This window comes from Streptomyces sp. NBC_01264 (assembly GCF_026340675.1).
Classification (GTDB): Bacteria; Actinomycetota; Actinomycetes; order Streptomycetales; family Streptomycetaceae; genus Streptomyces.
Genome location: NZ_JAPEOX010000003.1, coordinates 115,022 through 172,692 on the forward strand (window position 1 = coordinate 115,022; position 57,671 = coordinate 172,692).

General features: G+C 74.0%; 32 protein-coding genes and 1 pseudogene (2 of these 33 running past the window's edge). 9 read left to right on the forward strand and 24 right to left on the reverse strand.

The genetic code is table 11. From position 1 onward, the window contains the following. The 6 genes from OG435_RS44380 to OG435_RS44405 all read right to left on the reverse strand — a co-directional run. Positions 1-56, reverse strand: the 5' portion of a protein-coding gene (locus OG435_RS44380) for an MFS transporter (protein WP_266886770.1). It extends 1,282 nt beyond the left edge of the window; 56 of the gene's 1,338 nt are visible here — the first part of the coding sequence; the start codon lies at positions 54-56; the stop codon falls past the left edge of the window. Next, positions 53-1,195 (reverse strand): hypothetical protein, encoded by a 1,143-nt coding sequence (locus OG435_RS44385; RefSeq protein WP_266886772.1) that lies wholly within the window; start codon positions 1,193-1,195, stop codon positions 53-55. Before OG435_RS44385 ends, OG435_RS44380 begins: the two co-directional genes overlap by 4 nt. Before the next feature lie 76 nt (positions 1,196-1,271). Then, positions 1,272-1,550 carry a hypothetical protein gene (locus OG435_RS44390; protein WP_266886774.1) on the reverse strand — a complete coding sequence of 93 codons (279 nt, stop codon included), beginning with the start codon at positions 1,548-1,550 and terminating at the stop codon, positions 1,272-1,274. 11 nt (positions 1,551-1,561) lie between these two features. Beyond that, the gene (locus OG435_RS44395) at positions 1,562-2,791 is read right to left on the reverse strand and encodes a hypothetical protein (protein WP_266886777.1); all 1,230 of its coding nucleotides are present in this window, start codon (positions 2,789-2,791) and stop codon (positions 1,562-1,564) included. Between the two features lie 110 nt (positions 2,792-2,901). After that, positions 2,902-3,189: a hypothetical protein gene (locus tag OG435_RS44400; protein WP_266886779.1), complete on the reverse strand. Its 288-nt coding sequence runs from the start codon at positions 3,187-3,189 to the stop codon at positions 2,902-2,904. Positions 3,190-3,246: 57 nt separating this feature from the next. Continuing rightward, entirely contained in the window at positions 3,247-3,414 is a 168-nt protein-coding gene (locus tag OG435_RS44405) for a hypothetical protein (RefSeq protein WP_266886781.1), read from the reverse strand. 330 nt (positions 3,415-3,744) lie between these two features. On the opposite strand from OG435_RS44405, the gene OG435_RS44410 reads away from it, so the two are divergent. The 4 genes from OG435_RS44410 (at position 3,745) to OG435_RS44425 (ending at position 7,470) form a co-directional block, all read left to right on the forward strand. After that, on the forward strand, positions 3,745-4,644 hold the full coding sequence (locus OG435_RS44410) for a helix-turn-helix transcriptional regulator (RefSeq protein ID WP_266886783.1): 900 nt from the start codon (positions 3,745-3,747) through the stop codon (positions 4,642-4,644). A gap of 347 nt (positions 4,645-4,991) precedes the next feature. Continuing rightward, positions 4,992-5,153, forward strand: coding sequence for a hypothetical protein (locus OG435_RS44415; RefSeq protein ID WP_266886785.1), 162 nt, complete (start codon positions 4,992-4,994; stop codon positions 5,151-5,153). After that, the gene (locus OG435_RS44420; protein ID WP_266886787.1) at positions 5,154-7,127 is read left to right on the forward strand and encodes an FtsX-like permease family protein; all 1,974 of its coding nucleotides are present in this window, start codon (positions 5,154-5,156) and stop codon (positions 7,125-7,127) included. Then, positions 7,030-7,470 (forward strand): chorismate mutase, encoded by a 441-nt coding sequence (locus tag OG435_RS44425; protein ID WP_266887149.1) that lies wholly within the window; start codon positions 7,030-7,032, stop codon positions 7,468-7,470. Before OG435_RS44420 ends, OG435_RS44425 begins: the two co-directional genes overlap by 98 nt. A gap of 101 nt (positions 7,471-7,571) precedes the next feature. Here OG435_RS44425 and OG435_RS44430 read toward each other — a convergent pair whose 3' ends face one another. Beyond that, positions 7,572-8,783, reverse strand: coding sequence for an NAD(P)/FAD-dependent oxidoreductase (locus OG435_RS44430; protein WP_266886789.1), 1,212 nt, complete (start codon positions 8,781-8,783; stop codon positions 7,572-7,574). Between the two features lie 384 nt (positions 8,784-9,167). Between OG435_RS44430 and OG435_RS44435 the strand changes: the two genes are divergently transcribed. The 3 genes from OG435_RS44435 to OG435_RS44445 are packed head-to-tail and all read left to right on the forward strand — an operon-like array spanning position 9,168 to position 13,571. Next, positions 9,168-10,898 carry an AfsR/SARP family transcriptional regulator gene (locus tag OG435_RS44435; RefSeq protein ID WP_266886791.1) on the forward strand — a complete coding sequence of 577 codons (1,731 nt, stop codon included), beginning with the start codon at positions 9,168-9,170 and terminating at the stop codon, positions 10,896-10,898. A 37-nt stretch (positions 10,899-10,935) separates the two neighbouring features. Beyond that, a complete protein-coding gene (locus OG435_RS44440) occupies positions 10,936-11,673 on the forward strand; it encodes an ABC transporter ATP-binding protein (RefSeq protein WP_266886793.1) in 738 nt (245 codons plus the stop codon). After that, positions 11,667-13,571, forward strand: coding sequence for an ABC transporter permease (locus OG435_RS44445; protein WP_266886795.1), 1,905 nt, complete (start codon positions 11,667-11,669; stop codon positions 13,569-13,571). The genes OG435_RS44440 and OG435_RS44445 overlap by 7 nt, the downstream gene beginning before the upstream one ends. Positions 13,572-13,714: 143 nt before the next feature. On the opposite strand, the pseudogene OG435_RS44450 reads toward OG435_RS44445, so the two are convergent. The 16 genes and pseudogenes from OG435_RS44450 to OG435_RS44525 form a co-directional block, all read right to left on the reverse strand. Beyond that, positions 13,715-14,641, reverse strand: a pseudogene (locus OG435_RS44450) (hydroxyacid dehydrogenase); the annotation flags it as partial. A gap of 32 nt (positions 14,642-14,673) precedes the next feature. Beyond that, entirely contained in the window at positions 14,674-15,078 is a 405-nt protein-coding gene (locus tag OG435_RS44455) for a hypothetical protein (protein WP_266886797.1), read from the reverse strand. Beyond that, entirely contained in the window at positions 15,078-21,059 is a 5,982-nt protein-coding gene (locus tag OG435_RS44460) for a non-ribosomal peptide synthetase (protein ID WP_266886799.1), read from the reverse strand. Before OG435_RS44460 ends, OG435_RS44455 begins: the two co-directional genes overlap by 1 nt. Next, positions 21,052-21,831 (reverse strand): thioesterase II family protein, encoded by a 780-nt coding sequence (locus tag OG435_RS44465; RefSeq protein ID WP_266886801.1) that lies wholly within the window; start codon positions 21,829-21,831, stop codon positions 21,052-21,054. Before OG435_RS44465 ends, OG435_RS44460 begins: the two co-directional genes overlap by 8 nt. A gap of 4 nt (positions 21,832-21,835) precedes the next feature. After that, positions 21,836-22,816: a TauD/TfdA family dioxygenase gene (locus tag OG435_RS44470; protein ID WP_266886803.1), complete on the reverse strand. Its 981-nt coding sequence runs from the start codon at positions 22,814-22,816 to the stop codon at positions 21,836-21,838. Then, a complete protein-coding gene (locus OG435_RS44475; RefSeq protein WP_266886805.1) occupies positions 22,813-24,270 on the reverse strand; it encodes an MFS transporter in 1,458 nt (485 codons plus the stop codon). The genes OG435_RS44470 and OG435_RS44475 overlap by 4 nt, the downstream gene beginning before the upstream one ends. Beyond that, positions 24,267-25,232: an ornithine carbamoyltransferase gene (locus OG435_RS44480; RefSeq protein ID WP_266886807.1), complete on the reverse strand. Its 966-nt coding sequence runs from the start codon at positions 25,230-25,232 to the stop codon at positions 24,267-24,269. The genes OG435_RS44475 and OG435_RS44480 overlap by 4 nt, the downstream gene beginning before the upstream one ends. Positions 25,233-25,265: 33 nt before the next feature. Next, entirely contained in the window at positions 25,266-42,353 is a 17,088-nt protein-coding gene (locus OG435_RS44485) for a non-ribosomal peptide synthetase (RefSeq protein WP_266886809.1), read from the reverse strand. Further along, a complete protein-coding gene (locus OG435_RS44490; protein ID WP_266886811.1) occupies positions 42,350-47,326 on the reverse strand; it encodes a non-ribosomal peptide synthetase in 4,977 nt (1,658 codons plus the stop codon). Before OG435_RS44490 ends, OG435_RS44485 begins: the two co-directional genes overlap by 4 nt. 190 nt (positions 47,327-47,516) lie before the next feature. Further along, the gene (locus tag OG435_RS44495; protein WP_266886813.1) at positions 47,517-47,735 is read right to left on the reverse strand and encodes an MbtH family protein; all 219 of its coding nucleotides are present in this window, start codon (positions 47,733-47,735) and stop codon (positions 47,517-47,519) included. A gap of 32 nt (positions 47,736-47,767) precedes the next feature. Then, entirely contained in the window at positions 47,768-48,778 is a 1,011-nt protein-coding gene (gene sbnA / locus OG435_RS44500; protein ID WP_266886815.1) for a 2,3-diaminopropionate biosynthesis protein SbnA, read from the reverse strand. After that, positions 48,775-49,779 carry a 2,3-diaminopropionate biosynthesis protein SbnB gene (sbnB, locus tag OG435_RS44505; RefSeq protein ID WP_266886817.1) on the reverse strand — a complete coding sequence of 335 codons (1,005 nt, stop codon included), beginning with the start codon at positions 49,777-49,779 and terminating at the stop codon, positions 48,775-48,777. Before sbnB ends, sbnA begins: the two co-directional genes overlap by 4 nt. Further along, positions 49,773-50,648, reverse strand: a complete 876-nt coding sequence (locus tag OG435_RS44510; RefSeq protein WP_266886820.1) for a pyridoxal-phosphate dependent enzyme — start codon at positions 50,646-50,648, stop codon at positions 49,773-49,775. The genes sbnB and OG435_RS44510 overlap by 7 nt, the downstream gene beginning before the upstream one ends. 60 nt (positions 50,649-50,708) lie before the next feature. Then, positions 50,709-51,512 carry a 4'-phosphopantetheinyl transferase family protein gene (locus OG435_RS44515; RefSeq protein WP_266886822.1) on the reverse strand — a complete coding sequence of 268 codons (804 nt, stop codon included), beginning with the start codon at positions 51,510-51,512 and terminating at the stop codon, positions 50,709-50,711. Beyond that, a complete protein-coding gene (locus OG435_RS44520) occupies positions 51,512-52,465 on the reverse strand; it encodes a TauD/TfdA family dioxygenase (protein WP_266886824.1) in 954 nt (317 codons plus the stop codon). The genes OG435_RS44515 and OG435_RS44520 overlap by 1 nt, the downstream gene beginning before the upstream one ends. A gap of 123 nt (positions 52,466-52,588) precedes the next feature. Then, on the reverse strand, positions 52,589-53,065 hold the full coding sequence (locus tag OG435_RS44525) for a phospholipase (RefSeq protein ID WP_266886826.1): 477 nt from the start codon (positions 53,063-53,065) through the stop codon (positions 52,589-52,591). A gap of 259 nt (positions 53,066-53,324) precedes the next feature. On the opposite strand from OG435_RS44525, the gene OG435_RS44530 reads away from it, so the two are divergent. Next, positions 53,325-56,318, forward strand: coding sequence for an AfsR/SARP family transcriptional regulator (locus tag OG435_RS44530; protein WP_266886829.1), 2,994 nt, complete (start codon positions 53,325-53,327; stop codon positions 56,316-56,318). Positions 56,319-56,340: 22 nt separating this feature from the next. Here OG435_RS44530 and OG435_RS44535 read toward each other — a convergent pair whose 3' ends face one another. Beyond that, the gene (locus OG435_RS44535) at positions 56,341-56,565 is read right to left on the reverse strand and encodes a hypothetical protein (RefSeq protein ID WP_266886832.1); all 225 of its coding nucleotides are present in this window, start codon (positions 56,563-56,565) and stop codon (positions 56,341-56,343) included. A 491-nt stretch (positions 56,566-57,056) separates the two neighbouring features. On the opposite strand from OG435_RS44535, the gene OG435_RS44540 reads away from it, so the two are divergent. Continuing rightward, on the forward strand, positions 57,057-57,671 hold the 5' end (the start) of the coding sequence (locus OG435_RS44540) for a tryptophan halogenase family protein (RefSeq protein ID WP_266886834.1). It continues 1,002 nt past the right edge of the window; only the first 615 of its 1,617 coding nucleotides appear in the window; it begins with the start codon at positions 57,057-57,059; its stop codon lies off the right edge, out of view.

The window sequence follows — 57,671 nt, forward strand, 5'->3', positions numbered from 1 at the left end:
GCCGCGGCGGGCAGGGCGACGGATGCGGTCGGCCGCCTCTCCTTGGTCGTGGTCACTGGTAGGCCAGCTCTCGGACGACGCTGTCGGCGAGCGGGGCGCCGGGTGCTTCGAAGGTCGGGAGCGATCCGGTGTCGGGCACCGGTACGAAGAGCCGCGGCATGCGCGCCGTCGCGTCGTGGACCTCGTACTCGACCCGGTAGTGCAGCGTTCCGCTGCCGCGGGCCCGCATGAGGACTCCCGGCTCGATGGTGAGCACCACCCGCGGGTCACGCGGGAAGGGAAGCACCTGCGTGGCCCCGAAGGTCGGGGAGTCGGCGCGGCGGTCGACGAGTTGCAGTTCCATCTCGGGATTGTCGTACAGGAGGGGCGACAGGATGAGGGTGAGATTGGGGTGCGCGCTGAAGTGCGCGGGCCACGACCCGGGAAGGTCGAGCACCATGGTGTCCGCCAGGCCGTTGTCGACGTTGGAGCCGATTCCGTAGGAGTCGTCACGGATCGACTGGTAGGAGCCGACCTTGGCGGTGACCGTCGCGAGCTGTGACGGGGGCAGATCGGGCTGCCGGCCGCCGAGGTCGCGGTCGATGAAGTAGCGGTGCACCTCACCGCCGATCTCCGCGGCGGCGACGACACCCTGCTCCGTCGCCCCGCCGCGCCAGCTGCGCGAGACGGCCTTGGAGATCAGGAACTGGGCCGGTGCGGGCAGTTCGGTGGTGTTCGCGACGACCTCGGGGCGGGAGGCGTTCATCGCCCCGACGGGGTACGTGGCGTTGTCGTCGAAGGGGCTCCACGGCGTCGAGGGATCCCGGGGCGCGTGCAGGGAGTAGTCGTTGCGGGTGGTCACGCTGCCGAGGCCTTCGAACCAGTGGGCGTAGCCGGGGGGAATGCCCAGGACGCACGATCCGTCCGCCGGCACCTCGACCTCCAGCTTGCGGTCGAACTCCGGCGAATCCACTCGGCAGTCGTACATGTGCACGGTGACGGATCCGGTGTCCGACGGGCCGTAGAAGCTGAGCCGGTCGTACTGCCCGCGGTGGACGGCGTACTCCTGGTACGCGAAGTGCGGGCTGTGGACCATGTAGTGATGGGGCCGGTCGTTGCGGGCGGACCTGATGCGCCGCGCTCCCGGGAGGCCTGAGCCGGTCCCCATGATGCGGGTCTTGGTCATGATCAGGTGGGGTTTGGGGAGGGCGGACATGCCTGGCCTTTCTTCCTGGGCGCCTGGGGGCGGGTGCACCGCTCGGGTGCACCCGCCCCTCAACCGTGCGACGTGATCAGAGGGTGGTGACGATGACGCCTTCGGGCAGCGCGGCCTTGAACTCCTCGACGTCGCCGAAGGAGCGGGAGGTGATCTCCTCCTCCGTGTCGGCGTCGATCATCGCCATGGCGATCTTGCCGAGGATGCTGCGGAAGTACTCCGGGGTCTCGAAGTAGGGCGCCAGGGCGGAGCTCAGGCTCTCCAGGGCGGCGCGGGCGGCGGGGTCGGTGACGTCACCGGCCATGGCGGCGAGCTCGTTCTTCCAGGCGGCGGTCTCGGTGATGGTGATGGACATGATGTTTCCCTTCAGTGGGTGAGAGAGATGGCCTTGGCTTCCATGCGCGCCAGCGCGTGGAGAGCCGGGCCGGGCAGGTAGCGGTCGGCTTCCTGCTCGGGCCTGCTGGGGCCGGCCTGCGAGGGCTCGGCAGTGGTGACGTCGCGGCCGAGGGGGTGTGCGAGATCCCACGGACTGAGGTCCAGGAGCTCCATCTCGGACCGGAGCCAGATGCGGCCACTGCCGGTCAGCCGGTACCAGGTACCAGGGGGGACGCGGACGCCGATGGTGGGGTCGCCCAGGCGGATCACGGAGTGCTCCCCGTCTTCGGTGACCACCTCGATGCCCGCGTCCGTGCTGCCCGCCAGCCAGGTGATCCTGCGGCGGGAGTATTCGTGCCGGGTGAACCGGCCGTCCTGGCCGTCGAGCCGCACTTCGAGGACGTCGGAGGTGCAGCTGTCGGTCGAGGGCACGACGGTGAAGGACTCGGGCCCGGTCAGGACGAAGTTGTTGCGGACGATGAAGGCGTGATCGTTGGATTCGGCCTCGGCGGCCCGCCAGGCGGGCCGGATCGTCGCGTAGGTGGTCCGGCCGCCGATGGAGACCCGGAAGCGGGAGGCGTAGGCGCCGCGGACCTGGGAGTTGGTCGCCTGCGACATCCGGGACACCAGCAGGTGGGCGGAGACCGGGAGCTCGTGGCGGTTGGTGCGCACCACGGGCGCGGTCGGGGCGGTGCGCAGGAAGGACACGAGGTCGTTGTCCGGTTCCCAGTCGGGGTTCCGGTCGGCGTACCAGACCGGTTCGTCGCGGGTGACGACACCGCCGAGACCGTCCAGGGTGTGCGCGACTCCCTTGGGGATGATCAGGACCCGGTAGGGCGACACGGCCATGTGGATGGTGATCTCGTCCCCGAGCCGCGGCGAGTCCTCGCGGCAGTCGATCAGGTGCACGGTGATGCGCTGGCCCTCGCCGAAGAAGGTCAGGCGGTCGTCCTGGCCGACGTGGATGCCGTAGGTCGAGTAGGCGAAGTCCTTCTCGTGGGTGACGTAGTCGGTGATGCCCGGTCCGTTGGTGATGCGGGTGACGCGCACTACGCCGTGGGTGCCGTCGCCCTGTTCGCTCACGTTGGTCGTCTCCAGCCGGGCTCCCGGGAGGGAGAAGTCCATGGCGGTGACGTCGTCCGGTACGTGGTAGGTCCCGGTGTGGGACCGGGCGGTGGTGCGGTCGAGTGCCGCGGGCCCTGCGTCAGCGGTTTTGAGCATCGTGAATTCCTCTCTGGTGCCTTTCGCGGCGGTGGCCGGCGCGCGGGGGCCGTGGTGCGGGCCTTGGTGTGGGCGCGGTGCGCGGGCACGGCGCGGGAGTGCGCCGGGCTCTACCGGGGGAGGTGGCGTTCGCCGTTGCCGTAGTCCGGCATGCGCCAGGCCGCGAGCTGCGGTGTGTGGTGAAGGGCGCGTCTGCAGGCGGCGTGAGCCAGGAGCAGGGCCTCGGCCTCACAGCCGGCGAGGACGAAGAAGACCAGGTCGATCCCGTCCGGTCCGGTGCCCGCCCACAGGTGCTCGATCCGGTCCGTGGGGGCGAAGTGGACCGCGAGCAGGTCCCTGAGGCCGTCCGCCGGCGCGGAGGTGGCCTGGCCGGGGCCGGCCAGCCGCATCGTGATCATGTACATCGGAGTGGTCGGTGGCGGCTCGGCCGCGGCCGGCTTGGCTCGTGGTTCGTCTCAGAGCTGCCGGAGTGCGGCACCGGACTGCGGGGTGCCCCAGCCGAATCCGTCACCGGCCACGACACGCTGGGCCTGCGAGGCGCTGTGGGCAGCGGCGACGCCGGGGATTGCGACGCCGGCGATCAGAGCAGCGGACGCGAGCAGCAGTGCGACGATCCGGGACATGACAGACTCCACCCTTCGACATGCGGCTTATCGGTTCTGGTTCTTCGCCTTCACCCTGGTTTGTGGGGTGTTGCGTTCGATGGGTAAAGCCTGTCCGACCGCGGCGGTGGTGTCACTAGCCGAAGGCAGGCCCCAAGGTGCCTGGCACCTTGGAGCCAGCTCGTCGACGAACCAGGTTGTCTCCATCGACACTTGTTCCACCCCGGACCATCCGGGAGGCTTCACTCAGATGGTCCGGACCTTGGAGGGGAAGCATTGCTTCAGCTGCTCGGCCTGACAGCCCATGCGGAAACCGTGTACCGGACGATGCTTCAGCACCCCGATCACGGCGTGACCGCCTTGTCCCAGGACACCGGCCTCGCCGAGGCCGAGATACGGGGCGCCTTCGACGAACTGGCCGCCCTGGCACTGCTCAAGCCGTCGGACGAGTGCGGAGGAAAGCTCCGGCCGGTGAGCCCCGAGGTGGGCCTGGCCACGCTCCTGGCTTCCGCGGAGGCCGATGTCGCCGCACGGCAGGCACGGGTGGAGACCATCCGCGCGGAGATCGCGGCCATCGCCGCCGAGCACCACAGCACCCAGCTGTTCGACAGCGCCACCAGACTCCAGGGGCTGGACGCGGTACGGGCCCGGCTGGAGGAGCTGCAGCGCACCACGGAGTTCGAGTGCCTCTCGCTCAACCCGGGAGGCGCGCACCGGCCCGACGCCCGCAGCGCCGCCACCCCGCTCAACGAGCAGGCGCTCGACCGCGGCGTCACCATACGGGCCGTCTGCCGGGAGAGCTTCCGCAACGATCCCGACACCCTCGCCTACGCACACTGGCTCACCGAGCACGGGAGCCAGATGCGCACGCTGCCCACCGTGCCCATCCAGATGATCATCATCGACCGGCGCACCGCGCTCCTCCCCCTGGACCCGGCCGACCCCCGCGCGGGCGCCCTGGAGGTTCAGAGCCCGGGCATCATCTCGGCCCTGTGCGCACTGTTCGAACAGTGCTGGTCCGCGGGAACCGTCTTCGGCGAGCAGCCCGAGACCGACAGGAACGGCTGCACTCCGATCGAGCGCACCCTCCTGGCCATGGTCGCTTCCGGAGACACCGACGAGTCCGCGGCGCGCAAGCTCGGCGTCTCCCTGCGCACGGTCCGGCGCATGATGTCCAACCTCATGGAGCGACTGGAAGCCGCCAGCAGGTTCCAGGCCGGGGTGAACGCCACCAGGCGAGGGTGGCTGTAACGCCGGCGGGACGGGGTGCGGGCGGCGGGTGTGCGTGAGGGGGCGGCGGCGAATGCCAGGCCTGCGGCCAGTACGGGCGCGGCCAGAAGGTGCATGCGGGACATCGGGATTCCCCCCCAGAATCAACGTGGTTGCAGTTTCAACACGAGGGTGAACCCGCCCCACCATCACCACCCGTAACAGCCCGTCACCGACTGCGATCTCTACCGTACTTCTTGCCGGGCCCTTCATTTTCTCCATACCGGCGCCCGTCCGGCGATGGAGGACGGGCATAGGCGCGGGAGCGACGATGTCGCCCCGAGACCCTGCCCGCCCACCCACCCGCCCGTCGTGAGGAGCGCCGCCCTATGGACAGCCGAGGCATCCGAAAGGTCGTCGACGTCCCCGCGCTGGAGGCACCGGGCGACGAGCCGGCGTCCGGCGCGGCCGGGTTGGGGCCCCTGCCGCCGTTCCAGCCGCAATTCCAGCGGTTCTTCCTCGCTCTTCTCGGCATCGACGAGGACGAGTAGATGCGCGGCAAGGGGCCGACGACGGGGATCTCCCTGCTGCTGCCCGTCGCCGTGGCGACCCTGCGCAAGCGGTGGCTCGGCTTCGCGGGCTCCTTCGTCGCCCTCGCCCTGGGCGTCGCCCTGATCTCGGCCACGGGGCTGCTGGTCAGCACCTCCGCGGGGTTTGGGAACGACGACCCGTCGGCGCCGTCCCTGAGGAAGCTGCTCATCTTCATGGCGGGCATGTCCGGCTTCGTCTCGGTGTTCGTCGTCGCCTCGACGTTCGCCTTCGCGGTCGCCGGGCGGCGCCGCGAGACGGCGTTGCTGCGGGCGGTCGGGGCGACCCCCCGTCAGGTCAGGCTGCTCGTCCTGGGCGAGGCGGTCGTCGTCTCGCTGGCGGCCTCGCTCTGCGGGGCGCTGCTGGGCCTGGCCGTGGCGCCGCTGTTCGCCCGCTGGCTGGTCTCGCGCGGCGCGGCCCCCGAGGGCTTCACCGTGGAATTCAGCGCCGGGCCGCCGCTGATCGCGGCGGCGATCGAGGTCGGGGTGGCCGTGGCCGGCGCCTACGCGGCGGCCCGCCGCTCCGGCCGGGTGCGGCCCGTCGAGGCGCTCGGCGACGCGGCCGTCGACGGCCGGGTGATGACGCCCGGCCGCTGGCTGTGGGCGGTCGGCCACCTCGCCCTGCTCGCGGCCGTGCTGGCCCTGTTCACCACGATGCCGCCCGGGATGAGCCGGGACCCGCAGCTGCGCGACCCGCAGAACATGCCGGTCTGGTCGCTCCTGATCGGCATCATGGCGATCATGGCGGTGGCGTCGTTCGCCCCGCTCCTGGTCCCTCCACTGGTACGGCTGTTCACCCTGCCGGTGCCGCTGGCGTCCGGTGCCGTGGGTCTGCTGGCCCGGCAGAACGCGCTGGCCTCGGTCCGCCGTACGGTCTCCACCGCCACCCCGATCTTCCTGGTGGTCGGCCTGACCGGGACCGTGGTCGGCTCCACCCTGGCCTTCGGGGACGCCCGGACGATCCAGGCGCGCGAGGCGCTCGCCGCGCAGTACGTCGTCGAACCCGACGGCGGCGCGGCCCTGGCCCCGGGCACCGTGGAGGAACTGCGCCGGCTGGACGGCGTACGCACCACCACGGTCCGTACCACCTGGCTCACCGGCCTCGACGGCGACACCGCGGGCACCGTCGCGGCGACCGCCGTCGACGGGGACGCCGCCACGACCTGGCCGCTCCCCACCGGGTCCGGCTCGCTGGAGCGGCTCCGAGGCTCCTCGGTCGCCGTCTCCGGCACGCTGGCCGCGGCCAACGGCTGGCAGGTCGGGGACACCCTCACCGGCTCGCTGGACGACGGCGCCCCCGTCACCCTGACCGTGGTCGCCCTGGTCGAGACGCCCCTCAGCCTCGCCGAAGTGCTCCTGCCGTACTCCGTCGTGGCCGGGCACCTGGAGGGCGACCCGCAGCCCACCGCCGCCTTCCTCTCCACCTCCCCGGGGGCTCCGGCGCCGGTGCTCGCCGCGGCCTCCCGCGCGAAGGTCACGGCGGACGCCGCGTGGGGCGGGAAGGACGACCCCCGGTCCCGGTCCGACCGGATCGCGATGATCGCCCTCCTGGGCCCGGCACTGCTCTACGCCCTGATCGCGATCGTCAACACGATGGTGATGTCGACCGGCGACCGGCTGCGGGACTTCTCCACGCTCCGCCTCACCGGCGCCGACAGCCGACAGGTGCTCTCCGTGGTCGGGGTCGAGGCGGCCCTGACCGCGGCGACCGCCACGGTGCTCGCGCTGCTGGTCACCACCGGGACCCAGGCCGCCACCCTGATGCTGATCGGGCAGCGGATCCTGGTGTCCGGCCCGTCCCTCCCCCTGAGCCTGCCGTGGCCGGCGATCGGCGCGGCGGCTGCCGCGGGACTCGGCCTCGCACTCGTCTCCAGCCTGCTGCCCGCGCGGCTCGCGCTGCGCGCACGGGCACCGGGCCTGGCGTCCGTACGTCAATGAGCCCTCCCTCTCCACCACTTCGAAGGAGCACGACATGACCGCGCAGACCGTGTCCGCCGCGCCGACCGACACAAGCGAGGCCGCCATCGCGGGGCTGAGGGACTCCATCGACCTCGTCGACAGGGAGATCCTGGAGCTGCTCGAGGACCGGCGCCGGCTCTCCGAGGAGGTCCAGCGCGTCCGGATGGCCTCGGGAGGGCGGCGCACCGAGCTGGGGCGCGAGAACGTGATCATCAGGCGTTACGCCGACCGCCTCGGACGGCCGGGCGGAGCGATGGCCCTGGCCCTGCTGGAGTTCTGCCGGGGATCGACGGGCGTGCTCGGCGGCGGCGCACCGCGCTGACCGGCCCCTGACCGCCCGCCTGCCCCACGCCCCCGTGGGCAGGCGGGCCCGCCTCTTTTGGGCGACCTAGGGGGTGTCCTGCCGATCAGGCCGGACACCCCCTAGGCGACCCGGTCGGCGGGGGCCGGGGCCTGGTGCCGTCCGGCCTCCAGCTGGCGCAGGCGCGCCGCGCCTCCCGACTTCTGGTGCAGGCCGTACGAACCGGGCTTGGCCGCCTCATCGGCCAGGTGCTTGGGAATGACCTTGCAGACGAGTTCCTTGAGCTTCGCGCCCGGACGGCCGCCGATGGTGAACCACACCGCGACGTCCGCCCGGTCGGCGAACTGGAAGATGCCGGCGGTGCGGCCCAGGCTGATGCACTGGGCGGCGAACGGCCGGTTGAGGGTCGCCGGCGCCTCGTCCGCGATCCGGCTCAGGACCGTGTCGGCGGCGCGTGCGCCCAGCGGCATCGCGGCCTGGCAGCTCATCCGCAGCGGCAGGCCCGACGGGGCCGCCGAGTCGCCGGCCGCGACGATGCGTACGTCGTCCACGCTGGTCAGCGTCTCGTCCGTGAGGAGGCGGCCCAGCGGGTCCGTGGTCAGGCCGCTGCGCACCGCCAGGTCCGGCACCGCGAAGCCGGCGGTCCAGATCGTCACCGCGGCGGGCAGCTCCCGTCCGTCCGCGAGGCGCACGGCGTCGCGGGTCACCGCCGTCACCTTGCTGCCGGGGCCGTCGACGATGCTCACCCCGAGGCGGGCCAGCCGTGCGGCGACCGAGCGGCGGCCCCGGGCGTGCAGGTACGGGCCGAGGACCCCACCGCAGACCAGGGTCACGGTGCGGCCCTGCTCGGCCAGTTCGGCGGCCGTCTCGATGCCCGTCGGTCCCGCCCCGACCACCGTCACCACGGCGGTCTGCGGGGCCGCTTCCAGGGCCGGGCGCAGCCGCTGCGCGTCCTCCAGCGTCGCGATCGGGTACGCGAACTCGGCCGCTCCCGGCACGCCCGGGTCGGCGCTGCCGCTGCCCACCGCGTAGACCAGGTAGTCGTAGGCGAGCCGGGCGCCCGAGGTCAGCGCCAGGCCGCGGTCGTCGGCGTCGATCCGCTCCACCGTGTCGACGACCAGGGCGACCCCTTCGGCCAGGACGTCCCGGTAGGCGATGACCGAGGCGTCCGACCCGCCCACCAACTGGTGCAGCCGGACCCGGTGGACGAAGTCCGCGCGCGGATTGACCAGGGTCACCGTCACGTCGTCGCGCCGCGTCAGACGGTTCGCGGCCATGACGCCCGCGTATCCGCCGCCGATGACGACCACTTCGGTGTTCGCGTTCCGGTTCATCTCGTGTCTCCATCGCTCGCTTCGGGCGTTCTGGGCACAAGACACCGGCGCCCCGGCCCGTGTGACAGGTCCGCGGGTGTGACCCGCGCCACAGTGCGCATCCGGGGTGCGGAGGCGGCCCCGGCCGTACGGCCGGTCCTGCGGAGTTCCCCGGGCGGATCGGGGCGGCGCGGTGGAGGATCTACGGGGGCGGGGGCGGGGCGGGGGCGGCCGGGAGCGGCCCGGGGACTTTGGCGAAATCGAATCGAAAGCGGGGGGACAGAAGCGGTGGGCAGAGTGGGGGCACACCACACGACTGCCAGCGGGGGAACCATGGAATTCTGCTTGCTCGGCCCCGTTGAAGCCAGACGCGACGGCCGGCCCGTGGGCCTCTCGGGGGCCAAAATGCGTACGTTGCTGGCGGCGCTGCTGCTCGCCCGGGGCCGGGTGGTGCCCGACTCCCGGCTGAGCTGGCTGTTGTGGGGCATGTGCCCGCCCGTGACGATGAGCGCGCAGATCTACACGTACGTCTCACGGCTGCGCAAGCTCCTGGAGCCCGAGGTCACGATCGTCCGGCGGGCCCCCGGGTACGCCATCGAGGCCGAGGGCAGCCACATCGACATCGTCGACTTCGAGCGGCTGGAGCGCCTGGGGCGCACGGCGCTCCAGCAGGGCAGGTACGACGAGGCGGGGACGCTGCTGGGCCAGGCGCTGGACCTGTGGCACGGACCCGCGCTGGGGCACACCACGGAGTTCCTCGTCGAGAACGACGGACCCCAGTGGGAGGAGGGCCGGGCGGCGGCCCTGGAGAACCGGATGGAAGCCGACCTCGCCCTCGGACGGCACCAGCAGGTCACGGCCGAACTCACGCGGTTGGTCGGCGAGTTCCCGCTGCGCGAGCGGATGCGTGCGCAGCTGATGACCGCCCTGTACCGGTCCGGACGCCAGGCGGACGCGCTGCGCTCCTTCCACGAGGGTCGCGGCACGCTCGCCGAGGAGCTCGGGGTGGAGCCCGGCGCCGAACTCACCGACGCCTACCAGGCGGTGCTGGACGGTTCGCTGGCCGTCGCGCCCGTTCCCCCCGGCGCCGGGGTGCTCGCCTTCGCCTCGCGTCCCGCGCCCGCGATGCTGCCCGCGGAGCCGGGCCCCTTCGTCGGCCGCGAGCGGGAGCTCGCCGCGGTCCGGCGCCTGCTGGCGCCCACCGGACGGCCCCGCCGGGGGCTGATCACCGGGATGGCCGGGGTCGGCAAGACGGCGCTGGCGCTGCGCGCCGCGCACGGCTGCGCGGAGGACTTCCCCGACGGACAGCTGTACGCGGACCTCGCGGACACGCAGGACGGTTCCAAGGACACCCGGGCCGTCCTGGCGCAGATGCTGCGCGCCCTGGGGCACGAGGCGGCGGGCGCCGCCCGTCACGACCTCGACGAACTGGTGCGCCTGTACCGGGCCCGCACCGACGGGCTGCGGCTGCTCGTCGTACTGGACAACGTGACGGACGGCGGCCAGCTCTCCGCCCTGCTGCCCGCGGGGACGGCGGCGGCGGCGCTGGTGACCGGCCACCCCCACCTGGCTCTGGCGACCGGTCCGCACACCGTCGTCCTCGAGCCGATGGGCGAGGACGACAGCCTCGCCGTGCTCGCGGCGGCGGCCGGCACGGAACGCGTGGCGGCCGACCTGCCCGCCGCCCGGCGGATCGTGGAGCACTGCGACGGACTGCCGCTGGCCCTGCGGATCGCCGGAGCCCGGCTGGCCTCGCGGCCCCGCTGGTCGGTGGGGCTGCTGGCCGGACGGCTGGAGGACCCCGGCAACCGGCTGCGCGAACTGCGCTTCGGCGACCTGGACATGGGCCGCTCGCTGCGGCGGTGGGCCCGCCGGACCTCGGTACCCCTGGACATGCTGCGCCGCCTGGCGCCGCTGGGCGAGAGGTCGTTCACGGTGTCGGCCGCCACCATGCTGCTCGGCCTTTCCCACGCCACCGCCGAGGACCTGCTGGAACAGCTGGCGGACGCCTCCCTGATCGAACCGGCCGACCCCGTCGGTGGCGTGCTCCAGTACCGCTTTCACCGGCTCGTACTGCTCTACGCCCGGTCCCTGCCCGTACGGATGGCCGATGCCGCGCTCCCTGCGGCGAGCTGATCCGTATCCCCTCACCATCCACGAGAGACAGAGGAATATGAGCAACGACGCAGTCGTGCTGACGTCGGTGACCAAGACCTACGGCGGCGGCGACCACAAGGTCACGGCGCTGGGCGGGGTCTCCCTGACCCTGCCCGCCGGTTCGTTCACCGCGATCATGGGCCCTTCCGGATCGGGGAAGTCGACGCTCCTGCAATGCGCGGCGGGGCTCGACCGTCCCGACTCGGGGTCCGTCGTGGTGGGCGGCGCGGAGCTGACCGGGCTGTCGGAGAGGGCGCTGACCCTGCTCCGGCGCGAGCGGATCGGTTTCGTCTTCCAGCAGTTCAACCTCATGCCGATGCTGACGGCGGAGCAGAACGTGGTGCTGCCGCTGCGGCTGGCCGGCCGCAAGCCGGGGAAGGAGGCGGTGCGCGAGGCGCTGGGCCGGGTGGGTCTCGCCGACCGTGCCGGCCACCGGCCGTCGGAGATGTCCGGCGGCCAGCAGCAGCGGGTGGCCCTCGCCCGCGCGCTGATCACCCGGCCGGACGTGCTGTTCGGCGACGAGCCGACGGGCGCCCTGGACTCCACGACGGGCCGTGAGGTGCTGCAGCTGCTGCGCTCGCTGGTGGACCAGGGCGGCCAGACGGTCGTGATGGTGACGCACGACCCGGTGGCCGCCTCCTACGCGGACCGGGTGGTCTTCCTCGCGGACGGGCAGCTCAGCGGGGAACTGCTGCGGCCGACCGCCCACGAGGTGGCCGACCGGATGACCAGGCTGGAGGAGGTTCCGTGCTGAGCGTGGTGCTGGCCACGGTCCGTGCCCGCTGGACGCACTTCGCCGGCGTCTTCCTCGCGGTCGCGCTGGGTGTGGGCCTGACGGCGTCGATGGGGCTCGCCCTCGCGGCGACCCTGGACGCGCCGCAGGAGCTGAAGGACCGTGACGCGGACGCGGTGTTCACCGTCAACGCGATGCTGGGCACCGCGGCGGCGGTGACCACCTTCACCTCGGTGTTCGTGGTGGCGTCGGCGTTCGCCTTCGCGGTGGCGCAGCGGCAGCGCGAGTTCGGTCTGCTGCGCTCGGCCGGCGCCACGGGGCGCCAGCTGCGGGTCGCGGTGGTCGCCGAGGCCGCGCTGGTGGCCGTGCCGGCCGCCGGGCTGGGCTGCCTGATCGGCAGTGCCGGCGGGCCGGCGCTGGTCGAGTGGATGGCCCGGGAGGGGCTCGCGCCGGACTGGCTGACCGTCCAGGCGCGGGTCTGGCCGTACGCGGTGGCCTTCGGTACCGGTCTGGTGGTCGCGCTGACCGGAGCCTTCGTCGCGTCCGGCCGGGCCGCGAAGACCAGTGCGGTCGAGGTGCTGCGGGAGGCGGCGGTCGACAAGCGGGTGATGACCGTGGGGCGCTGGCTGTTCGGCGGTCTGCTGCTCGCGCTCGGCGCGGGGCTGCTGGTGTCGAAACTGGTGTCGGATCCGGCGGACCTGCTCAAGCGCAAGACGTACACGACGCAGCCGATGGTGCTCATCGGTGCGTTCGCGCTGCTGACCCCGCTGGCGGCGGGGCCGCTGGTGCGGCTGGTGGCGTGGCCGGCGGCGCGGATGCGGGGGGCGGTGGGCATGCTGGTGCGCGAGAGCGCGGCGGCGGGCGTCCGGCGGACCTCGGCGCTCGCGGCGCCGGTGCTGGTGAGCGTGGCGCTCGCCGGGTCGCTGCTGGGGTCGACGGACACGGTCGGTGCGGGCCGGGCGGACGAGGTGCGCAGCCGGACGGCGGCCGACTTCGTGGTGACCTCGGACGGGCAGCTGTCGGACGCGGCCGTGGACGCGGCGGCCGTGCCGGGGACCCGGTCGGCGGTCTCGGCGGCCACCACCGTCGAGTACCTGTACGAGGGCCTGGTGCGGACGCCGGAGCCGGCGCGGGTGGTCGACCCCGCGGCGTTCGCCGAGCTGTCGCGGCCGCCGCTGGTCGAGGGCTCGGTGAAGGACCTGAACGACACGTCGATCGTCGTGAACGACGAGTGGCCGGTGACGGCCGTGGGTCAGCCGGTCGACGTGTGGCGGGCCGACGGTACGAAGGTCTCGCTGACGGTGGCCGCGGTGATGCGCCGGGGCACCGGCGGCAACGGGGCCTACGTCACCGCCGCCAACGGGGGCGGTGCCAGGCCCGACCGGGTCGAGGTCCGGCTGGAGCCGGGCGCGGACCGGACCGCGGTGGCGGCGGCGCTGGGCGCGGCCGTGGGCGCGCAGGGCGCGCGGGCGGTCACCGCCGAGGAGTGGATCGCGGCGTCGCAGCCGGAGACCAAGCGGGAGAGCCGTCTGGCGATCTTCGTGGTGCTGGGGCTGGCGCTGCTGTACTCGCTGATCGCCCTGGCGGGGACGATGGTCGCGGCGACCTCTGACCGGAAGCGCGATCTGGCGGTGCTGCGGCTGAGCGGGGCCACCGGCGGCCAGGTCCTGCGACTGGTGGCCGTGGAGGCCGCGGTGGTCGTGGTGGCGGGGGCGATCCTGGGCCTCCTCGTGACGGCGCTGAACGTGCTGGGCACGTGGTCGGCGCTGTCGGTGCTGGTCGGATCGGCGGCGCCGTTGTCCCTGCCGTGGGGTGCGATGACGGCGGTGGCGGCGGCCTGCGCCGCGGTCGCGGTGCCGGCGGCGGTGCTGTCGGCGGCCGTGGTGCTGCGCGGGCGGGTGGCGCCCGGCGCGGCGTGAGAGGCACCGGCTGAAGGAGCCGGCTGAAGCGGGCAAGCTGAAGCAAGCAGGCCGTGCGGCCCGGGTGATCCGGGCCGCACGGCCTGCCGCGTTCACGCGGCCATGATCACGGGCAGGGCCGGTGCGGCCGGCCGGTTGACGGTGGGGACGGATTCTCCGGCGAGGACGCGGCGGACGGAGTCGGCGGCGTCGGCCCCGGCCCGGTCCTGGGCCTCACCGGTGGAGGCCCCCAGGTGGGGGGTGACCACGACGTTGTCCAGGGTGAACAGCTCGTGGTCGGTGCAGGGTTCGACGGCGAAGACGTCGAGGCCCGCGCCGGCGACCCGGCCTTCCTTGAGGGCGGCGTACAGCTCGTTCTCGTCGATGATGCCGCCGCGGGCGGCGTTGACGATCCGCACCCCCGGCTTCATCCGGCGGAACGCCTCGAAGCCGAGCAGGCCGACGGTCTGGGGGGTGCGCGGCAGGTGGACGGTGATGAAGTCCGCGCTGTCGAGGAGTTCCTCCAGGCTGACGAGGTGGATGCCTTCGGCGGCGGCCCGCTCCGGGTCGGCGTAGGGGTCGTGGGCCAGTACCCGCATGTCGAAGGCGGCGAGGCGGCGGGCGACCAGGGAGCCGATGCGGCCGAGGCCGATGACGCCGAGGACCTTGCCGGACAGTTCGACGCCGCCGAAGGCGGAGCGCTGCCAGGAGCCGGAGCGCAGCGAGGCGTCGGCGCGCGGGACGTGGCGGGCCACGGCGAGCAGGAGGGCGACGGTGAGTTCGGCCGCGCTGACGCTGTTGGCGTCGGGGGCGTTGACGACGCTCACACCGGCGGCGGTGGCGGCGGACAGGTCCACGTTGTCGACGCCGACGCCGGCCCTGCCGATGGCTTTGAGGCGCGGGGCGGCGGCGATGGCCTCGGCGTCCATCCGGGTGGCGCTGCGGATGAGTACGGCGTCGGCGTCGGCGAGGGCGGCCAGCAGGGCCGTGCGGTCGGTGCCGTCGACGTGGCGGATCTCGGTGCCGGGGCCCAGGGCCCGGGTGGCGGAGGCGGCGAGGGCTTCGGTGATGAGGACTACGGGGGCGCGCATGGGATGTCGGTGTCCTTCCGGGAGGGCTGGGGTCAGGCGGAGCAGGCGCGGTCGAGGCGGTCCCCGGCGGCTTCGAGCTTGGTGAAGGTCTTCTCCAGTTCGCCGACCTTGCCCTGGCTGGGGTCGGAGGTGCGGATGCGCTCCGCGAACTCCTCGTAGACGCCCGCGAACTCGCCGAGCGCGGTGCGCACCTCGGGATCGGTGGTCTTCTCTCCGGCGACGCGCAGTTCGCCGGCGAGGGCGCCCGCGCTGCGGGCGACGCTCTCGGGGTCCTTCTCGATGTCGTCCGCGGAGCTCGCGAAGCGGTCGGCGGAGGCGATGGTGCGCCCGCACGGGTAGGGCGCGGAGGAGTTCGAGCCGGTGGTCTCCTGGCAGCCGGTGGCCGCGACGGCCACCAGGGCGAGGGATACGAGGACGGTGAGCCGGTCGGTGCGCATCAGTAGCCACCCCACTGGATGAGGACTTGGTCCCGCTCGGTCTGCGAGAGCAATTCGATGGAGCCCACGGATTGTTCCGGGGCGTCTGCCATGGCTTCGAGGGCGCGCGTCATGCGCTCCAGGAAGACCCGCGCCTCGTCGGCGCCGTACACGTCGGGGCGGTGGCCCAGGCGCAGTTCGAGTCCGCCGTCGACGGGGACGGCGATGAGCCTCAGGGGGTAGTGCGTGGCGTCCTGGACGGCCAGTGCGGCCAGCCGGGGGCCGGTGACGACGGAGGCCAGCGCGTCGGTGTCGAGGGGGTAGTTGACGAGCATGGTGGTGGTGTCGAAGAGCTCCCGGCCGGTGGTGAGGCGCTGGACGCGGGAGAGCCCGAGGTGGTGGTGGGCCATCAGGCGGACCTGTTCGGCCTGGAGCCGGGTCAGGAGCGCGTGGAGGGGTTCGCGGCCGTCGGTGCGCACCCGTACGGGGAGGGTGTTGCAGAGCATGCCGATCATGCGTTCGATGCCGGGCACCTCGGGCGGGCGGCCCGAGACGGTGGCTCCGAAGACGACGTCCTGGGATCCGGTGGCCTGGGCGAGGACCAGGCCCCAGGCCGTCTGGTACTGGGTGTTGAGGGTGATGCCGTGGGCGCGGGCGCGCTCGGCGAGGCGGTCCAGGAGCGCGTCGGGGACCAGGCGGGTGACCTGCTGCTGGGCCACGGCGGGCCGGTCGGCGGCGTCGGGTGCGATGAGGGTGGGTTCCTCGATCCCGTCGAGGTAGGCGGTCCAGGCCTCCTCGGCTCCGGCCTGGTCCTGGGTGACGAGCCAGCTGAGGTAGTCGCTGTAGGGGGCGACCGGGGGCAGGGTGTCGCCGCGGCCAGCCCACAGGGTGAACAGTTCCCGGGCGGCGACGGGCAGGGACCAGCCGTCCCAGACGATGTGGTGGGTGCTCAGCAGCAGCCGGTGGTGGCCGGGGGCCAGTCGGACCAGGGCGAGGCGCAGCAGGGGCGGGCGGATCAGGTCGAAGCCGCGGAGCCGTTCCTGTGCGGCGAGCCGGGCGGCGGCCTCCTCGCGTGCGGGGGCGGGCAGATCGCTCAGGTCGTGTTCGGCCCACGGCAGCACGGCCGTGGCGCTGACGGCCTGGACGGGTTCGCCGATGCCGTCGTGGTGGAAGCCGGCCCGCAGGTTGGGGTGGCGGTCCAGGAGGGCCTGGCCGGCGGTGCGCAGCGCCGCGGCGTCGAGGGGTCCTTCGAAGTCGAAGGCGACCTGGGTGTTGTAGGTGTCGTCGGCGCCGTCGGCCTCGAGTGCGTGGAAGAGGAAGCCTTCCTGGAGGGGGGTGAGGGGCAGGACGTCGGTCAGGCCGGGGACGGCCTGTTCGAGTGTTTCCACGTCCTGCTGGGTGAGGGTCACGAGCGGGAAGTCGCCGGGGGTGCGGCCGCCGGCGCCGGGGCGGGCGGCGTGCAGGGCGATGCCGTGGAGGGCCTCGGTCCACAGGGCGGCGAGTTCGGTCAGGGCCGCCTCGGTGAGGACGCCGGCGGGGGCGCCCCAGTCGGCGTACAGCTCCGGGCCCGCCGTGCCCTCGCGGGCCAGCACGTTGACCTCCAGGGCGTGGGCGGCGGGCAGGCCGGGGTCGGCACCGTCGGGCAGGGCGTCGCCGGGCAGCGGCTGCCAGGGCGCGGCGTCGTCGGTGGCGCTGCCGAGCCGCCCCAGGTAGTTGAACAGGACGCGGGGTGCGGGCAGGGCCGCCAGCCGGTCGCGGGACTGCGGATCGAGGTGGCGCAGCGGTCCGTGGCCCAGGCCGTCGCCGGGGACGGCGCGCAGCTGTTCCTTGACGGCCTTGACGGCGCGGCCCGTGGCGGGGCCGCCGGAGGCGATCTCGGCCCAGTGGGAGACGCCGGTCTCCAGGCGGACGGGGTGGACGGCGGTGAACCAGCCGACGGTGCGGGAGAGGTCGAGGGCGCCCTCCTCGGTGCGGCCGTGGCGTTCGAGGTCGACGAGGAGCGGGGTGCCGGGGGCGGCGGTGGCGTGGCGTCCGCGCCATTCGGTGACGGCCAGGGCGAGGCCGGTGAGCAGGATGTCGTCTATCTGCCCGTGGAAGGCGGCGGTGACGGGGCCCAGCAGGGCGGCGGTGACGTCGGCGGGGAGCGCGGTCCTGATGTGGCGGGCGGTGGCGGCGGTGTCGGTGGCCGGGTCGACGGGGCGGGCCCCGATGCCCGGCTGGGGGATGTCGGTCATGGCCTCCCAGAGGGGGAGTTCGCCGCGCCGTGCGCCCGCTTCGGCGGTGCGCAGCTGGTGGTTGGCCCAGGTGCGGTAGGAGGTGGGCACGGGCGGCAGGGTCGGGGGGCGGCCGGCGGCGAGGGCCTCGTAGGCGGCTTTGAGGTCGGGCGGCAGGATCCGCCAGGAGACGCCGTCGACGACGAGGTGGTGGATCGCGAGCAGCAGCCGGCCGGGCAGGCCGGGGCCGGCGTCGAAGCGTACGGCGGCGACCATCCGGCCCGCCGCCGGGTCCAGGGTGCCCCGGGCGGTCTCGGCGGCGCTGCGGACAGCTGCGTCGAGGGCTTCGCCGGTGAGCCCCGCAATGTCGGTGCGGGTGAGCAGGCCGGGGTAGCGCACGCCCTTGCGCGGGACGATCAGGCACTGCTGCTCGCGCGCCAGCCGGGCGCGCAGGACGTCGTGGTGGTCGAGGAGGATGTGCAGGGCCTCGGTGAGCAGTTCGTCGTCGGTGTCTGCGGGCAGGGCGAGGAGCATCGCCTGGTGGAACCCGTCGACGCTGCCGCCGCGGCCGAGTACGTCGCGGGCCACGGGCGGGAGCGGTACGGGGCCCAGTGCGGCGGTGGCGGGTTCGGCCGGCGTGGCGGGGGCGTCGTCGGTGCGGGCGGCGACGGCCAGGGCCTCGACGGTGCGCAGTTTGAAGATGTCCGAGGGGGTCAGGCGCAGTCCGTGTTCGCGGGCACGGGCGACGAGCTGGATGGCCATGATGCTGTCGCCGCCGAGCTCGAAGAAGGAGGCGTCGGCGCCGGCCCGCTCCACGCCGAGGACCTCCTGGAAGAGGCGGGCGAGGGTCTCCTCCCGTTCGGTGACGGGGATGCGCCCGTGCCCGGTGTCGGTCAGGTCGGGTACGGGCAGGGCGGCGCGGTCGACCTTGCCGTTGGGGGTCAGGGGCAGGGCGTCCATGACGACGACGGCGGCGGGGACCATGAAGGACGGCAGGACGCCGGCGACATGGGCGCGCAGGTCGGCGGGGTCGAGGGAGCCGGAGCCGGGGGCGGGGGCGGCGTAGGCGACGAGGCGGCGGCTGCCGGGGCGGTCCTCGCGGACGACGACGACGGCCTGGGCCACGGCCGGGTGGCGGGCGAGGACGCTCTCGATCTCGCCGGGTTCGATCCGGTAGCCGCGGATCTTGACCTGGTGGTCGCTGCGGCCGATGTAGTCGAGGTGGCCGTCGGGGTGCCAGCGCACGAGGTCGCCGGTGCGGTACATGCGGTCGCCGGGCGGTCCGAAGGGGCACGGCTGGAAGCGGTCGGCGGTGAGGCCGGGGCGTCCGGCGTAGCCGCGGGCCAGTCCGGGTCCGGCGGCGTACAGCTCGCCGGGGACGCCGGGCGGTACGGGGCGCAGCCCCTCGTCCAGCACGTAGACGCGCATGTTGGCGATGGGCCGGCCGATGGGCGGGACGACGCCGCCGGACAGCGGTGCGCTGATGGTGGTGCAGACGGTGGTCTCGGTGGGGCCGTAGCCGTTCAGCATGCGCAGCCGGGGGGCCCACCGGGCGACGAGCGAGGGCGGGCAGGCCTCACCCGCGACGAGCAGGGTGCGCACGGTGGGCAGGGCGTCGGTGGGCAGGACGGACAGGGCGGCGGGCGGCAGCGTCAGGTGCGTGATGCCGTGCCGGGCGACGAGTTCGACGAGTCCTTCGCCGGGGAGCAGCTGGTCGGCGGGGGCCAGGACGAGGCGGCCGCCGGCGAGGACCGAGGAGACGACTTCGAAGGTGGCGGCGTCGAAGCTCGGCGAGGAGAACTGCAGGACGCGGCTGTCGGTGTCGAGGCACATGGCCTCGCGCTGGGCGGCGAGCAGGGAGGCGATGCCGGTGTGGGAGACGGCGACGCCCTTGGGGCGGCCGGTGGAGCCGGAGGTGTAGATGACGTAGGCGGTGTTCTGGGGGGAGAGCGGGGTGCCGCGGTCGGTGTCGGTCGGGTCGGTGGCGGGGCGGGCGGCGACGGCGGCCGCGGTGGCGGGGTCGTCGAGGACCAGGCGGGGGCAGTCGCCGGCGATGACGTCGGCGGTCCCGGTGGTGGCCACGGCGCAGACGGGGCGGGCGTCCTCGAGCATGTACGCGATGCGCTCGGCGGGGTAGTTCGCGTCGATGGAGAGGTAGGCGCCGCCGGCCTTGGAGACGGCGAGCAGGGCGGTCAGCCAGGCGGCCGAGCGGGGCAGGGCCAGGGCGACGGTGGTCTCGGGGCCGGCGCCGGCGGCGATGAGGTGGTGGGCGAGCCGGTTGGCCCGCGCGTTGAGTTCGGCGTAGGTCAGCTCGCCGGTGTCGTCCGCGACGGCGATCAGGTCGGGCGTCCGCTCGACGCGGGCCTCGAAGAGGGCGGCGATGGTGGCGGGTTCGACGGGGGTGGCGGTGTCGTTCCAGGTCTCGGTGATCGTGAGGCGTTCGGCGGCGGCGAGGAGGGGGACGGTGTCGAGGGGGCGTCCGGGTTCGGCGACCACGGCGTCGAGGAAGGCGACGAACCGGTCCTGGTAGGAGGCGACCTCGGACCGGGAGTACTGGGTGGGGTCGGCGTCGAAGTCGAAGCGCAGGCCGTTGCGGTCGGCGCGGTCGTACACGGCGAGGGCGAGGCCTTCGACGGGTCCGAGGGAGAGGTTGTGGGCGGTGGCCGCATGGCCGCCGAAGGAGATCTGGTAGTCGAAGGCCATGATGTTGACGACGGGTCCGATGAGGCCCATGTCGGTTCCGGTCAGGCCGAGTTCGCGGCGCAGGTCCTCGTAGCGGCAGCCCTGGTGGCGGACCAGGGTGCGGACCTGCGCGGAGACGCGGGGGGTGAGCTCGGCGAGGCTCTCGCCGGGCCGGACCTCGATGTGCAGGGGCATGACGGTGGAGGCGAAGCAGGGGGTGCGGCGTACGGCCTTCCCGACGCGGCCGGTGACGGGCAGGCCGAGGACCACGTCGCTCCGGCCGGTCATCCGGGACAGGTAGGCGGCCATGGCGGCGATCAGCAGGATCGGCCGGCGGGTGCGGGCGGCGCGCGCGGTGTCGGAGAGCTGGTCGGCCCGGTCCTGTCCGATGGTGCGGGTGCGGCGGATGAAGGAGGGCGCCCCGGCGGCGAGTTCCTGTGCGGTGGGTGCGCCCTGGGGGGTTCCGGGCAGGGTGACGGGCGCGGGCAGGGAGGCGAGGCGTTCCGCCCAGTGGGTGCGGTCGGCGGCGGCCTGGTCGGAGGCCCGGTAGGCGGTGTCCTCCGCGAGGACGTCGGTCAGCGGGAGGAAGTCGCAGGGTGCGGCGGCGCGGCCCTCCTCGAGCGCGGTGTACAGCTCGGCGATGCGGCGTCCGACCATGGCACCGGCCACGCCGTCGATGACGAGGTGGTGGAAGCGGTGGAAGTAGAGGAACCGCCGGTCCGCGAGCTTGATGAGGGCGAAGGTGCTGAGGCCTCCGGCGGTGAGGTCGACGGGCCGGTTGAGGTCGGCCCGCATCCAGGCCTCGGCGGCGGCGAGCGGGTCGGGCTCGGCGCTGAAGTCGGGGGCGGGCAGGGGCGGCAGGGTGTCGTCGAGGTACTGCCACAGGCCGTCGTCGTCCTCGGAGATGGTGCGCACCCGCAGGATGTCGGCCTCCAGCAGCAGGGTGTGCCAGGCCTGCTCCATCAGGGCGTGGTCGACGGGACCGTCGATGGCGAAGTACTCGCCCACGTTGTAGCCGCGGCCCGTGCTGTCGAGCTGGTGGGCGAACCACAGTCCGGTCTGTGCGGCCGACAGCGGCAGCCGCGAGGGCGGGAACATCTCAGGCATGACGGTCTCCAGCGGGGTCGAGGCCGAGCCGGCCGGTGAGGAAGTCCATGAGTTCGCCGGCCCGCCCTTCGAGGTAGAAGTGGCCGCCGGGGAAGGTGTGGACCTCGTGTCCGGCGACGGTGTGGCGGGCCCAGGCGGCGGCGTCCTGCGGGGTGCAGGAGGAGTCGTCGGTCCCGGTGACGACGGTGAGCGGGCAGGTGAGGGGGGCGCCGGGTGCGTACCGGTGGCCGGTGAGGAGCTGGAAGTCCCCGCGCAGGGTGGGCAGGGTCAGTTCGCGCAGTTCGGGGATCTCCAGCAGTCCGGCACCCGCGCCGCCCAGGCGGCGTACGTAGGCCAGGACGGCCTCGTCGTCGGGGAGCGGCAGCCGGTCCCGGGTGTCGATGTGGGGGGCCTTGCGGGCGGAGGCGAACAGCCGGACCACGGCGGCCGGGTGGCGGGGGCGCAGCAGCCGGGCGGTCTCGAAGGCGAGGGTGGCGCCCATGCTGTGGCCGAAGAAGGCGGCCGGCAGGTCGAGCCACGGTTCGATGGCCCGGGCGAGTTCGCGGAGCATGACGGCCATGTCGGTGACCGGCGGTTCGTCAAACCGGTCCTGGCGCCCCGGGTACTGCACGGCGACGACCTCCAGCTCCGGCGGCGCGGCCTCGGCCAGCTCGCGGAAGGCACTGGCCCCGCCGCCCGCGTGCGGGAAGCAGAACAGCCGCGTGCGGGCCGCGGGCCGGGGAGCGAACACGCGCAGCCAGGCGGAGGCGGTCGGGGTCTTGAGGACCGGCATGACGTCAGCCCTCCGTGCGGGAGGGGGCGGGGGTGTGGGGCTCGGCCATGGCGACGGCGATCTTGCGGGGGCCGGTGAAGGGCTCGCGGCCGTGGCTGGAGAGCATGTTGTCCACGACGAGGACGTCGTCACGCCGCCAGTCGAAGCGGACACTGGCCTGCCGGTAGCAGGAGCGCAGGTGGTCGAGTACGTCGTCGGGGATCCGGCCGCCGTCCCCGTAGTAGGTGTTGCTCGGCAGCTCCTCCTCGGCGAACAGCTCCAGCAGCCCCTCGCGGACGTCGGGCAGCAGGGTGGTGTGGTGGAAGAAGGTGATGTGGTTGAACCAGACCGCCTCGCCGGTCACGGGGTGGCGGTGCACCGCGTCGCGCACGGCCCGGGTGCGCATCCCGCCGCCGGGCAGCCACTCCAGGCCGAGGTCCTTGGCGGCGGCCAGGCGCTCGACCTCGGCGCGGTCGTCGGTGTTGAAGACGGACTCCCACGGGATGCCGAAGCCGGGGTGGAAGGTCCGGGTGGCCATCCAGCGGCGGCGGGTGAACTCCTCGCGCACGTCGGGGTGGACGAGCTCCAGGATGCGGCGGGTGTCGGCGAGCGGGGTGGCCCCGAGGGAGTCCGGCTCCGCGATGCAGCAGAAGTAGAGCAGCCGCGGCCAGGAGGACTGGTAGGAGTTCTCGTTGTGGAGGAAGATCTCCTCGTCCGGCGGGTAGTCCGTCGAGGTGTAGACGTTGCCCTTGATGGTGGAGCGCGGCGAGGACCGCTCGGAGTAGGCGAGCGGAGCGCCGGACAGGGCCCGTACGGAGGCGTCGAAGCCGTCGACCCCGCCGAGGGGGAAGCCGCGCAGCAGGACGGCTCCGTGCTCGTGCAGCCCGGCGCGGATCCGGGTCCGTTCGGCGTCGATGTACGCGGTGATGCCGGGGTGGGTGCCGTCGTGCTCCAGGACGAGCGGCAGGGTGGTGGTGCGGGTCTGTTCGGGCTGGGTTGTCGTCATGACGGGTCGACCTTCTCGTCGCTCGTGTCGGAGCCGGTTGCGGTGAGGGATGCGGGGTGGGGCGCGGTGCCGGGTGCCGGGTCACCGGGTGAGTGGTCACCGGGTGCGCGGTCACCGGGTGCGCGGTCACCGGCTGCGTGGGCCCCAAGGGCCAACGGGTCGGCGGCCGGCGGATCGGCGGCCAACGGGTCCGCGGCCGGCGCGTCCGCGGGCTCGCGGCCGGCCCCGCGGATCGCGGGGTTCACCGCGGCGAGGACGGTCATCAGCGCCATCGCGGCGGAGATGCCGAGCACCGTGGTGGAGGTGGCGAAGGCTGCCAGCAGCAGGCCGCCCAGGAGGGCGCCCGCGGAGTTCATCCCGGAGGCCATGAGCATGAACACGCTGCTGACGCGGCCCTGCATCTCGTCGGGGGTGATCCTCATCTGGTGGACCCCGGCGCCCACGTTCATCAGGGAGCCGGCGAAGGCCATGCCGCCGCACAGCGCCCCGAGGGCGAGCGGGGCGGAGAGGAAGGCCACCGGGGCCATCAGCGCGGCCCACAGGGCGAACGCGCTGATCACCACGGTCGAGGGGGCCAGCCGCTTGAGGCACCACGAGGCGCTCAGCGCGCCGAGTGCGCCGCCCACGCCTTCCATCAGCCCGAGGACGCCGAGCAGCGCGGGCGAGTGGCCGGCCTCCTTGAAGATCAGGACCAGGGAGAGGTTGAGGATCTGGAAGAGCATGTTGCTGCCGGCGACCAGGGCGACGGCGGCGCGCATGAACTTCTGCCGCCACACCCAGGCCACTCCCTCGGACACCTCGGCCCTGAGGCTGCGCGGCGGCGCGGTGCGCTCCTCCTGGAGCTCCTTGCGGATGAACAGGACGCAGCCGAGGGCCACCAGGTGGGCGAGGGCGGTGACGCCGAAGGGCAGCCACCGGGTGAGGGCGAACAGGGCGACCCCGGCGGGCTGTCCCAGCAGTCCGGCGACCTGGCTGCGGGCCTCGTTCTGGGAGAGCGCGGCCGGCAGGTGGGCGGGGTGCACCACGTTGCGCACCGCCGCGCGTTCGGCGAGCCGGTAGAAGACGAACGCCGCACCCTCCAGGAAGGCGGCGGCCATCACGTGCGGCAGCCACATGTGGCCGGTGGCCAGGGCGAGGGCGACGCTGCCCATGGAGAGCAGGCCCACGAGGTCGCAGAGGATCATCAGCTTGCGCCGGTCCCAGCGGTCGACGAGGGCGCCGGCCGGGAGCTGGACCAGCAGGTGCGGCAGCAGGGCCGCGAAGCCGACCAGGCCGGCGCCGGCGACCGAGCCCTGCCAGATCATCAGCAGCGGGTACGCGGCCTGGGCGGCCTGCACGCCGAGCAGCGAGAATCCGGCGCCGGTCCACAGCAGCAGGAAGTCGCGGTTGCGGCGCAGCGGGGCGGCCTGGACCTCGGGCTCGCCGGAGGCCGGGCGTTCTTCGAGGAGGGTCATGCCGCCCGTGCTTCCCGCGCCCGGCGGACGCCCGCGGCGGCGGCGCCGGCGGCGCACCACTCCAGGACGGCCATGGCGCTGTGCATCTTGTTCTCGGCCTGCTGGAAGGCGATGCTGTGCGGTCCGTCGAGCACCTCGGCGGTGACCTCCTCGCCGCGGTGGGCGGGCAGGTCGTGCAGGAAGGCGGCCCGCGGGCTGGTCTCCCACAGGGCTCCGGTGACCTGGAACGGGGCGAAGAGCGTGCGCCAGTCGGCGTCGGCCTTGCTGCTGCCCGTGGTCTGCCAGCGGGAGGTGTAGACGGCGTCGACGCCGGCGGGCAGGTCCCTCATGTGGTGGTGTTCGGTGAGGGTGGCGCCGTGGCTCCGGGCGTGGGCCAGGGCCCGGTCCCGGACGCCGGGGGCGAGGCCGTAGCCGGGCGGGGTGCGCAGTTCGAGCGAGGCGCCCGGGTAGCGGGTCAGGCCGAGGGCCAGCGCGGCGGCGGTGTTGTTGCCCTCGCCGACGTACAGGACGCGCAGGTCACGGATCCGGCCGAACCGGCCGAGGAGGGTGGTGAGGTCGGTGAGCCCCTGGGTGGGGTGCTCCTCGGCGCTCATCGCGTTGACCACGGACATCTGGGACTGGGAGGCCCAGCCGCGCATCTCCGCGGGGTCGCCGGCGGTGCGGGCGACCAGCAGGTCGAGCATCCGGGAGAAGACCCGGCCGGTGTCCTCGCTGGTCTCCCCGGTGTTCAGCTGGAGGTCGTCGGCGCCGTAGGTGACGATCGTCCCTCCCAGGCGCAGCACCCCCGAGGAGAAGGCGGTGCGGGTGCGGGTGGACGTCTTGCGGAAGTACACGCCGGCGACCAGTCCGGCCAGCGGCGCCCGGGGGGCGGCGCCGCCCGCGAAGGCGGCGCCGCGCTCGACCACGGCGTACAGCTCGGCGTCGGTGAGGTCGTCGAGGGAGATGAGGTGTCGGGCTGACACGGTGTCCTCCAACAGGGATGGGTTGACGGGGGTTCAGGCCTGGTGGCCAGGGTCGGCCAGCAGGGCCTTGACGACCTGCGGTCCGGTGTCGGCGTTGGTCAGGGCGACCAGTCCGCTGCCGTGCGCGAGGTGTGCGGTGGCCACGGCGTGGTAGCCGGTGACCGTGCCCGCGTGGCCGTACTCCGTGTCGGAGCCGGTGGTGTCGACGAGGGTGCCGAGCCCGTAGAGGGTGTTCGGGTGCGCGGCGAGCATGAGGCGGGCGGTGGCGGGGGCCAGGAGGGCTCCGGGCAGGCCCCGGTGGGAGTCGCGCAGGGCCAGCAGGGCCCGGGCGAGGTCGGTGGCGGTGGTCCACATTCCGGCTGCCGCGGCGTCGGTGCGCGTACGGCCGGGGGCGGCGGGCCGTCCCCCGTCGTGGTGGCCGCGGGCGGCGCCCCCGGGGAGCCGGCCGTAGCCGCTGCCCGCCATCTCGAGCGGCTCCAGGACCAGGGTGCGCATCACCTCGGCGAACGGTGCGCCGGTGGCGTCCTGCACCAGCTGCTGCAGGACGGCGTAGTTCGCGTCGGTGCTGCGGAAGACCTCGCCGGGTACGGACTCCCGGCGGACGGAGGTCCGCAGGAGACGGGCCAGCGGCACCGTGGGTGCGCCGGTGTACGCCGTCAGTCCGGAGCGGTGTCCGAGCAGCAGGCGGGCGGTGACCGGCAGGTCCGCGCCGGATCCGGGGATCCGCCAGCTCGTCAGGCGGGCGTTGACGTCCTCGTCGAGGTCGAGCGCTCCCTCCTCGACGAGCCGCAGGACGCCCAGGGCGGTGACGAACTTCGACGCCGAGCCGACCCGGAAGGCCGTGTCGGGGGTGACCGGGCGCGATCCGCCGGCCTGCAGGGTCCCGTGGCCCTGGGCGTCGGTGATCCGGCCGTCCTCGATGACGGCCAGCGAGAGGCCGGGGACCGCGTGTTCGGTCATCAGGCGGGCCGTGTCGGTGCGGCGGCCGCCGGACGGAGCGCCGGTGTCCGCGGACCGCTCCCCCGCGGCGGCTGCCGCCAGGGCGGCGAGCGTCGTGTGCCGGTAGAGCATGACGGCCGTCACCGCGAGTCCGTGTTCCCGGGCTCCGACGATCACCTGGGGCACCAGGATGGAGTGCCCGCCGAGGGCGAAGAACCCGTCCGCGCGGCCCACCCGTTCGGTCCCCAGGACCTGGCGCCAGACGGCCGCGAGGGTCTTCTCGGCCGGGGTCCGCGGTGCCTCGTACGCCACGGCGCGCGCTGCCGCGGCCTCGTCCGGAGCGGGCAGCGCCCGCTGGTCCAGCTTTCCGTTGGGGGTCAGCGGGACGGCGTCGAGGGCGGTGAAGGAGGCGGGGACCATGTACTCCGGCAGCCGTGCCGCGCAGTGCGCGGCCAGCTCCGCGGCGGGGTGGGCCGGGGCCCGGCCCCCGGTCTCCGCCACCCAGTAGGCCGCCAGGCGGATGTCGCCGGGACGGTCCTCCCGGGCCACCACCACCGCCTGGCGGACCAGGGGGTGTTCCAGGAGGGCCGACTGGATCTCGCCCAGTTCCACGCGGTAGCCGCGGATCTTGACCTGGTGGTCGATGCGGCCGAGGAACTCCAGGCTGCCGTCCGGGCGCCGGCGGGCCAGGTCGCCGCTGCGGTAGAGGCGGGAGCCGGCCGGACCGTAGGGGTCGGGGACGAAGCGGTCGGCGGTCAGGGCGGGGCGTCCGAGGTAGCCGCGGGCGACGCCGGGACCGGCGACGTGGATCTCGCCGGGGACGCCGATCGGGACCAGGTCTCCCGCCGGGTCCAGCAGGTGGATCGCCAGGTCGCTCAGCGGGCGGCCGATGGCGTTGCCCGCGCCCTCGTCGAAGTCCCGCCGGGTGAGCCGGTGGTAGGTGGAGTGCACGGTGGTCTCGGTGATCCCGTACATGTTGACCAGGGCGGTGCGGCCGAGGCCGCAGCGCTCCACCCACGGCCGCAGTTCCGGGATGTCGAGCTTCTCCCCCGCGAAGACCACGGCCCGCAGGGCGAGCCGGCCAAGGCGGGGGTCGCCGTCCGCGGCGGCCGAGACCAGCGACCGGAAGGCCGTGGGGGTCTGGCTGAGGACGGTGACCTGTTCCTCGGCCAGCAGGTCCAGGAAGTCCTCGGGCGAGCGGGTGGTCTCCCGGGGTACCACGACCAGGGTGCCGCCGTGCAGCAGGGCGCCCCACATCTCGAAGACGGACACGTCGAAGGCGTAGGAGTGGGACATGCTCCAGACGTCCGACTCGTCGAAGGCGTAGTGCTCCTGGGCCGTGCTCATCAGGCGGACGACGTTGGCGTGGGTGAGGGCGACGCCCTTGGGGCGGCCCGTCGAGCCGGAGGTGTAGATCGTGTAGATCAGGTTCTCCGGGACGGAGGTGGGCTCCGGGGCGTGCGCGGGTTCGCCGTCGGCGTCCCCGGGCAGGATCCGCGTCCCGTCGTACACGTCGTCGAGCAGCGGGGCCAGTTCCGCGCTGGTGACCAGCAGCCGGGCCCCGGCGTCCGCGACGATGTGGCCGAGCCGTTCCACCGGGTTGGCCGGGTCCAGCGGAAGGTAGGCGGCGCCCGACTTGAGGATGCCGAGCAGGGTGGGGATCAGGTCGCGGCCGCGCTCCAGGCAGACGCCGACCAGCTGTTCGGGGCCCGCGCCCAGCGCCCGGAGCCGGTGGGCGAGCCGGTTGGCCCGCTCTCCCAGCTCGCGGTACGTGAGGGAGCCGTCGTGGGCCCGGACGGCGACGGCGTCGGGTGTCGCCGCCGCCTGGGCGTCGAACAGCTCGTGGACCGTGCGGTCGACGGGCTCGGCGGCCGGTCCGCTCGCGGCGGCGCCGAGCAGCCGCTCGCGCTCCCCGGCGGGCAGGTGGACCGTACGGGCGTTGCCGTCGAGTCCGCCGGCCACGGATTCCAGTACCGCGCGGTACATCCCCGCCAGCCGGTCCGCGTCGGCGCGGCCGAGCAGGTGGGTGTCGGTGTGCAGGCCGATCCGGCGGTCGCCGTGGACCTGTACGGAGAGGCCGAACTCGGTGGGGGCCTCGCTGACGCCGGCCGCGCCGTCCACCCGGGCGGTGTCGACCTGGTGGAAGTCCACGTAGTTGAAGTGGACGTCCAGCATCCGGCGGCCGCCGCCCCACTCCCGCTGCACGGCAGGCAGCGGGTAGCGCCGGTGGCCCCAGATCTCGGTCTCCTGGGCGAACACCTGGCGCAGCAGGTCGCCCCAGGTGCGGGCGGTGCGGTCGTGCGGGAACGGCAGGGTGTTGAGGAGCATGCCGACCAGGCGCTCGGCGCCCGGCGCCTCGGGCCGGGTGTGGAAGACGACTCCGGTGTGGAAGGCGCCGGCGTCGGTGAGCTGGCTCATCACCTTCAGGTGGGCGGCGAGGACCACCGTCTTGAAGGGGACCCCCGCTTCCTGGGCGCGGGCGCGCAGGGCCCCGGCGAGGTCGTCGATCGGGATCCGCACGCCGTACTGCTCGCGGGGGCGGGCCAGGTCGCCGGCCCATTCCGCGGGCGGTACCAGCGGGGCGTACCCGGTGGCGACCCGCTCCCAGAAGGCGCGGTCGGCCGGCGAGTCCAGGGAATCCAGCTCTCCGGCGATCACGTCCGCGAAGCGCACGGGCGGTGCGGTGTACGGGGCGGGGGACCCGGTGTCGCGGATCTCCCGGTAGGCGTCGAGGAGTTCCATCTGGAGGGTGTGCTGGCTCCAGCCCTCCAGGATGACGTGGGACTGGGTGAAGGTGAGCCACCAGGTCGCCTCGTCCTCGCGGTGCGCGGCGACGCGCAGCAGCGGGGCGTCGTGCAGCTCGAAGAGGCGGGTGCGTTCGGCGGCGACGAAGGCGCGGAACCGCTTCTCCAGGGCGGCGCCGTCCTCCGCGCGCAGGTCGTGGACGGTGAGGGGCACCTCGGCGTCGGCGTGGACGATCTGGAGGGGCACCGCGTGGCCGGTGATGCGGACCGAGGTGCGCAGGACCTCGTGGCGGGCCGTGACGGTCTTGACGGCCCGTGCCAGTGCCTCGGCGGAGAAGGGCCCGTCGTCGTGGATCCGCAGGGAGACGACGGTGTGGTAGGCGCCGCGGCCGGTCTCGTCGCCGAGCTGTTCGGCGACCATGGCGAGCTGGACCTGGGAGAGCGGGTACGCGTCGGTCGCGTCGGCGGGCAGCGCGGCCCGCTCGGCGGCGGGGACGAGCGCGAACGGCGCGGTCCCGGCGGTCGCCTGCGGCCCGGCCGGCTCGGCGTGGGCGGCGAGCGCGGCGATGGTGCGGTGCGTGAACACCTCCCGTACGGAGGCCCGGTAGCCGGCGGCGCGCAGGGCGCCGACGAGGGCCACGGCCCGGATGGAGTCGCCGCCGAGCTCGAAGAAGTCCTCGTCGGTGCCGGGGGCGTCCACGCCCAGGACCCGGGCCCAGACCTCGGCGAAAGCGGTCTCGGCCGGGGTGCGCGGGGCGGCCTTGGGGCCGGTGGCGGCGGTGCCCGCGGCCGGGGCAGGCAGGGCCTTGCGGTCGATCTTGCCGTTGGCGGTGAGCGGCAGGGCGTCGAGGACCACCAGGGCGGTGGGCACCATCGCGGCGGGCAGGAAGGTGCCCAGTTCGGCGCGGAGCGCGGCCGGGTGCAGCTCGGCTCCGGCGGCGGCCACGAGGTAGGCGACCAGGCGCTGGGCGCCGGGCACGTCCTCGCGCACCACTGCGGCGGCCGCGGAGATCTCGGCCCGCTCGGTGAGCACGGCCTCGATCTCGCCGAGTTCCATGCGCACGCCGCGGATCTTGACCTGGTGGTCGACGCGGCCGAGGAACTCCAGGCTGCCGTCGGGGTTCCAGGCCGCCACGTCGCCGGTGCGGTAGAGGCGGGTGCCGGGCGGACCGTAGGGGTCAGGCTGGAAGCGCTCGGCGGTCAGGGCGGGCCGGCCGCCGTAGCCGCGGGTGACGCCGTCGCCGGCGACCCAGAGCTCGCCGGGGGCGCCCACCGGGACCTTGCGCAGGTGCGCGTCGAGGACGTGCAGGCGGGTGTTGCGTACGGGGTGGCCGATGGTGACCCGGAGGTCGCCGATCGGGTCGCGGGCGCGGATGAGGGCGTGGGTGACGTCGTCGGAGCATTCGGTGGGCCCGTAGGCGTTGACCATCGGGACGCCGGGGAAGCGGTCGAACCAGCGGCGGGCGAGGTCCGGCGGCAGGGCCTCGCCGGTGACGACCATCCACCGCAGGTAGGGCAGTTCGAGGGTGAGCACGCCGGTGTCCCAGGCGTCGAGCGCGGCCCGCAGCAGGGAGGGTACGACCTCCAGGACGGTGGTCCGTTCGGCGGCTGTGCGGGGGAAGAGCTCCAGGGGGTCCGCCGCCGTGTCGCGGTCCTCGACGTGGACGCGGCCGCCCGTGGCGAGCGCGGCCAGCATCTGCCACACCGAGATGTCGAAGGCGAGCGGGGCGTTGTGGACCACGGTGTCCTGCTCGCCGAGCGCGAGGTCCTCGATCTTGGCCAGGAGGTGGTTGCCCATGCCCCGGCGGTGTACCAGGACGCCCTTGGGGCGGCCGGTGGAACCGGAGGTGTAGATGACGTACGCCAGGTTGTCGCCGTCGGCGAGCGGCTCCGGGTCGGTCTCGGGCAGCCCGCTCCAGGGGCCGGACGGTTCCTCGTCCAGGATGCCGTCGAGGGCGAGGACCGGCGGTCCGTCCCCGGCCCCGGCTGCGTCCGCGTACCCGTCCCCGTCGGTGAGCAGCAGTTCCACGCCGGCGTCCGCGACGAGGAAGGCGAGCCGCTCGGCGGGGTAGGCGGGGTCGAGCGGCAGGTGGGCGCCGCCCGCCTTGAGGACGGCGAGGACCGCGAGGACGGTACGGGGGGACCGCTCGGCGCGGATGCCGACGACCGTGTCGGGGCCGACGCCGAGGGCGCGCAGCCGGTGGGCGAGGCGGTTGACGCGGGCGTTGAGCCGCTCGTAGGTCAGCTCCACTCCGTCGGCGCTGAGCGCGATCCGGCCGGGGCGGAAGGCCGCGTACTGCTGGAAGAGGAGTTCCGGGGCGGTCCACACGGGTTCGGCGGACGTACGGTTCCACTCGGCCAGGCGGTGTTCGTCGTCGTGCGGCAGCAGGGCGGCCAGCGCGTCGCCGTCGGGGTCGGCGGCCATGCGTTCCAGGGCCGTGCGGTACATCTCGGCGAGGGCGGCGCCGCGTTCGCGGGTCAGGACGCCGGTGCTGGTCTTGAGGGTCAGACCCTGGCCGGAGGTGTTGACCTCGAGGTCGAACTCGGTGGCGCCGGAGCCCAGGGTGGTGCCGGTGTCCACAGTGGCCTCGTCGACCACGTGGAAGTTCTGGTAGTTGAAGATCACGTCGATGACGCGGTCCCCGTCGGCCTCGCGCTGGATCTCCGGGAAGGGGAAGCGGCGGTGCGGCCACATCAGCGCCTCGCGGTCGAAGACCTCCCGGACCAGTTCCCGCCAGGTGGCGGCGGTGCGCCGGTGCGGGAACGGCACGGTGTTGACGTACATGCCGTACACGCGGTCGGCGCCGACGACCTCGGGGCGGGTGTCGCAGATCAGCCCGGTGTGGAAGGACTCCTCGTCGGTGAGGCGGGACAGCACGGTCAGGTGGGCGGCGAGCAGGACGCTCTTGAGGGAGGCTCCGGAGGCCGAGGCCAGGGCTCGCAGGCGCGGCTCCAGGTCGCGCAGCGGTACGGACAGGTCGTAGTTCTCGTCGGGTGCGTCGGCGGGGGCCCGCCAGGCGGCCGGCAGGGCCAGGGGTGCCTGGCCGGTGAGGGTCTCCCGCCAGAAGGCACGGTCCTGCTCCGAGGCCAGCGAGGCCAGTTCGGCGGCGACGGTGTCGGCGAAGCGGACGCCGTCGGCGGGCCGGGCGGCGGGGGCGGAGCCGTCGCGCAGCTCCTGGTAGACGCCGATGAGCTCCATCAGCATCGCGTGCTGGCTCCAGCCCTCGGTGATGGCGTGGGACTGGGTCAGGACCAGCCACCAGCCGTCGTCCTCGGTGTGGGCGGCGGCCCGCCACAGTGGCCGGCCGGCGTCGACGTCGAAGACGGCGGCGCGTTCGGCGGCGAGGAACTCACGCAGTGCCCGCTCGCGCTCCGGCGCTCCGAGTCCGCGCAGGTCGCGCAGGGTGACCTCGACCGCGGCCTCGGCGTGCACCAGTTGGACGGGGACGGAGCAGCGGGTGAGGTCGAAGGAGGTGCGCAGGACGTCGTGCCGGGCGGCGACGGTGGCGACGGCGCGGCGCAGGGCCGGTCCGTCGAAGGGGGCGCGGTCGCGGACCCGGTAGGCGGCCGCGTGGTGGTAGGCCGCGCCGCTGCGGCCGGGGAGGTCGCCGGCCAGCATCTCGACGAGCATGCCGGTCTGCACCTGGGTGAGCGGGTAGGCGTCGTCGAGGCCGGCGGGCAGGGCGTCGCGGTCGGCCTCGGAGAGCAGGGCGAAGGGCGCGACATGGCCGTCGGGGGCGGCCGGTGCGGGCCGTCCGGTGATCACCTCGGCGAGGCCGGCGACGGTGCGCCGCTCGAAGAGGTCGCGTACGGAGACGTCGAACCCGGCGGCACGGACCGCGCCGACCAGGGCGACGGCGCGGATGGAGTCGCCGCCGACGTCGAAGAAGCTGTCCTCGACTCCGGTGAGTTCCGGGTCGAGGGCCAGGACCTGCGCCCAGATCTCGGCGAGCCGGGCCTCGACGGGGGTGCGCGGCGCGGTGGCGCCCGCGGAGCCGGCGGCCCGGTCGGAGTCGGCCGGGGCGGGCAGCGCCCGGTGGTCGAGCTTGCCGTTCGCGGTGAGGGGGATGCGCTCCAGGGCCACGAAGGCCGTCGGCAGCATGTGGTCGGGCAGTTCGCGGGCGAGGTGGGCGCGCAGTTCGGCCGGGGCGGGCAGCCGGTCGGCCGCCGGTACGGCGTACGCGACCAGGCGCTGCTCTCCGGGGACGTCCTCGCGCAGGACGACGCGGGCCCGGGCCACGCCCTCGTGGGCGGCGAGGCGGGTCTCGATCTCGCCGAGCTCGATGCGGTAGCCGCGGAGCTTGATCTGCCCGTCGGCGCGGCCCAGGTACTCCAGGGTGCCGTCGGGGAGCCTGCGGACCACGTCGCCGGTGCGGTAGAGGCGTGATCCGGGCGGCCCGAAGGGGTCGGGCAGGAAGCGGTCGGCGGTCAGGGCCGGGCGGCCCATGTAGCCGTGGGCCAGTCCCGCGCCGCCGACGAGCAGTTCGCCCGGGACGCCTCGGCCCACAGGCCGCAGCCAGGCGTCGACGACGTGGGCGCTGCTGCGCGGGATGGGCGTGCCGATCGGTACGGACACGGCGTCGGGGGCGAGTTCCGCGATGTGGTGGGTGGTGGAGAAGGTGGTGTTCTCGGTGGGGCCGTAGCCGTTGAGGAGGCGGCGCGGTGCGCCGTGGGCGAGGACGGTGCGGACCGTGACCGGGTCGAGGGCCTCGCCGCCGATCAGGACCGTGCCGATGCCGGCGACGGCGTCCGGGACGGTGGCGACGGTGTGGTTGAACAGGGAGGCGGTCTGCCACAGGTGGGTGACGCCGTGGGCGCGCAGGGCGTCGGCCAGGACCTGGGGTTCGAGGACGGTCTCGCGGGCGAGGACGACGGTGCGTCCTCCGTTGAGCAGCGGTCCCCACAGTTCGAGGGTGGCGGCGTCGAAGGAGATGGAGCCGGCGTGCGCGAACCGGGTGGCCGCGTCGAGCTCCAGGCCGGGGGCCTCGCGGACGAGGCGGACGACGGCGCGGTGCGGGACCGCGACGCCCTTGGGCGTGCCGGTCGAGCCGGAGGTGTACATCACGTACGCCAGGTGCTCGGGGCTCGCGGGGACACCGGGGCGGCCTGCGGCGGCCTGCGCGTCGGCGCAGAGGGTGTCGGCGTGGAGGGTGGGGCCGGACCAGCCGGGCAGCAGGCCGGCCCGGCCGGTGGTGGTCACCAGGGCGGACGCCCCGGCGTCCTCGGTCATGAAGGCGAGCCGTTCGGCCGGGTATCCGGGGTCCAGGGGCAGGTAGGCGGCGCCCGCCTTGAGGACGCCCAGGAGTACGGCGACCAGCGCGGCGGAGCGCTCCAGGTGGACGCCGACGACGGCGCCGGGTGCGACCCCGGCGGCGGTGAGCGCCGCGGCGACCGCGGTGGCCCGGGCGTCGAGGTCGGCGTAGGTGAGGTCGGCGCCGTCCCCGGTCACCGCGACGGCGTCCGGGGTCTCGGCGGCCCGCGCCTCGAACTCCCCGTGGACGGTGGTGAGCGGGGCGGGGGCCTGCGCGGCGGTGGCGACGGCGAGCCAGTGCTCCGCGGCCGGCAGGTGGTCGTCCTCCAGGGCGGGGCCGGCCGCCCCGGTGGAGGCCATCGCCTCCAGCACGGAGCGGTACATCCCCGCGAGCAGGTCGGCCTGGTCCTGCGTGAGGGTACGGGTGTCGGAGCGCAGGCTGACGATCCCGTCGAGGGTGGTGACCCAGAGGGAGAACTCCGTGGAGCTGCTGTTGATGCCGTTGCCCTCGTCCTCGGCGCTGCCGTGGCCGGCCGCCCCGAAGTCGAGGTGGCTGAAGAGCACGTCGACGAGGCGGCGGCCGCCGCCCCACTCGCTCTGCAGCGCGGGCATCGGGTACGTGCGGTGCGGCCAGGCCTCGGTCTCCCGGGCGAACACCAGCCGGACGAGCTCGCCCCAGGTGGCGGCGGTGCGCTGGGCGGTGTCGTGGGGGAAGGGCAGCGTGTTGAGGTACATGCCGAGCAGCCGGTCGGCGCCGGGGGTCTCCGGGCGGGTGTGGCCCACCAGGCCGGTGAAGAACTCGGCCTCGTCGGTGACGCGGCCGAGCACCGTCAGGTGGGCGGCGAGCAGCACGCTCTTGAGGGGGACGCCGGCCTCGGCGGCCAGGGCGCGCAGCCGCGGGGTCAGTTCGGCGTAGGAGCAGCCGGCCACGACGGGCACGGGGTCCGCGCCGGTCGCGTCGGCCCAGGCCTCGGGCAGGGCGTAGGGGGCGCGGCCGTGGAGGACGGAGGCCCAGTAGGCGCGGTCCTCGGCGGAGTCCAGTGCGGCGAGCTCGGCGGCCACGGCGTCGGCGTAGCGCAGGGCGGGCGCGGCGGCGGACGGCTGCCGGCCGGCGCACAGGGCGCGGTAGGAGTCGACGAGTTCGCCGAGCAGGGTGTGGTAGCTCCAGCCCTCGAGGACGGCGTGGTGCTTGGTGAAGGAGCAGCGCCAGGCGTCCGGGCCCTGGACGTGTACGTGGACGCGCAACAGGGGCGCGTCGGAGCCCAGGTCGAAGGGGAGGGCGCGTTCGGCGGCGGTGAAGTCGGCGAGGGCGGCGCGGCGGGCGTCCTCGCCGAGGGCGGACAGGTCGGTGTGGGCGAAGGGGACGGCCGGTTCGGCGTGCACCAGCTGGAGGGGCGCCGTGTACGAGGTGAGGTCGAAGGAGGTCCGCAGGATGTCGTGGCGGGCGGTGACGGCCCGCAGTGCCTGCGCGAAGAGGTCCGCGTCGAAGGGCCGTTCGTCCTTCAGGAGGAAGGAGGTGAGGTCGTGGTAGTGGTTGCGGCCGTCGCCGGCGATGCTCTCGACGATCATGCCGAGCTGGTTCTGGGAGAGCGGGTAGGCGTCGGTGAGCCCGGCGGGCAGGGCGGCCCGGTCCTCGGCGCTGACCAGGGCGAACGGTACGACGGCCGGGGCCGGTCCGGCGGGCGCCGGGCGGCCGGTGATGCGTTCACACAGGGCGGCGACGGTGCGGCTCTCGAAGACGTCGCGCACGGTGACGTCGTAGCCGGCGGTGCGCAGGGCGCCGACGAGGCCGACGGCCCGGATGGAGTCGCCGCCGAGCTCGAAGAAGCTGTCCAGGACGCCGACGCGGTCCGCGCCGAGGGCGGTGCGCCACACGGCGGCGACGCGCTCCTCCGTCTCGGTCCGCGGGGCGGTCCAGGCGGCGCGGCCGGTCGCGGTGGGGGCGGGCAGGGCGCGCTGGTCGAGCTTGCCGTTGGCGGTCAGCGGCAGCCTGTCGAGGGTGACGAAGGCGGCCGGGACCATGTAGTCGGGCAGCAGGGCGGCGCAGTGGGCGGCCAGTTCCGCGGTGTCGGGGGCGGCCGGGTGGGAGCCGTCCCGCGCGGCGTCCGCGGCGGGCACGAGGTAGGCGACGAGGCGGCGGTCGCCCGGGGTGTCCTCGCGGAGCACCGTACGGGCCTCGGCGACGGCCGGGTGGGCGCTCAGCACGGTGTCGATCTCGGCCGGTTCGATGCGGTAGCCGCGGACCTTGACCTGGTCGTCGCCGCGGCCGAGGAAGTCGACGTCGCCGCCGGGGAGCACCCGGGCGAGGTCGCCGGTGCGGTAGAGGCGGGCGCCGGCGGGCCCGTAGGGGTCGGGTACGAAGCGGTCCGCGGTGGCGCCGGGCCGGCCGGCGTAGCCGCGGGCCAGGCCGGGGCCGCCGATGTAGAGCTCGCCGGTGACGCCCGTGGGCACGGGCTGCATCCGGGTGTCCAGGACGTACTGGGAGGTGCCCGGGACGGGGCGGCCGATCGGTACGACCTCGCCCCGGAGGGTGCTTTCCGCGGTGACGTCGAAGACGCTGTTGCCGACGGTGATCTCGGTGGGGCCGTACTCGTTGACGACGCGGCCGCCGCCGAGCAGGGCGCACCAGTGGGCGGCGGTGCGGGTCAGCAGCGCCTCGCCGCCGACGACCAGTACCGGGGCGAGGCCCTCGGCGCGGCCGTCGCCGAGCTGGTGGGCGAGCATCTCCAGGTGGCCGGGGGTGAGCTTGACGAACCCGTACGGGCCGTGGGCGACGAGCCAGTCGCCCAGTTCGGACAGGTCCCGGCCGGGGCCGAACAGGTGCACCGCGCCGCCGGCCAGCAGGGGGGCGTAGAGGGTGGGCACGACGAGGTCGAAGGCGACGGAGGAGAACAGCGGGGCGTCCTGGGAGGTCCCCGCGGCGAGGTAGTCCTCCACGGCCCAGTCCAGGTATCCGGCGAGGCTGCGGTGGGAGACCTGGACGCCCTTGGGGCGGCCGGTCGAGCCCGAGGTGTAGATGACGTAGGCGAGCGTGTCGGGGTCCGGGTCGAGGACGGCGGATCCGGCGGGGGCCGGGGCCAGTTCGCCGTCGGCCAGCAGGACGTGAGTACCGCCGCCGGTCACCTCGGAGGCGAGGTGGGCGTGGGCCGCGTCGGTGACCAGGACCGGGGATCCGGCGTCGGAGAGGACGGCGCGCAGCCGCTCGGCGGGCCAGGAGGTGTCCATCGGCACGTAGGCGGCGCCGGACTGCCAGGCGCCGATCAGGGTGGGCAGCAGGTCGGTGGTGCGGTCGAGGAGGACGGCGACGACCGACTCGGGGCCGGCGCCCAGGCCGCGCAGGGCGTGCGCGATCCGGCCGGCCCGCTCGTGCAGTTCACCGTGGTTCAGGGTGGCCGCGTCGGCGACGACGGCCGGGGCGCCGGGGGTGCGGGCGGCACGGTCGGCGAGGAGCCGGGGCACGGTGTGGGTGGCCGGGGCGCCGGGCGTGTGGGCCCAGTCGCCGAGCAGCAGGGCGCGTTCGGCGGGCGGCAGGAGCGCGGCGCGGGCGTCGCCTTCGGGGTCGCCCGCCATGGACTCCAGCACGGAGCGGTAGAGGGTGGTGAGCCGGTCGACGGCCCGCTGGTCGAGGGCCTGGCGGGAGGCGGTGACGATGACGTGCCCGGCCCGGGAGGAGACGGTGAGGGGGAACTCGGTGGGGCTGTCGTCCAGTCCCTCCGCGTGGTCCACCGTCGCGGTGTCGACCTGGCGGAAGTCCTGGTAGTTGAAGTAGACGTCGAGGAGCCGGCCGCCGCCGCCCCAGGCGCTCTGGAGTGCGGGGAGCGGGAAGCGCCGGTGGGCCCACAGGGCGGCCTCGCGGTCGAAGACCTGACGGACGAGCTCGCGCCAGGTGGCCGCGGTGCGGTCCATCACGAAGGGCAGGGTGTTGAGGTACATGCCGTACACCCGGTCGGCTCCGACGGCCTCGGGCCGGGCGTCGCAGACCAGGCCCGAGTGGAAGGACTCCTCGTCGGTGAGGCGGGCGAGGACGCTGAGGTGGGCGGCGAGCAGGACGCTCTTGAGGGAGCCGCCGGCCTTGACGGCCAGGGCGCGCAGGGCGGGCTCCAGGTCGCGCCAGTCGGCCGCGGCCTGGAGGGTGCCGGCGGGCTCGCCGTCCGCGGGGCGCCAGGTGGCGGGGAGGGTGAACGGGGAGTGGGCGGTGACGACGCCTTCCCAGTAGGCGCGGTCCTCGGGCGAGCGCAGGGAGCGCAGTTCGCCGTCGATGAAGTCGGCGAAGCGCAGGGCGGGAGCCTCGAAGCGTTCGGGCTCGCGGCCGTCGCGCACCGCCCGGTAGACGCCGAGGAGTTCCATCAGGAGCGAGTGGTGGCTCCAGCCCTCCAGCAGCGGGTGGCATTCGGTGACCGAGAGCCACCAGCCGCCGTCGTCGGTGGCGTGGGCGAAGAACCGCATCAGCGAGGGGGTGGCCAGGTCGAACAGGCGGGCCCGCTCGCGCTCGGTGTGGGCCACCAGCTCGGCCCGGACCTCGTCCGGGCCGAGGCCGGAGAGGTCCTGGTGGCCGACGGGGAGTTCGGCCGCGGCGTGCACGATCTGGAGCGGGACGCCGTACCCGGAGAGGTCCATGGAGGTGCGCAGCACCTCGTGGCGTGCGGTGACGATCCGGGCGGCCTCCGCCATCGCGGCCGGGGCGTACGGGTGCTCGTCGCGGATCCGGAAGCTGGAGACGTTGTGGTAGAGGTTGCGTCCGCCGTCGCCGGTCAGCATCTCGATGAGCATGCCGAGCTGGTTCTGGGAGAGCGGGTACGCGTCGGTGGCGTTGGCCGGCAGCTGGGCCCGGACCTCGTCGGAGACCAGCGCGAAGGGCGCCGTGCGCGTCTCGGCGGGGGCGGCGGGGCGGCCGGTGATGAGCTCCGCGACGCGGGCGACGGTGCGGTGCCCGAAGACGTCGCGGACGGCGATGTCGAAGCCGGCCGCGCGCAGGGCGCCGACCAGGGCGACGGCGCGGATGGAGTCGCCGCCGAGTTCGAAGAAGTCGGCGTGGACGCCGATCCGGGTGGTGCCGAGCACCTGTGCCCAGACGGTGGCGACCTGCTCCTCGACGGGGGTGCGGGGGGCGGTGGCGTCCAGGCCGGGGGCGGCCGCCGCGTCGGCCGGGGCGGGCAGGGCGCGCTGGTCGAGCTTGCCGTTGGTGGTCAGCGGGACCGCGTCGAGGGGGACGAGGACGGCGGGGACCATGTACTCGGGCAGGGAGCGGGCCAGTTCGGCGCGCAGGGCGCGGGCGTCGATCTCGCGCGCCGCGTCCGCGACGACGTAGCCGGTGAGGCGGCGGTCGCCGGGCGCGTCCTCGCGGACGACGACCACGGCCTGGCGGACGCCGTCCAGGGCGGCCAGTGCCGTCTCGATCTCGCCGAGCTCGATGCGGTAGCCGCGGATCTTGACCTGGTGGTCGATGCGGCCGAGGAACTCCAGGCTGCCGTCGGGCCGGCGGCGGGCCAGGTCGCCCGAGCGGTACATGCGGGATCCGGCCGGGCCGTACGGGTCGGGTACGAAGCGTTCGGCGGTCAGCGCGGGGCGGCCCAGGTAGCCGCGGGCGACGCCGGGGCCGGCCACGTGGATCTCGCCGGGCACGCCCAGGGGCACGAGGCGGCCGCCGCGGTCGAGGAGGCGGATGGCGAGGTCGGAGAGCGGGTACCCGACGCGGTTGGGCGCGGTGCGGTCCAGGTCCTCGGCGCCGAGCCGGTGGAAGGTGGAGTGCACGGTGGTCTCGGTGATTCCGTACATGTTGACCAGCGCCGGGGCGTCCAGGCCCATGCGGTCGGTCCAGGGGCGCAGTTCGGCGGTCTCCAGCTTCTCGCCGGCGAAGACGACGTGGCGCAGGGCCAGGCGTTCCAGGCGCGGGTCGCCGTCGGCGGCGGCGGTGACCAGGGCCCGGAAGGCGGTGGGGGTCTGGCTGAGGACGGTGACGCCGCGGTCGGCGAGCAGGGTCAGGAACTCCTCCGGGGAGCGGGTGACGTCCTGGGGGACGACGACGAGGGTGCCGCCGTGCAGGAGCGCGCCCCACATCTCGAAGACGGAGACGTCGAAGGCGTAGCTGTGGAACATGCTCCAGACGTCGGTCGCGTCGAAGCCGTAGTGCTCCTGGGCCGTGCTCATCAGGCGGCTGACGTTGGCGTGGGTGAGGGCGACGCCCTTGGGCCGGCCGGTCGAACCGGAGGTGTAGATGGTGTAGATGAGGTTGTCCGGGGTCGCGGCGGGCGCCGGGTCGGCGGTGGGCGCGGCCGCGACGGCCGGGGCGTCGGCGCCGTCGAGCACGACCAGGGGGCCGTCGTGCACGCCGTCCAGGACGGGGGCGAGCGCGGTGCTGGTGAGGACCAGGCGGGCGCCTGCGTCGGCGACCACGTAGGCGAGCCGGTCGGCGGGGTTGGCCGGGTCCAGGGGCAGGTAGCCGGCGCCTGACTTCAGGATGCCCAGGAGGGCGGGGAGGAGCAGCGGGCCGCGCTCCAGGCAGAGGCCGACCAGCTGTTCGGGGCCGGCGCCGAGGCCGCGCAGGTGGTGGGCGATGCGGTTGGCCCGCTCGTTGAGCTCGCGGTAGGTGAGGGTGTCGGGGCCGGCGACGACCGCGGTGGCGTCCGGGGTGAGGGCGGCCCGGCGCTCGAACAGCTCGTGCGGGCAGGCGGCGGGGGCCGCCTCGGGGCGGTGTCCGTCCAGGGCTCCGGTGACCACGGCCCGCTCGGCCCGGTCCAGGATCCGCAGGCGCTCGGCGGGGACGTCCGGGCGGTCGACGGCGTCCTGCAGCAGCAGGGCGAGGTGACGGGCCATGCGGCGGACGGTGTCCTGGTCGAACAGGGCGGTGGCGTACTGGAGCTGGGCGTCGAAGCCTCCGTCCGGACGCTCCAGGACGCGCAGCGAGAGCTCGTTCTTGGATATGCCGTCGCTCTCCAGGAAGGGCTCGACGCTCAGGCCCGGCAGGTCGAAGGCGTCGTAGCGCTGCTCGTGGAGGGTGAAGCCGACCTGGTAGAGCGGGGTGCGGGACATGTCGCGCTGCGGCTGGAGCTCGTCGACCAGGCGGGCGAAGGGGACGTCCTGGTGGTCGAAGGCGTCGAGCACGGTCGCGCGGGCCCGGTCGAGGAGTTCGCCGAAGGTGGCGCCGTCGCTCCACACGCCGCGCAGGACGAGGCTGTTGATGCCGTAGCCGATGAGCTGCTGGAGCTCGGGCCGGTTGCGCCCGGAGACGACGGTGCCGACGGGGATGTCGGTGCGTCCGGTCCAGCGGGACACCAGGAGCTGGAAGGCGGTGAGGAACACCGTGAACGGGGTGGTGTCGTGGGCGAGGGCCAGGGAGCGCACGCGCTCGCCGAGGCCGTCGGGGAGGGCGCAGGGCACCTCGGCGCCGCGGTGGTCGCGCACCGCGGGCCGGGGCCGGTCGGTGGGGAGTTCCACGGGCTCGATGCCGGCGAGCGTGCGCCGCCAGTGGTCGAGCTGGCGGTCCAGGCGGGCGCCGGTGAGTTCGGTGCGCTGCCAGGCGGCGAAGTCCGCGTACTGGAGGGTGGGGGCGGGCAGGTTGATCTCGCGGCCCTGTGCGTGGGCGGCGTAGAGGCTGGAGAGTTCCCCGGCGAAGACCTGGGTGGACCAGGCGTCGCAGGCGATGTGGTGGAAGACGACGGCCAGGACGTGGTCCTCGTCGGCGAGGCGCAGCAGGGTGGCGCGCACCGGGAGGTCGTGGGTGAGGTCGACGGGTGTGGCCAGTTCGCGGGCGAGGGCTTCGCGGGCGGCCCGCTCCGGGGCCTGCGGGCCGGCGTCGGCCGGGTGGCGCAGGTCGGTGAGGGCGATGCCGGCGGCGCCGGGGGCCTCGACGATCTGGACGGGTTCGGCGCCGTCCATGGCGTAGCGGGTGCGCAGGATCTCGTGGCGGGCGCACACCTCGTCGAAGGCGCGCTCCAGGGCGGCGGCGTCCAGGGCGCCGCGCAGGCGCAGGACGAGGGGGACGAGGTACTCGGTGCTCTCCGGCTCCAGCCGGTTCAGGAACCACATCTGCTGCTGGCCGTGGGAGAGGCGCAGGGGCGCCGAGCGGTCGGCGGCGGGGATGGCGGGGCGGCGGCGGGCGGCGCCGCGTCCGGCGAGTCTGCGGCGCAGCAGCTCTTCACGGGCGTCGGCGGCGGAGATCGCCGGCTGTGCGCTCTGGTCGATGCTCATGCGTGCTGCTCCTCGTCGGAAAGCTCGTCGATCTCGGCGCGTATGGCGTCCTCGACCGCCTGGGCCTGGCCCGCGACGGTCGGCTGCTCGAAGACCGTGCGGACGGGCAGGTGGATGTCGAACTCCTCGTGGAGTTCGGCGATGAGGCGGATGGCGAGGATGGAGTTGCCGCCGCTGCGGAAGAAGTGGTCGTGCGCGGTGACCTCGCGGCCCAGGATGTCGTGCCAGATCTCGCTGATGCGCTGCTCGGCGGGGCTCAGCGGGGCGGCCGGGCCGGCCTCGGGAGCGGGGGCGGCGGCCGGGGCGGGCAGGGCGGCCCTGTCGAGCTTGCCGTTGGCGTTCAGCGGGATGGCCGGGACGGGGACGAGGACCGGCGGGATCATGTAGTCGGGGAGCCGGCGGGCGCAGTACGCCTGGAGCTCCTCCTCGGTCGGCGCCTGTTCTCCCGCGGCGACCGTGTAGCCGGCGAGGGCGAGTTCGCCGGAGGCCGTGCGGTGGGTGACGACGACCGCGTCGCGCAGCCGGGGGTGTCCGGCGAGTACGGCGCGGATCTCGCCGAGCTCGATGCGGTGACCGCGGATCTTGACCTGGTCGTCGCCGCGTCCGAGGAAGTCGACGGCGCCGCCGGGCAGTCGCCGGACCAGGTCTCCGGTGCGGTAGAGGCGGGCGCCGGCGGGGCCGTGCGGGTCGGGCAGGAACCGGTCGGCGGTGTGTCCGGGGCGGCCGAGGTAGCCGCGGGCCACTCCGGTGCCGCCGACGTGCAGTTCGCCGGTGGCGCCGAGCGGGACCTCGCGCAGGTTCGCGTCGAGGACCCGCATCACCATGCCGGGCAGCGGGGAGCCGATCGGGACGATGCCCTCGGCGACCGGGGCGGTCAGCGGGTGGATGCAGGTGCCGACGGAGGTCTCGGTCGGGCCGTACTCGTTGACGAGTCCGCCGGGGCCCAGCAGGCGTGCCCAGTGGTCGGCGAGGGAGCCCTGGAGGGCCTCGCCGGCGACGACCACGACCGGGGCGAGGGCGGCGGCCTGCTCGTCGTCGAGCTGGTGGCCGAGGATCTCCAGGTGACCGGGGGTCAGCTTGAGGAAGCTGTACGGTCCACCGTCGGCGAGGCGTTTGCCCAGTTCGGACAGGTCGAGGTTGCCGGGCAGGAGGTGCACGCCCTGCCCGCAGGTCAGCGGGGCCCACAGGTTCGGTACGACCAGGTCGAAGGCGACCGAGGAGAAGACGGCGCTGCCGCCGTCGCCAGCCCCGGCGAGCGTGGCGGTGGCCCAGGCGAGGTGGTGGGCCAGGCCCCGGTGCGGGACTCCGACGCCCTTGGGGGTGCCGGTCGAGCCGGAGGTGAAGATGACGTACGCCAGCCGGTCCTGGTCGGCCGGGACGGCGGGGGCGTCGGCGGGAGCGGCGGCGATGCGGCCGTCGGGGTCACCGAGGTCGACGACGGTGCGGGCGCCGTCCGCGAAGCGTGCGGTGTACCCGTCGCGCGTCAGGACCGTGCGGGCGCCGGCCACGTCGAGCATCGCCTCGACGCGGCCCGCGGGGAACGCCGGGTCGAGCGGGACGTACGCGGCTCCCGCCCGCCAGACGCCCAGCAGCGCGGCGTGCAGGTCGGGTCCGCGGTCGAGCAGGACTCCGACGGCCGAGTCGGGGCGGGTGCCCAGGGAGCGCAGGTGGTGGGCGATCCGGTTGGCCCGGGCGTCCAGTTCGGCGTAGGTGAGGGTGAAGCCGTCGCCGCGCACGGCGGTCGCTCGGGGGGTGCGGGCGGCCTGGGCGGCGATCAGCTCGGGCACGGCCGGGCCGGCGGGCAGGGCGGGGGCGCTGCTGCGGGCGGTGGTCTCGGCCCGCTCCTCGGGGCCGGCGAGCTCCAGGGCGTCCAGGCGCAGCTCGGGGTCGGCGGCCACGGCGGCGAGCACCCGGGTGAAGTGTCCGGCCAGGCGTTCGGCGGTGGCGGCGTCGAAGAGGGAGGTGGCGTACTCGAAGGCGCCGAAGAAGGAGCCGTCGGGGCCCGGGCGCATCATCAGGGTGAGGTCGGTGTGGGCGATCCGCCAGGCGTCGCGCAGGTCGGCGCGGGCCCGCTCGTCCTCGACGCGGCCGTTGAACTCTCCGCCGTGCAGGTCGAAGGCGACCTGGTAGAGCGGGGTCCGGGCGAGGTCGCGGTCGGGTACGAGTTCCTCGACGAGGCGTTCGAAGGGCAGCTCGGGCTGCGCGAAGGCGTCCTTGGCGGTGCCGGCGACGGCGTCCAGGGCCTCGGCGAAGGTCCGGGAGCCGTCCAGGCGGCAGCGGAGCACGAGGCTGCCGAGGAAGAAGCCGACGACACCTTCGAGTTCGGGCAGGCCGCGGCCGGCCACCGGGGTGCCGATGGACAGGTCCCACTGGCCGCTGTGGCGGCCCAGTACGGCCGCGTACGCGGTCAGCAGGGTCATGAACGGGGTGGCGCCGTGGCGCTTGCCCAGTGCGGTGAGGCCGTCGACGACATCGGCGGGGACCTCGAAGAGGGCGGCCGCGCCCTTGCCGTCGCGGACCGCGGGGCGGGGCCGGTCGGTGGGCAGGGCCAGCTCGGGCGCTCCGTCCAGCTGGGTGCGCCAGTGCGCCAGGGCCGGGGCGAGGGCGGCCTCGGTGAGTCGGCCGCGTTGCCAGGCCGCGTAGTCGGCGTACTGGACGGGGAGGGCGGGCAGGACGGATCCGAGCGGCCGGGTGCCGGCCAGCGCGGCCTCGGTCAGCAGGGCGAACTCGCGCTCCAGGATGCCGCTGGACCAGCCGTCGGTGGTGATGTGGTGCATGGCCAGGCCGAGGACTTGGCTGCCGTCCTCGGCCCGGACCAGGAGGGCGCGCAGCAGCGGGCCGTGTTCCAGGTCGAAGCCGTGGGCCCGGTCGGCGGCGAGCAGGGCGCCCGTCTCGCCGGCGGCGGCGCGGGCGGTACGGACCTCCACGCGGACGGCCGGGTCGATGATCTGCAGGGGTTCGCCGTCGGTCTCGACGTAGCGGGTCCGCAGCGCCTCGTGACGGTCGGTCAGGGCGTCGACGACCTGCTGGACGGTGTCCGGGCCGGCCTCGGCGGGTACGTCGAGCTGTACCCAGGAGACCCAGTCGGGGCCCTGGGGGGCGATCCGGTCGAGGAACCACATGCCGCGCTGGCCGTAGGAGAGCGGCAGCGGCGTTCCGCGCGGGACGGGGCGCGGGCCGGGCTCGTCCGCGGGGCCGAGCAGGGCGGCCTGTCCGGCGAGGGTGGTCTCCACGAACAGCCCGCGCAGCTGGATCTCGCGGCCGGAGACGGCGCGCAGCCGGGACGCGAGGCGGGTGAGCTGGAGGGAGGTGCCGCCGAGCCGGAAGAAGTCGTCGTCCAGGCCCACCGAATCGAGCTTGAGGATGTCCTGCCAGACGCCGGCGACGAGCCGTTCGGCGGCGGTGGCGGGCGCGCGGTGGCGGGTGGCGCGGGTGTCGGCGGTGGTGCCGGGGGCGGGCAGCGCGCGCCGGTCGACCTTGCCGCTGGTGGTGAGGGGGAAGGAGTCGAGCTCGACGAAGACCCCGGGAACGTGGGTCGCGGGGAGCCGCTCCTGGAGGAAGCCGCGCAGGTCCGGGAGGGTTTCGCCGTCGCGCAGGCGGACGTAGCCGGCGAGCCGCTTCGCACCGTCGGGCAGGGCGTAGGCGGTGACCACGGCGCCGGCGACGGCCGGGTGCGCGGCGAGCTGGGCCTCGATCTCGCCGGGTTCGATGCGGACACCGTTGATCTTGACCTGGTCGTCGAGGCGGCCGAGGAACTCCAGGACGCCGTCGGCCCGCCAGCGCACCCGGTCGCCGGTGCGGTAGAGGCGGGAGCCGTCCTTGGCGTAGGGGTCGGGCACGAACCGGTCGCCGGTCAGGCCGGGCCGTCCGGCGTAGCCGCGGGCGACGCCGGTGCCGCCGATGTGCAGCTCACCGGGGGTGCCCACGCCCACGGGGGCGCCGGCCGGGTCGGTGACGAGCAGCCGGATGCCGTCGATGGGGCGGCCGATGGGGACCAGGCCGGAGGTCTGCGCCGGGTCGAAGCGGTGGGCGGCGACGTCGACGGAGCACTCGGTGGGACCGTAGGTGTTCCACAGCTCGGCGGCGGACAGCTGCCGCAGCCGCTGGGCGAGTTCGGCGTGCAGCGGCTCGCCGGCGCAGGTGACGGCCCGCAGGGGGGCGCAGCGCTCCCAGCCGCTCTCCTCGACCAGCATCCGCAGGACGGACGGGACGACCTGGAGGACGGTCGCCGCGCTGTCACCGACGGCGCGGACCATGGCCGCCGGGTCGCGCTCCACGCCCGCGGGGGCGATGACGACGCTGGCGCCGCAGGTCAGGGGGGCGAAGATCTCCCAGCAGTGCGCGTCGAAGGTGGGGGCGGTCTTCTGCAGGACGCGGTCGGCGGGGGTGAGGGCGAGGCTGCGCACCGCCCAGTCGATGCGGTTGGCGATGCCGGCGTGGGGCACGACCACGCCCTTGGGGCGGCCGGTCGAGCCGGAGGTGTAGAGGACGTAGGCGGCGTTGGCCGGGTCCGGGCCGGTCCCGGGCGCGTGGTCGGGCAGGGCGGCGAGCGTCTCGCCGAGTTCGGCGGGGACGACCGGGCGGGCGCCTGCGGCGAGGACGGCGTCGGCCGCGTCCGCCGAGGTGACGGCCACGGCCGCGCCGGTGTCCTTGACCAGCCAGGCCAGGCGGGCCGGGGGCTGCTCCGGGTCGAGGGGCACGTACGCCGCCCCGGCCTTCCAGACCGCGAGCAGGGCGGTGACGAGCTCGTGGCCGCGCGGGAGGCAGACGGCGACGGGCACCTCGGGGCCGGCGCCCAGGGCGCGCAGGTGGTGGGCGAGCTGGTTGGCCGAGCGGTCGAGTTCCGCATAGCCGATGCTGCGTCGGCCGTCGACGACGGCGACCGCTCCCGGTGTCCTGGACGCCTGACGGGCGACGAGGTGGTGGGTGAGGGGGATCTCGTCGGGCGAGGATCCCGTCCGCGGTTCGAACATAGCGCTGGCACTCCTAATGAGATCGTCGGGCGAACCCCGGAAGCGGTGTGGTGCGGGCGGGCCGTGCGCACGGGTGGTGCCTGAGCCGTGCGCACGGCCCGCCGTGGTGCGGCGGAGCGACGGTGCGGCGGAGCGACGGTGCGGCGGAGCGACGGTGCGGCGGAGCGACGGTGCCGGGCGACGGTGCGGGTCAGCCGGCGGCCTGCTCCGCCATGCGGCGGCGCAGGCTGGCCGGACGCATGTCGGTCCAGATCTCGTCGATGTGCGCGAGGCACTCCTCGCGGCTGCCTTCGGTGCCCTCGGCGTGCCAGCCGGCCGGGAGGTCGCGGTCGGCCCACCAGACCGAGAACTGCTCCTCGTCGTTGTGGACCACGCGGAATGCGGCGGGAACGGACTGCTGTTCGGACATGGCTGTCTCCTGGAGAGGGGGTCGGGCGGGTGTCATACGGAGGTGGTGAGGGGGGGCTCCCACAGGTGGGAGACCGCTCCGAAGTGCCGGGTGACCCAGGCGTCGGAGTACACGGTGTCGAGGTAGCGGTCCCCGCCGTCGGGGAAGACGAGCACGCACTGGGAGCCCGCAGGGATCCGGTCGGCGAGTTGTTCCAGGGCCGCGACGACGGCTCCGGAGGAGGCCCCCGCGAGGACGGCCTCGCGGCGCACCAGCCGACGGCAGGCGGCGACGCTGTCGAGGTCGGGTACGTGGACCACCTCGTCGGCCAGGGTCAGGTCGGCGAGCGGCGGCCGGATGGCCGCGCCGTGGCCGGGCAGCAGCCGGGGACCGGGCGGGTTGCCGAAGATGGCGCTGCCGGCGGCGTCCACTCCCACGACGGTGGTGTCCAGGTCGTTCGCGCGGATGTACTCGGCGCAGCCCCGCAGGGTTCCGAAGGTGCTGACGGCCGAGAAGAGGTAGTCGACGCGGCCGCCGAGCGCACGGTCGATCTCCTCCATCGTGCGGTGGTGTGCGATCGGGTTGAGCGGGTTGCTGTACTGGTTGGGCCAGTAGGCACCGGGGAGCTGCTCGGTCAGTTCCCGGACCCGGCGCAGCCGGGAGGGCAGGAACTCGCCGGTCTGCGGGTCGGGTTCGGTGACGATCTCGACCTCGGCCTGGTAGGCGCGCAGGAGGTCGATGTTGCGCGCGGTGGTGCGGGCGTCGACGACGCAGATGAACCGCAGGCCGAAGCTGCGGCACAGCTGGGCCAGTCCCACCCCGAGGTTGCCGGAGCTGGACTCGACGACCACGGACCGGGCCGGTTCGAGTTCGCCGGTGGCGACCTTGTCCGCGAGCAGGCGCAGGGCGGTGCGGTCCTTGATGCTGCCGCCGGGGTTGAAGCGTTCCATCTTGGCGTAGATCCGGGACGGGAAGTCGGGCAGGATCCGGTCCAGCGCCACCAGCGGGGTGCCACCGATGGTCTCGCGCAGCCCTTGGGCGAGGGCGCGGCGTCCAGGCTTCATGAGGGGCGGGTCTCCCCGGGCAGGAAGCCCTCCACCTCCACGCCCAGCCCCTTGGCGGCGGCTTCGGCGTGGACCCGGGCGGCCAGGGCGATGTCGAGGGCGCCGAGTCCGAAGGGGGAGTAGACGAGGGTGCGGGCGGGGTCGCGGCGGAAGGAGGCGGGGTCGCGCAGGATCCGTCCGATCTCGGCGTCGACGAAGTCCCGCTTCCCGGTGGCCTGTTCGGTGAGGTGGACCGAGGTCTGCTCGCGGCTGACGTGGTCGGTGTCGTCGGTGACGTTCTGCGCCGCGAGGATGTCCTCGACCTTGATGTCGCGCAGGGAGACGTGCAGGACGGTGGACCCGGGGGCGAGCGGAGCGAGGTCCAGGTGGGGCGTGGCGGCGGTCGTGGCGAGGGAGACCAGGCGGTGGGCCGCGAGGGCCTCGCCGACCGTGTCCGCGACCGTCACGCCGAGGCCGGTGAGCTCGGCGGCGCGGCGGGCGAAGAGCGCGGCGCGGGCCGGGTCCTGGTCGTGGACGGTGGCGTGGCGCAGCCCCGGCAGTTCCGAGCGCAGGAAGCGCAGCACTTCCAGGTTGATGACGCCGCAGCCGATGAGTGCGGCGCCGTGGGTGTCGGGCTCGGCGGTGAACAGCCGCGCGGCGACGGCCGCACTGGCGGCGGTCCGCTTGGCGGAGATCACCGAGCCCTCGACCAGGGCGGCCGGGCGGCCGGTGCCCGCCTCGTTGAGGATGATCGCCGCGCTGGCGCGTTCCAGACCCTGTTCGAGGTTTCCGGGAAAGGAGGATATCCATTTCATCCCGGTCGCGGGCTCGTCTCCCCCGACGAACGCGGGAAGACCGATGATGCGGTCGCGCGGGGAGTCCGGGAAACGCAGGAATATCGAGTGCGGCAGTGCGGTACGGCCTTCGTCATGGGCCTTGTACGTCTTTTCCACGACGTCGGCCACGAGGCGTTCCTGCCCGTCCAGTATCTGCCGGACGTCGGCATGACGCAGAATCAGCATGGTGTCGCTTCCTTATGCTCGAAGTTCTCCGGGCAGCGGTCCCCGCCGGCCGGAGCGACGATGACGCAGTTCGATCCGGCTGGGATCCGGTGGGCGAGCTGGACGAGGGCGGCGGCGGCCGCGCCCGCCGTGGAGTCGGCGAGCAGCCCCTCGGCGCCCAGCAGGCGCTCCCGCATGAGGGCCGCCTCCTTCGGGTCGACCCACACCACGTCGTCGACGCCGAAGGGGATCGCCAGCGGGCCGGTGGGCACCGGGGCCGGCCCGCGGCTGACCCCGATGACGGCGGTGTCCAGGCCCTGGATCCTGGCGAACTCGGCGCAGCCGCCCAGGGTGCGGGGGTAGGCCAGGTCGCACAGGACCAGGTCGACCCGGTTCTCCAGGGCCTCGGCGATCTCCCGCATCGTGTCGCTGTCCTCCTGCGGCCACACGGGGGCGGCGCTGGTGCTGAGGCGGAACGCCGGGGACACGGTGGCGATGATCTCCGCCATCCGCTCGGGGGCGGTCCCGGGGGCGACCGTCTCGTGGCGCGCCCCGTAGGCGGTGAGGAGCGCCGGGAAGGGGTCCGGTGCCCCGCCCTCCATCAGGGCGAGGAAATCGATGCCGTAGTAGCGGCACACCTGCGCGAGGGAGACGGCGAGTTCGGGGGTACAGATCTCGACGGCGAGCGAACCGTCCGGGACGCGGCCCTCGCGCCGGATCACCTCCCGTACCAGGGAGAGCGCCGTGCGGTCCTCGATGCTTCCGCCGGGGTTGTGGCGCTCCATCTTCATGAAGACGCGGGACGGGAATCCGTCGAGGAGACGGGTCAGCTCCACGAGGGGAGTGCTCCCGATGGTGGAGATGATTCCTCGGTGTACGGCCTGGTTCACTCTTTTCCTCTCTCTCCCTGGACCGCAGGGATGCCTGAATCAATGTGCGGGGGGCCTCTATCAGCCATCTATGCGAATCCCTGCGTCCGTCTCCGGCAGGCGGTGGTGGACGACGGGGCCCGCGCCGGCCGCCTCCTGGGCCACCGCTCCGTAGAGGGGCGGGACGAGCGGGAGGTCCTCGACGCGCCAGGTCGAAGGACCGGAGGGCTCGGCGTGGTGGACCAGCGCCGCGGGGCGGGTTTCCGGCTGTACCTCGACGCCCGGCAGGTCGACGACGATGCCGACGCCGCTCGCCTTGAGCACGGCCTCCTTGCGGGTCCAGCAGCGGAAGAAGGCCTGCCGGCGGGATTCCGCGTCCGGCCTGCCCTCGATGTGGGCGAGCTCGGAGCGGGACATGACCAGGAGCGAGGACTCCTCGGAGACCTCGGTGGCGGCGCCGTCCTCGATGTCCACGCCCACTTGGCGGCCGGCGGCGATCGCGAGCAGCCAGTGGGATCCGGACCGCGAGAGGTTGAACTCCAGTGAGCAGTCGGGCCATTCGATGCCGGGCCGACCGTGGGGTGCTCCCCCGCAGCGCGGGCAGGCGCGGCGGCCGATGCGCAGCGCCGCGGCCTCCACTCCGGTGTAGCGGGCGAGGATCCGGCGTACGGCGGCGTGGACGCCCGCGTAGGGAACGCCCGCCCCGGCCGCCATGCCGCGCAGTTGCTCGCGCTCCTGCGCGGAGAGCACGGCCCGGTCGGCCGGCGACAGCAGGCCTGGTGCGCGGCCCTGCCAGACGTGGACGGCGCCGGTGTCGAGGAGGTTCCGGTGCAGAGCGGTGACCGCCGGGGACCGGAGTGCTGCCGGGGTCCCTGACGCGCCCATCAGCCGGACATCGCCACGAGGACCCGGCGGGTGCCCGTGAACGGCCGGCGGCCGTGCGCCAGCAGGACGTTGTCGATGAGCAGCAGGTCGCCCTCGCGCCAGTCGACGTCGACGGCGTTGTCCAGACCCCGGTCGCGGATCTGTTCGATGAAGGCGGTGGGGATGGGGCTGCCGTCGGCGAAGGTCACGGCCTGCGGCAGGTCCTCGGCCGGCATGATCGCCGCGAGCTGCGCCGCGGTGTCGTCGCCGAGTCCGGCCGGGTGCCACTGGTCGGCCTGGTTGAACCAGACCTCGGCGCCGGTGACCGGGTGGCGGGTGGTGGCCGGGCGGTGCTGGGAGATGCGCAGTCCGCCGTCCGCCTTCCAGGTCCATTCGGCCCCGGAGCCGGCCAGGAAGGCCTCGACCTCCTCGCGGTCCTTGGTCTCGAAGGTGTCCTGCCAGCTCTTGCCGAGGCCGTAGCCGTCGTGCAGGTTCTGCAGGTAGCGGACGCCTCCGGCGAAGGCCTCGCGGACCTCGGGGTCGAGCGCGCCGAGCCAGCGCGCGGCGTCCAGGGCGGGGGTGGCGCCGCCCGTGGCCGCCGCCTTCTCGCAGTAGAACGCGAGCCGGGTGGGCCACTGGTGGGCGTAGCTCATCTCGTTGTGCATGGAGATGGTGAACTCGGGCGGGTACTCGGTCGAGGTGTAGACGTTGCCGCCGACCTTCGTCCGGGGGGAGTTGCCGTGGACGTAGGCGAGCCGGTTGGGGAGCAGCAGGTCGAGTACGTCCGGGAGGCTGTCGGGGGTGATCCCGAAGCCCCGTAGGACGATCCCCTTCTCTCGGGTGAGGAGGGCGGCGAGGCCCTCCTCACCGGCGGTGTCGGCGAGCTGTCCGGCGAGCCGGTCGGCGCCCGCCCCGTCGGCGGTGATCTCCAACGGGGCCCAGGTGCCCGTCCTGTCTTCGGCCGTGCTCTGCATGGTCGGATCCCTCTTCTCTGCGCACGTGTTCGTGTGACGTAACCGAGGGTCGGGCGGGCAGCATGCCGAAAACTATGCGGCCGCTACAGCGCCGACCCACGGCGCCGGCCGTCCCCGTCCCGGTCAGACGGAGGCGCTGCCGTCGACGGCCGGGCTGGTGCCGAAGGCCTTGACCGCCTGGTAGTAGGTCCAGGCGGTGGAGTCGCACGAGGTCTTCTTGACGCCGGAGTAGGCGGAGCAGACCCGCTTGAGGTCGTTGTAGAAGGCGTCGTCCAGGCGCGGCTTGTTCGTGCTGAAGGAGCCCGCCGCCTTGTAGTTGCGGTAGCCGAAGTCGTGACGGGCGCAGGCGTTCTGGAAGGGGAAGCCGAACGGGTTGTCGGGCGAGGAACTGCAGTAGTCGGTCGACCAGTCGAAGCCGTACGCGGCCCAGCTGCCCTGCGCGGAGCGGGCGGCGGACCAGGCGTTGTAGCTGGCCGCGCCGGTCTGGGTCCAGCTGCTCAGTACCTGGGGCTTGTCGGCCGGCGCGGCGACGGCCGGGCCCGCGAATGCGACTATCCCGGTCACGGTGGTGGCGACAACGGCAGCGAGGCGACGGCGCATCAGAGTCCTCCGACAGACGGGGCGCCGGGATTTTCCCGGGCCGAGCCATCAGAGTGGAGGGGGCGGTTATCGGGGATCCCCGCCGCAGCTATACGGAACCTTTTGGCGAACGGCCGTTCCATTTGCCCGAAGCGCACGGATAAAGCACACTGCACAAAGTCATCCACCTGGATCTACCGGCCGGTAACTGATCACATGGTCGGGTGCAGCCGGGGGGATTGCACGAAGGTGATGTGAGGGGACCGGGGGGACCGCGACGGTGCGAGAGGTCGTCTTCAGGCTTTTGGGCCCTCTCGATGTCCACATCGACGGAAAGCCCTTACGGCCGGGCGGTGCCCGCCAGCGGACCGTGCTGACCATGTTGCTGTTGTCACCGGGCCGGATCGTCTCCGTCGACAGCCTGATCGAGGCGGTGTGGCCGGACGGCGCTCCGACCACCGCCCGCAACCAGATCGCCATCTGCATCGCGGGCCTGCGCAAGGTCTTCAACGCGGCGGCGGACGCCTCGGGACTGATCGCGACCTCGCACCCCGGCTACGTCCTCAACCCGCTGGACCACCGCATCGACTCGGTCCTCTTCGAGGACCGGGTCCGCCAGGCCCGGGAGTTCAGCCGCGGCGGCCGGACCGCCGATGCCTGCGACAGCTTCGCCGAGGCCCTCTCGCTGTGGCGGGGCCGCGCCATGGACGGCATCGCGGGCGCCCGGATCGAACAGGAGGCGGCCCGCCTGGAGGAACTGCGGCTGGACGTCCACGAGGAGTACGCGGGCCTGCGCCTCCAGCTCGGCCGGCACCGTCTGCTGATCCCCGAGCTCACGGCCCTGGTGGCGGAGAACCCGCTGCGCGAACAGGCGCGGGCGCACCTGATGCTCGCCCACTACCGCTCGGGGCGGAGGGCGGACGCGCTGGTGGTCTACCGCGAGGGCCGCAGGCTGCTCGTCGACGAACTCGGCATCGAACCGGGCTCGGCCCTGCAGGGACTGCACGACCTCGTGCTGCAGGACTCCCCCGAACTCACCCAGCCGCGCGCCAATCCCGCCCCGGCGCCCGTGACGGCGGCCGCCGCACAGCTCCCCGTCGCGGCGGCCTCGTTCACGGGGCGGGCCAAGGAACTCAGCGAACTCGACCGGATGCTGGACGAGCGGCTGGGCCAGTCGCCCCTCACGATGGCCGCGATCAGCGGGATAGGGGGCGTCGGCAAGACCGCCCTCGCCGTCCAGTGGGCCAACCAGATCGCCGCCCGGTTCCCCGACGGCCAGATCTTCGCCGACCTCCGCGGCTACGACGAGGCGTACGAGCCGGTCTCACCGGCCACCACGCTCGACCGCTTCCTGCGCGACCTCGGCGTGCCGACGCACCAGATCCCCGCGGATCCGGGCGAGCGGGCCGGGCTCTACCGCAGTGTGCTGGGCGGCAAGCGCGTGCTGATCGTGCTGGACAACGCCCGCTCCTTCCAGCAGATCCAGCCGCTGCTGCCCGGGAACGGGCGCTGCTGCGTGATCATCACCGGCCGCGACCTGATGGACGATCTGATCGGCGACTACGCCGTCCTGCGCATCGGCCTGAACGCGATGGACCCCCAGGAGGCCACCGCCCTCCTCGGGGAGGTGGCGGGCGAGCAGCGGATCGGCGCCGATCCGGGCGCCACGGAACGGCTCGGGGTGCTGTGCGACCGGCTGCCGCTGGCACTGCGCATCGCCGGAGCGCGGCTGGCCGCGAAACCGCACTGGTCGGTGCGGAGCCTGGTGACGCGGCTGGAGGACCAGCGGCGGCGGCTGGACGAGCTGAGCCCGGGCGAGGGCGGGGTGCGGGCCGGCTTCCGGCTGAGCTACCGCGATCTGCCGGGGCCCGCCCGGCAGTTGTACCGTCGGCTGGGCCTGCTGACCGTCCCGGACTTCGCGGCCTGGGTGGGGGCGGCGCTGGCCGATGTCACGCCGATCGACGCCGAGGACCTGATCGAGCAGCTGGTCGACGCGCAGCTGCTGGAGGTCGCACCGTCCTCGGGGGCCGTCACCCGCTACCGCTTCCAGGACCTGCTGCGGCTGTTCGCGCTGGAATGCGCCCAGGCGGAGGAGAGCCAGGAGGACCGCGAGGCCGCGCTGGCCCGGGCGTACGGCGGCTGGCTGGGCCTCGCGGACATCGCGCGCCGGCGCACCTACGGCGGGAACCACGTGATGGGGTACGGGGACCTGACGCCGTACGCGCTGCCGGACGCGCTGGTCGAGGAGCTGATGGCCGACCCCGTGGGGTGGCTGGAGTCGGAGCGCACCGCCCTGGTCGACGTCGTGCACCAGGCGGCGGAATCGGACGGGTCGGCCGCCTACGCCTGGGCGCTGACGGTGAACAGCACCACGCTCTTCGAGGCCCACAACTACCTGGAGGCCTGGCGGTCCTGCGCCGAGCAGGCGCTGGCCGCCGCGGTCCGCACCGGCGACACGCTCGGCGAGGCGACGATGCTGCGCTCGCTGGGCACGCTGGCCATCTACCAGCGCCAGTACGAGGAGGCCGAGCCGGTGCTGGTGCGGTCGGTGGCGCTGTTCAACGCGTACGGCGAGAAGCACGGCGGGGCGGTGGCCCTGCGCAACCTGGCGCTGTGCGCCCGCTTCTCCGGCGACCTGGAGGGCGCGACCAAGGACGCGCGGGAGGCGCTGGAGGGCTTCCGGGAGACCGGTGACACCGCGGGCGAGTCCCATGTCCTGGGCCTGCTCGCCCAGCTGGAGCTGGAGCGGGGCAACACCGCCGAGGGCATAGCGCTGTGCACGGAAGCCATCGCCAAGAGCCGGGAGGCCGGCAGCGTCCGGGGGGAGACCCAGAACACCTACCGGCTGGCCGAGGCGCTGCTGCGGCACGGCGATCCGGCGGGCGCGGAGCAGACCTGCTTCAAGGTGCTGGAGCTGACCCGTGAGGACGGTGACCGCCTCGGTGAGGCACACTCCCTGCGCGGCATCGGGGAGGCGCGCTGGCGCCAAGGCCAGTGGGAGGCGGCGGAGTTCGTGCTGCTGCAGGCGCTGGAGGTGGCCAAGGAGGTGTCCGACCGGTTCCTGCGCGCCCGGATCGAGACCGATCTGGGGCTGTCGCTGGCGGTCCGGGGCTCCGGTGACGCCGTCCGGTGGCTCTCCTCGGCACGGGCGGTCTTCGAGGAGCTCGGCGCGGTCGTGTGGCGCGAACGGGTGGGCGAGGCGCTGGGGGTCGTCACGGCGGCCGGGGCGCACCCCGTACCGCCGGACGATCTGGTCCGCGTCCTGGAGGGCTGAGCGCCGGCGGCGGCCCCTGCGCTCAGGTCCAGGGGACCTCCGGGACGATGCCCGTGACGATGTCGGTGATCACACCGATCACACCGGGGGTCGGTCCGGTCCAGGGCACCTCACCCTGTACGCCGGTGCTGACGGGCGCGGGCGGCTGCTCGCTCGCCGCGGCCTCTCCCGCCGATCCGACCGTCAGTGCCAGTGCGGCGACCACGGCGGAAAGAGTGGTAGCGAGGGCGGTGCGGGTGCTTCGCATGCGTCGTCTCCTAGTCGAATCCACTTCGCTGCCGCTGCGGTCGGCGACAAGCAGGACGCTATGGAGGGGCGCTGTCGGAGCGATTTTGGTTCGATTAACGCCCAGGAACCACTCCCACCTGGGAGGAAGGATTCCGGAACGCGCCGCGCGCCCCACCGCCGGTGGGCGGTGGGGCGCGCGGACGTGGGGGGTGTGCGCCCGGGTCAGGCGTTGTTGTTGCCGTTGTTGTTGTCGTTGTTGTTGATCTCGTTGTCGGCGTTGTTGTTGCTGTTGTTGCCGTTGTTTGCGTTGTTGCCGTTGTTGCTGTTGTTGTTGTTCATGACGGGGTCCTTTGTGTCGGGTGGGTATCGCACTCAGCGGGATCAGCCTCCGCGCCGGGGCTATATCGCCACTTCGCATACACGTGCACCACGGCTATAGATCTTCCGTAGGCACATGCACGAACCTGGGCACCGACTGTCAGGACCGCCGCCTGGAAGAGGGACCCGCACATGCCGAGCAGCTCCGCCGCAGATACCCGCGTCCGAAGCGTCGTCGTCCTCGGCGGTGGGGTGGCGGGCTGGATGACGGCCGCCTACCTCGGCAAAGCGCTCCAGGGCACCGTGGAGATCACCGTGCTGGAGTCCCCCTCGGCCTCGCCGCTCAGTCTGGGCGTGGCGACCGTACCGAGCCTGCAGCATTCCTTCTTCGACTTCCTCGGCATCAACGAGGAGGAGTGGATGCGCAAGTGCGACGCCAGCTTCCAGATGGCCGTCCGCTTCGTGAACTGGCGTACCGAGGGCGAGGGCGAGGCCCGGGCGCGCCCGCTGCCGTCGCAGGGCCCCGACCACTTCTACCACCCCTTCGGGCTGCTGCCGGACTACGACCAGACCCCGCTCTCGCACTACTGGTTCAAGCGGACGTTCGAAGGCACGACCAAGGAGCCGTTCGACTACGCCTGCTTCCGCGAGCCGCCCGTGATGGACGCCAAGAAGTCCCCGCGCTGGCTCGACGGGCGGACCGCCACCCGGTACGCCTGGCATTTCGACACCGGGCTGTTCGCCGACTTCCTGCGGGACTTCGCGGTGGCCAAGCTCGGCGTGCGCCACGTCCGGGGCGAGCTGGCC

Excerpts from the sequence above, each read along its gene's own strand:
- OG435_RS44385 (WP_266886772.1), bottom strand. The coding sequence starts at position 1,195 with ATGTCCGCCCTCCCCAAACCCCACCTGATCATGACCAAGACCCGCATC.
- OG435_RS44390 (WP_266886774.1), bottom strand. The coding sequence starts at position 1,550 with ATGTCCATCACCATCACCGAGACCGCCGCCTGGAAGAACGAGCTCGCC.
- OG435_RS44395 (WP_266886777.1), bottom strand. The coding sequence starts at position 2,791 with ATGCTCAAAACCGCTGACGCAGGGCCCGCGGCACTCGACCGCACCACC.
- OG435_RS44400 (WP_266886779.1), bottom strand. The coding sequence starts at position 3,189 with ATGATCACGATGCGGCTGGCCGGCCCCGGCCAGGCCACCTCCGCGCCG.
- OG435_RS44405 (WP_266886781.1), bottom strand. The coding sequence starts at position 3,414 with ATGTCCCGGATCGTCGCACTGCTGCTCGCGTCCGCTGCTCTGATCGCC.
- OG435_RS44415 (WP_266886785.1), top strand. The coding sequence starts at position 4,992 with ATGGACAGCCGAGGCATCCGAAAGGTCGTCGACGTCCCCGCGCTGGAG.
- OG435_RS44420 (WP_266886787.1), top strand. The coding sequence starts at position 5,154 with ATGCGCGGCAAGGGGCCGACGACGGGGATCTCCCTGCTGCTGCCCGTC.
- OG435_RS44430 (WP_266886789.1), bottom strand. The coding sequence starts at position 8,783 with ATGAACCGGAACGCGAACACCGAAGTGGTCGTCATCGGCGGCGGATAC.
- OG435_RS44435 (WP_266886791.1), top strand. The coding sequence starts at position 9,168 with ATGCGTACGTTGCTGGCGGCGCTGCTGCTCGCCCGGGGCCGGGTGGTG.
- OG435_RS44440 (WP_266886793.1), top strand. The coding sequence starts at position 10,936 with ATGAGCAACGACGCAGTCGTGCTGACGTCGGTGACCAAGACCTACGGC.
- OG435_RS44455 (WP_266886797.1), bottom strand. The coding sequence starts at position 15,078 with ATGCGCACCGACCGGCTCACCGTCCTCGTATCCCTCGCCCTGGTGGCC.
- OG435_RS44460 (WP_266886799.1), bottom strand. The coding sequence starts at position 21,059 with ATGCCTGAGATGTTCCCGCCCTCGCGGCTGCCGCTGTCGGCCGCACAG.
- OG435_RS44465 (WP_266886801.1), bottom strand. The coding sequence starts at position 21,831 with ATGCCGGTCCTCAAGACCCCGACCGCCTCCGCCTGGCTGCGCGTGTTC.
- OG435_RS44470 (WP_266886803.1), bottom strand. The coding sequence starts at position 22,816 with ATGACGACAACCCAGCCCGAACAGACCCGCACCACCACCCTGCCGCTC.
- OG435_RS44475 (WP_266886805.1), bottom strand. The coding sequence starts at position 24,270 with ATGACCCTCCTCGAAGAACGCCCGGCCTCCGGCGAGCCCGAGGTCCAG.
- OG435_RS44485 (WP_266886809.1), bottom strand. The coding sequence starts at position 42,353 with ATGAGCATCGACCAGAGCGCACAGCCGGCGATCTCCGCCGCCGACGCC.
- OG435_RS44490 (WP_266886811.1), bottom strand. The coding sequence starts at position 47,326 with ATGTTCGAACCGCGGACGGGATCCTCGCCCGACGAGATCCCCCTCACC.
- OG435_RS44495 (WP_266886813.1), bottom strand. The coding sequence starts at position 47,735 with ATGTCCGAACAGCAGTCCGTTCCCGCCGCATTCCGCGTGGTCCACAAC.
- sbnA (WP_266886815.1), bottom strand. The coding sequence starts at position 48,778 with ATGAAGCCTGGACGCCGCGCCCTCGCCCAAGGGCTGCGCGAGACCATC.
- sbnB (WP_266886817.1), bottom strand. The coding sequence starts at position 49,779 with ATGCTGATTCTGCGTCATGCCGACGTCCGGCAGATACTGGACGGGCAG.
- OG435_RS44515 (WP_266886822.1), bottom strand. The coding sequence starts at position 51,512 with ATGGGCGCGTCAGGGACCCCGGCAGCACTCCGGTCCCCGGCGGTCACC.
- OG435_RS44520 (WP_266886824.1), bottom strand. The coding sequence starts at position 52,465 with ATGCAGAGCACGGCCGAAGACAGGACGGGCACCTGGGCCCCGTTGGAG.
- OG435_RS44525 (WP_266886826.1), bottom strand. The coding sequence starts at position 53,065 with ATGCGCCGTCGCCTCGCTGCCGTTGTCGCCACCACCGTGACCGGGATA.
- OG435_RS44535 (WP_266886832.1), bottom strand. The coding sequence starts at position 56,565 with ATGCGAAGCACCCGCACCGCCCTCGCTACCACTCTTTCCGCCGTGGTC.